Genomic DNA, 53,541 nt, shown 5'->3' on the forward strand with positions numbered 1-53,541 from the left:
TCGCCCCAGGGGGTGATCGCCTTCATCTCGACCCAGCGCAGGGCGCAGGCGGCGTCCAGCTCCTCTATGGCCATTTCCGACAGTTCGTCGGCGTGGGGTTCGGGCGTTTCAGGGCTTACAGCCATCGACGGACCTTCTGGCGATAGGCCTCGTACTCGGGGCCGAAACGGGCGGACAGATAGCGCTCCTCGCGGGCGATGACGAAGCGGTCGACCACGATCAGGCAGGGGATCAGCAGGCCCAGGGCGATCGGACTGTCCATGGCGACCGCCAGCCCCAGATAGGTGATGGCGAACCCCAGATAGATCGGGTTGCGGCTAAAACGGTAGAGGCCGCCGGTGGCCAGCACCGTCGTCGGCTTCCACGGCTCGGGCGGGGTGCCGAGGCGGCGGAAATAGCCCGCCGCCGCCCCGTCCAGCAGCAGGCCGCCCAAGATCAATACGAGGGCGAGGCCGCGCCGAACCTCTGTCGCCAGACCGAGCGACGGCTCGCCCAGCCACTGGCCCACCCCCCAGCCGCCGAGCAGGAAGGCGAAATAGATGGCGGGCGGCGGCACGACGACGCCCGAATGATCGCCCCTGCCCGGCTTCGTGGGCGTCAACGCGCGGCTTCTTCGTCGCCGTAGATGGCGACGCGCGCGGGCGAGGTCGAGGACACCGCGCCGCGATACATGCCCGAGGTGTTCATCGAGAAGGCGTGGACGCCGTCCTTGCCCATGACGATGACGCCGCCGTCGCCGCCGATCGAGCCGACCTCGGCGATCTCGGCGTCGGCCGCCTGTTGCACGGAGGCGCCCGTGGCGGTGCGCGCACAGATGTCGCGGGCCACGGTGGCGCGGATGAAGTATTCGCCCGAGCCCGTCGCCGAGACGGCGCAGCCGTCGGCGTTGGAGGCGTAGGTCCCGGCGCCGATGACCGGCACGTCGCCGACCCGGCCCCAGCGCTTGGCCGTCATGCCGCCGGTCGAGGTGGCGGCGGCCAGGCGGCCCTGGCTGTCCCTCGCCACGGCGCCGACCGTGCCGAACTTGCGCTCGTCCAGCGGGGCTTCATGCAGGTTGAAGGCCAGGGGCGCGGCCGGGCCTAGGCGGGCCGGTTCGGCCGGCGCGCCTTCCGGGCGCGGCGGCAGGGGCTGGCCGGCGTCGCGCAGGGCCTTCAGCAGGGCCTGCCAGCGGCTTTCGGTGAAGAAGAAGCCGGGGCCGACCTCTTCCAGACCCGCCGAGCGGGCGAAGGTCTCGGCGCCCTCGCCGATCAGCATGACGTGGGGCGACTTCTCCATCACCGCGCGGGCGGCGGCGATGGGGTGGCGCGTGCGGGTCAGGCCCGCGACGGACCCGGCGTTCAGGTCCGTGCCGTCCATGACGGCGGCGTCCAGTTCGTTCTTGCCCGCCGAGGTGAAGACGGCGCCGCGCCCGGCGTTGAACAGGGGATTGTCCTCCATCACCTCGACGGCGGCCTGAACCGCGTCCAGCGAGGAGCCGCCGCGCGCCAGCACGGCCGAGCCCGCGTCCAGCGCCGCCTGCAGTCCGGCGCGATAGGCCGCGTCGCGCTCAGGGCTCAGCTGGGCGCGCTCGATCACGCCCGCGCCGCCGTGGATGGCCAGCGACCAGGTCGGCGCCTCCTGAGCGAGGGCCGGCGCGGCCAGAACGGCGGCGGCCGCAGCAGCGGCGAAGGCGATGGACTTCATTTCAGGCTCCCCAGTGTGTTTCTCCTCCCCATTGCATGTGGAGGTGGATCGGACGCGTAGCGGACGACATGGAGGGGCTGCTTGGTTCCGCTGAAGAGACCCCTCCACCGCTTCGCGGTCCCCCTCCCCATTCCATGGGGAGGAGAGCAAGGCTAGCGTTTCTGATGCAGGCGTCGCCAGACGCGATAGGCCAGGATCGGAGCGAAGCCGCAGACGAGGGCGGCGATCAGGACCATCCAGAACCCGCCGCCCAGCCAGTATTCGCCCGCGAGCGCCCCGGCGCCGGCCGCCAGAAGCGGGCCGAGCCAGGGCAGCCAGTGCGGCGGCCGGAACCGCATTCAGGCGTCGACCTTGATGACGCCGCGACGGATCTGGTCCAGCTCGATCGAATCGAACAGGGCCTGGAAGTTGCCGTTGCCGAAGCCTTCATTGCCCTTGCGCTGGATGATCTCGAAGAAGATCGGGCCGAAGGTGTCCTGGGTAAAGATCTGCAACAGCAGGCCTTCCTCGTCCGAACCGTCGATCAGGATGCGGTTCTTGCGCATCCGCTCCACGTCCTCGCCGTGGCCCGGCAGGCGTTTGTCGATCAGCTCGAAATAGGTCTCGATGGTGTCTTGGAACTCGACGCCGCGCGCGCGCATGGCCTCGACCGTCTCGAAGATGTTCTCGGTCGTCAGGGCGATGTGCTGGATGCCTTCGCCGTTGTAGCGACGGATGAATTCCTCGATCTGGGAGTTCTCGTCCTGGCTCTCGTTCAGCGGGATGCGGATGGCGCGGTCGGGCGCGATCATGGCCTGGGAGAACAGGCCGGTCGCCTTGCCCTTGATGTCGAAATACTTCTGCTCCTCGAAGTTGAACACCGAGTTGTAGAAGCCCGACCAGGTGCGCATCTCGCCACGACGGACGTTGTGGGTCAGGTGGTCCAGGATCTCCAGACCGACGCTGTTCTTGCGCTCGGCCTCTTCCCAGCCCTCGATCTCGTCCCAGGCGTCATAGAGGGAGCCGGCCTCGCCATACTGGTCGATGACGTAGAGCAGGCTGCCGCCGATGCCCTGCAGCACATAGGGGTAGTCGTGCGCCAGCGCCCCGCCGTGCACGCCCTCGGCGGCGCGGGCGCCGCGCGCCAGCGCGCCCTCGTAGGCCGCCTTGGCGTCGGCGACGCGGAAGGCCATGCCGTTGGCCGAGGGGCCGTGATCCTTGGCGAAGTCCGCCGCCTGTCCGGCGGGGGTGCGATGGACCAGCATGGTGATGTCGCCCTGCTTCAGGCGCACCACGTCGTTGGCCGGGTTCACATGGGTCGGGGTGAAGCCCATCAGCTCCAGACGCGAAATCATCGCCTCGGGCTCGGGGCCGGTGAATTCGACGAACTCGAAGCCGTCGACGCCGAGGGGGTTTTCCTGGTCGAGTTTGGCGGCGTCCTGCATGACGCGTCTCCTCTCTCTTATGGTTTGGCGCGGCCGGGACCGTGATGGCGCGGCCGCTGATTGGGGCGGAACCTACTGGCGGGGCGGCATGGGGCGCAAGGCGGGTTTCAGCGGAAAGGGCGCACGTTCCGGTGTCGCAGCCGCGCCCTGACCTCTCGCCCGCATCGGCGCAGCCTGCTATCGGGCGGGATGACAAGAGGCGGGGGCCTCGATCAGGACGCCTGAATGCTGCGCAAGCTCTACGACTGGGTCTTCTCTCTGGCCCGCCATCGTCACGCCACCCGGTCGCTGGCCGTCGTCTCCTTCGCCGAGAGCTCCTTCTTCCCGATTCCGCCGGACGTGATGCTGGCGCCGATGGTGCTGGCCAAGCCCGAGCGCGGCTATTTCTATGCGGCGGTCTGCACCATCGCCTCGGTGCTGGGCGGCCTTTTGGGTTACGCCATCGGCTATTTTCTGGAGCCGGTCGGCCTGCAGATGCTGGCCTGGCTGGGCAAGGCCGACACCTTCGAGACCTCCAAGGCCCTGTTCCAGCAGCACGGCGCCTGGGTCATCCTGATCAAGGGGCTGACGCCCATCCCCTTCAAGCTGATCACCATCGCCTCGGGCATTTTCCAGTTCAATCTGGCGCTGTTCATCGCCCTGTGCGTCGTGACGCGCGGCGCCCGCTTCTTCCTGGTGGCCTTCGTGCTCAAGCGCTGGGGGCCGCCGATGCTGGCGATCGTGGAAAAGCGGCTGGCCCTGTTCACCGTGCTGTTCCTGGTGCTGCTGATCGGCGCCTTCTTTATGGTCAAGCTTATCGGACACTGATCGACGCCGCCCCCGGCACGGTTTATGAGAGGCGCCCGGTTCCTGTGAGGCGCAGATGAGCGCGATCTACAAATTGCTGACCCGCTGGTGGACGGCCTTCGCCCTGGCCGCCGCCCTGGCCATGCTGGGCGCCGCCCATGCGTTCGAGCGGTTCGGCGGACTGCCGCCGTGCAGCCTGTGCCTGAAGCAGCGCGAGGTCTATTGGGCCGCCGTCGCCATCGCCGGGGCCGCCACCTTCTGGGCCCTGTTCAGCCGGGCCAGCCGGGGCACGCCGCGCATCGCCTCCTTCCTGCTGGCCGTCGTCTTCCTGACGGGAGCGATCACGGCGGGTTATCACGCCGGGGGCGAGCTGAAGTGGTGGAGCCTGCCCGCGACCTGCATGGCCGCGCCTTCGACCTCGATCGACCTGTCGGCGCTGACAGCGCTGATCGACGGGACGGGCGGCGGGACGGCCTTCGTTTCCTGCGGCGACGCGCCGTGGAGTTTTGCGGGCCTGTCGATGGCGGGCTGGAACTTTGTCATCTCCCTGGCGCTGGCTATCATCAGCCTGCTGGCGGCGAAACGTCCCAAGGACGCGCGCGCGCCCAAGAGCTAAGAAGGGGCGTCATGACCCAATCCGCTGAAGACATCGCCGCCGCCCGCCGCATTCCCCTGCCGCGCCCCGGCGTCGGTCAGGACAAGGCGCGCCTGGCCGAAATCCTGCGCGTCGATCATGCGGGCGAGTTCGCCGCGGTCCACATCTACCGCGCCCAGCGCGCCGTGCTGGAAGGCCGCAAGGGCAAGGACGCCATCGCCGCCGACCTGACCGAGATGGAAGGGCACGAGGCCGTCCACCTGGCCCGCTTCGAGGCGCTGCTGACCGAAAACCGGGTGCGCCCGACGGCCATGATCCCGCTGTGGAAGCTGGCGGCCACGGCGCTGGGCGCCGGCACCGCCCTGATTTCGGAGAAGGCCGCCCACGCCTGCACCGAGGCGGTCGAGAGCGTCATCGAGAAACACTACGCCGACCAGATCGAGGAGGTCCGCGAGCGCGACCCCGAACTGGCCGCCGAACTGACCAAGTTCCGCGAAGAGGAACTGGCCCACCACGACCACGCCATCGAGCACGGCAGCCGCGAAGCGCCCGCCTATCGCCTGCTCAGCAGCGTCATCAAGGTCGGCTGCAAGGCCGCCATCAAGATCAGCGAACGCATCTAGAGCCCTTCTCCCCTTGAGGGAGAAGGTGGCTCGCGCAGCGAGACGGATGAGGGGTGTCGACGCGACATTCAGCAAGGATGCGGCGACGGCGTGATCAAACCTTTAGGCCGCCGCGATGACACCCCTCATCCGAGCGCCTTGCGGCGCCCACCTTCTCCCCCAAGGGGAGAAGGAAGACGCTTTACCCCATCGCCTGGCCGACGCCTCGGCCGCCGCCGGGCACGGGGGCCACGTCCAGCAGCTTGAGGCGGAACACCAGCACGGCGTTGCCGGGGATCATCGGCGGGCCGCCCATCTCGCCGTAGCCCAGCTCGGGCGGCAGGAAGAGGATCCACTCGTCGCCCGGTTTCATCATCTGCAGGGCCTCGGTCCAGCCGGGCACCACGCCTTCGGGCGAGAAGACCGCCGGGGCGCCGCGCTTGAACGAGCTGTCGAACACCGTGCCGTCCGTCAGCGTGCCCTCATAGTCGACCTTGACCAGGTCGTTGCGGTCGGGACTGACGCCGCCCGCCGGACCGGAGGCCACGACCTTGTACTGCAGGCCGGACGGCAGGGTCTTCACCCCCTCTTCGGAGGCGTTCTGCTTCATGAAGGCGGCGGATTCGGCGGCGTTCTTGGCCAGGTCCTCGGGCGCGGCGGCCGGGCGGCCGCAGGCGGCCAGAGCCAAAAGGGCGGTCGCGGCGAGGGCGGCGACGGCGGGGCGTTTAGCCCATGCGAAGTTCATAACCCTGGTCCTTCAAGGCGGCGCCGATTTCCTCGGCATGACGGGCGTCGCGGGTCTCGACCATGATGTCGAACTCGGCGCCCTTGGCGGGCACGTCCAGCGCCAGCCGGTTGTGCACGACGTCGATGATGTTGCCGCCCAGACCGCCGATCACGGCGGCCATGGCCGACAGCATGCCGGGGCGGTCGTCGCCCAGGATGCGATAGACGATCAGGCGTTTCTCGCGGACCATTTCGCGGTTCAGCACCACGGCCAGCATGCGCGCGTCGATATTGCCGCCGGTCAGTTCGACGCCGATCTTCATGCCCTTGAAGCGCTCGGGATTGGCCAGGATGGCGGCCAGGCCGCCCGCCCCGGCGCCCTCGGCCACCGTCTTCTCCAGCGTCGCCAGCAGGGCCACGCCCTTTTCGAAATCCGCCTCCTCGCAGACGAAGACCTCGTCGATCAGGCTGTCGGCCAGGGCGAAGGGGATTTCGCCCACGGCCTTGATGGCGATGCCCTCGGCGATGGTCTGGCCGCTGCATTTGGCGGGCTCGCCGCGACGCCGCGCGGTGAAGGACGGATACCGGGCCGCCTCGACGCCGAAGATCTTGATGTCCGGCCTGATGGCCTTGGCCGCGATGGCGCTGCCGGCGATCAGACCGCCGCCGCCGATGGGGATGATCAGGGCGTCCAGATCGGGCGCGTCCTCGACGAACTCTAGGCCGCAGACCCCCTGCCCCGCCACGATGCCTTCATCGTCGAAGGCCGAGACGAAGACGTAGCCGTGCTCGGCCTGGAGCCGCTTGGCCTCCTCGGTCGAGGCCGAGAAGTCGAGGCCGTGGATGACCACATTGGCGCCATGGGCGCGGGTGCCGTCCACCTTCACGAAGGGAGTGCCCTCGGGCATGACGATGGTCACCGGCACGCCGAGGCGGCCGCCGTGGTAGGCCAGAGCCTGGGCGTGGTTGCCCGCCGAGGCGGCGACGACGCCGCGCTTCTTCTCGTCCGGCGTCAGCTGCATCAGCCGGTTCAGGGCGCCGCGCTCCTTGAAGCTGCCGGTGAAGTGCAGATTGTCGAACTTGATCCAGATTTCGGCGCCGGTCAGTTGCGATAAGCGGCGGGAATAACGAACGGGCGTGCGGTCGACCTGGCCGGCGATGCGTTTTTGCGCCTCGCGGATGTCGTCGATGGTGACGGTCATGAAGTCCCTAGAACACTGTGGCCGGCCTCTGTCGTCCGGTCTGCTGCGCCTCTTGTGGAACAGGCTGCGGCGGCGGGCAACCTTGACTCACCCGTGCGACGGGGCTCATGCCGGAACACGCCTGATCGAGCAAAGCCGGAGCCGACCCACGATGACCGACCGCCCCTCGAACGCGCGCCGCCCGCGCCGCATCGCCCTCGCCGCCGTCGCCCTCGCCGGCCTGACGCTGGCCGCCTGCGCCACCACGCCGATGGGCGGCGGGACCAGCGGCCCGGCCGTGTTCACGGCCGACGATTTCGCCTGGTCCGCCCGCGCCGGCCAAGGCTCGATCAACGGCCGCGTCGAATTCATTCAGGACGGCCGCGCCTTCCAGTGCGTCGGCAATGTCGGCCTCATCCCCGACACCCCCTACACCCGCGCCCGCATGCAGCGCCTGTACGGATCGACCGATCGCGCCGCCGTGCCGGCCGCCGTGGTGCGCGCCCGTTCCGCCGGCGAACAGGGCGCGGACTATCGGTCGTTCGAGCGCGCGGAAGCCTGCACCGACAACGGGTTCCGCTTCACCGGCCTGCCCGACGGCGGCTGGTTCCTGATCTCCCCGGTCAAGGCGGGAGACGAGATCGTGGTGGTGATGCGACGGGTCCAGACCCGCGGCGGGCGCGCGATCAACGTCAACCTTGGCCATTGACAACGCAGGCGAATTACAAAATCAGACCGGCGTTCGCCATCCTTTGGCCTTATCGGGCCGCTCTCTGACTCGTCCGCTACAGGACAGTCGGGAGCGTATTTTTGTCCCAGCATAACATCGTGGGCTCCGAGGCCTTCAGCAATCGACAGTATGTGCTGATCACGCACGTCAGATCGAGCGGTTCACGCCGCCGTCGCGCGCGCGCCATGACCGCCTATGTGGTGGTCGCGGTCCTGGCCCTGTCGGCGGGCGCCGCCGCGGCCGCCTTCGCCCTGGGGCCCTTCCTGGTGGGGACGCCGGCGAGCTCGGCTACGCCCGCGGCCGAGGCGCCTTCGCCCAGCCTGCCGACGCCGCCCGCCCCCTGATCCGAGCCCTCGCGCGGCGGACCCCGTGCGTCAGCATGTCCGATCAATGCGCTTGCAAGTGCGAGTGATTATTACTATCCCATCCATCTTGACGATGCATGGGAATGAGACGCTTGACGACCGGAGCTGCGACCCCATTGAAACCGGGCCGTCGCGCCCTTCTGCTGGGCGCGGCCGCCCTGTTAGCCGCCGGACCCGGCGCTTGCGCGCGGCGTGATGAGGCCGCGCCGTCGTCGCTGCTGACGGACCTGCGCGACCGGCCCGTGGCGATCACCCCCCCGGTGACGAAGCTGTCGATCGACGACAGCCGTTTCCTGATCGCCCTGTCGCTGATCCACCCCGATCCGGTCAGCCTGCTGGCCGCCTGGGCCGGCGACGTGAACCGGCTCAGCCCGGAAATCTACGCCGCCTATCTGGAGAAATCCCCGGCGCTGGCCAGCCTGCCCAAGACGCCCAGTTCGGCCGCCGCCTTCAACGTCGAGGCGGTGCTGGGCGCCCAGCCGCAGGTCGCCCTGGTGTCGCTGGATTCCGGCCCGACCGACGCCCAGACGGGGCAACTGGAACAGGCGGGCGTGCGCGTCGCCTATATCGACTTCTTCCAGCACCCGTTCCAGAACCAGCCGCGCAGCCTGAGCCTGCTGGGCGCCATGATCGGCCGCGAGGAAAAGGCCGAAGCCTACAACGCCTTCCGCGCCGCCAAGCTGAAAACCATCGCCGAGCGCGTCGCCGGGCTGACGGACGCGCAGAAGCCGACCGTCTTCCTGGAGGCCCACGCGGGCAACGGGCCGGACTGTTGCAACTCGGTCGGGGCCGGGAACATCGGCGACTATCTGACCTTCGTCGGCGCCCGCAACATCGGCGCCGAGGTGCTGAAACAGCCGTCGGGCAAGCTCAACCTGGAGTTCGTGGTCGAGCGCGATCCCGACATCTACATCGCCACCGGCGGCCCGCACCTGGAGAAGACCGGCGGCTTCGTCGTCGGTCCGAAATACGACGCCGAGACCTCGCGCGCCTCGCTGCGCCGCGTGGCCGGACGGCGCGGCCTGTCGACCCTTAAGGCGGTGCGCGAGGGCAAGGTGCACGGCCTGTCGCACCAGCTGATCAACTCGCCCATCGACATCGTCGCCACAGAGGTGCTGGCCAAGTGGATCCAGCCCGAGCTGTTCGCCGATCTGGACCCGCGCGCCACGCTGGACGCGATCAACAAGGACTTCCTGGCCGTCCCCTATCGCGGGGACTACTGGACCGATCTGGTCCCCACTGCCTGATATTGCGCCGCCTGATTTCACCACGGAGAACCGCCATGACCACCCTGCGCCACGGCCTGATGACCGTCGCCGCCTTCGCCGCCCTGGCGATCGCGTCGACCGCCTCGGCCCAGACGATCGAGAAGACCGTCAAGGTCGCCCCCGGCGGCCTTTATGAGATCGTCTTCAACCCGGCCGACAACGACCTCTATGTCGCCGCCGTCGGCCCGCGCGGCGCCAATCAGGCCCAGATCGTTCGCCTGCAGGGCCAGAGCCTGGCGCCGGAGTCCTCGGTCGACGTCTCGGCCAATCCGCTCTACGGCCTGAACCTGAACACCCGAACCCAGGTCCTGTACGGCACCGACACCCGCGCGGGCGCGGTCACGGCCATCAACGCCCGCACGGGCGAAGTCATCGCCACCATCCGCAACGGCGACGAAGAAGGCGCTCACGTCCGCCAGGTCGTCGTCGATGAGGCGAACAACAAGGTCTACGTCAGCGTCGTCGGCGGCGAGGCGGGCGACGCCGCCAAGCCGAACCTGATCTGGGTCATCGACGGCGCGACCAACACGGTCGATCGCACCATCACCGCCACCGTCGGCGGCCTGACGGGCGCGGCGTTCGATCCCGCGACCAACCGCCTCTACGTCACGGGCATGAGCAGCAATGAAGTCGCCGCCATCGACCTGGCCACCGGCGAGACGGTCGGCAAATGGCCGTCGCACGGCGATTCCGCCATCAACGTCGCCGTCGATTCCGAAGGTCGCCGCCTGTTCGTCGCCAACCAGAAGTCGGGCGAGCTGACAGTGCTGAACGCCGACACCGGCGCCCTGATCCACAAAGCCGCCACCGGCGCGGGCGCGTTGAGCGTCGCCTATAACGGCGCGGTCAAGCAGATCTACGTCGCCAACCGTCAGGCGGGCACGGTGACGGTGCTGGATTCGGACACCTATGCCGTGAAGGCGAACCTTGAGACCGGGACCTTCCCCCAGACCATCGCCATCGATCGCGCGACCAACGCCGTCTACGTCTCGAACAAGGCGCGCGGCCTGCCGCGCGGCGCCCCGGCCGGCACGCCGGTCCCGGTCGACCCGACCGGCGACGTAGTGACGCTGATCCGTCCCTGATCCTGAAGTGAGCCCATAAGGAAAGGCCCGGCCGCAGAAGCAGCCGGGCCTTTTTGTCGGATGACGCTGACTGGTCAGCTCGTCAGCACGTCGTCGATCATCACCTGCAGCACGCCGCGATCGCAGCGCTGGACGCGGGCCGAGACGCGATAGACCTCAGCCAGGATGGCGGGCGTGACGGCTTCGTCCGGCGTCCCGAAGGCGACCAGCCGCCCCTTGGCCATGACGGCGATCCGGTCCGAGACGCGCGCCGCCGCCTGAAGATCGTGCAGCACGATCATCACCGTCATGCCCCGCTCGGCCGCCGCCTCTCGCGCCAGGTCCAGCACGCGCAGTTGATAGTGCAGGTCCAGGGCGCTGGTCGGCTCGTCCAGCAGCAGCAGGCGCGGCTCGCGCGCCAGGGCCTGGGCCAGGCCCGCCAGCTGTTTCTGGCCGCCTGACAGCCGGTCCAGACGCTGCCCGGCCAGAGCCTCAGCGCCGATGCGTTGCAGCACCTCATAGGCGCGCTCGACCGCCTGTTGGTCGGTGAAGCTGGCGCCGCCCAGCGGCGTGGCGCGGATCGAGGCGACCACCGTCTCCAGCACGCTCAGGGCCACGCCCTGCGGCAGGGTCTGGGGCATGTAGGTTACGCGTTTGGCTCGGTCGGCCAGCGACAGGCCGGTCAGCTCCGTCTCGTCCAGCCGGATCGTCCCGTGGGCTGGGATCAGACCAGCGAGGGCCCGCAGGAAGGTGCTTTTGCCCGCGCCGTTCGGGCCGACCACCGACACCACCTCGCCGGGGCTGAGCAGCGGCAGGGTGAGGCCCTCGACGATGGGGCGGCCGCCATAGCCGGCGCTGAGGTTCTGGATATCCAGCCCGCTCATGCCCGTCCTCCGTTGCGGAAGATCAGCACGAGGAAGACCGGCACCCCGATCACGGCGGTGACAATGCCGACCGGCATCAGCACGCCCGGCACGATGATCTTGGACGCCGCCGAGGCCAGCGACATGATGACGGCGCCGGACAGGATGCTGGCGGGCAGGAAGAAGCGGTGATCCTCGCCCACCAGCAGGCGGGCGATGTGCGGCCCGACCAGACCGATGAAGCCGATGGCGCCGACAAAGGCCACGGCCGTCGCCGACAACAGGCTGACCCGCAGCAGCGACAGGAAGCGCAGGCGCTTCACGTCGACGCCAAAGCTCATGGCCCGGTCCTCGCCGAGGCGAAGCGCCGTCAGGCCGCGAGAGGACAACAGGGAAAAGGGCGCCACAGCCGCCAGCACTAGGCCCAGCGCCCCGACATTGCCCCAGGTGGCGCGCGACAGCGAGCCCATGGTCCAGAACACCAGCTGCTGCAGCGCCTCGGCCGAGGACAGGAACTGCACCAGCGCCGTCAGGGCGTTGAAGGCGAAGACCAGGGCGATGCCGAACAGGACGATGTTCTCGACGCCCGAGCCCTTCATCCGCGCCAGGGCCTGAAGCGCCAGCACCGAGCCGAAAGCGAAGACGAAGGCGTTCAGCGGCACCAGCCAGTCGGCGCCGATGAAGCTGGCTCCCACCCCAAGCACGATGGCCAGGGAGGCGCCGAAGGAGGCGGCCGAGGACACGCCTAGCGTAAAGGGGCTGGCCAGCGGATTGTTCAGCACCGTCTGCATCTCGGCCCCGGCCAGGGCCAGGGCGGCGCCGACCATCATCGCCATCAGGGCGTAGGGCAGGCGCACCTGCCAGACGATGGCCTGCTGGGCCGTGGTCAGACTGGACGGGTCGAACACGCCCTGAAGCACCGTCAGAGGCGACATCGACGACGGCCCGGTCACCACGTCCAGGAGCAGGCTGCACAGGGCCAGAGCCGCCAGCCCGCCGATGGCCAGGAACCGTAAGCGCACGTCGCGCCCATAGGCGGCGATCGCGTCGGGCGTGGCGCCGGGCGTCGCGCCGGAGGCCGCCTTGGACGCGACAGGTTCGAGACTCGCCAACAGCACACTCCATTCAGCGACTGCGTCGCAATACATCTCGGGGCCGAGATGGGCTAGGGTGAAGCCATGGATTCCGCCCCTTGCGTCTTTTCGCCCTGCGCGCCGCCCCTGTCCGGCGGTTGCCGCGCCCTGAGCCTGGCCGCCGAGCGCGAGGCCCCTGGCCTGACCCTGTGGCTGAGCGCGCCCGACGGCGAGCCGCCGGCTGAGGGCTGGCCCCTGCTGGTCGTGCTGGAGGGCGAGGCCTATTTCACCGCCGCCGCCGAGTGCGCGCGCCGCCTGGCCCGCCGCCCCCAAAAGACGCGCGTGGGGCCGATGATGGTGATGGGCGTGGCCCTGGCCCCCGGCGCCGAGCGTGTGGGGGCCTTCGCCTTCACGCCTGGCCCCGACACGGGCGGCGGCGCGCCTGCCCCGCGCGGCGCCGGCCTGCTGCGCCGACTGGTCGATGATGTCCTGCCGCTGGCGGTCCAGCATGGAGCCGACCCGACGCGCGCCGCCCTGATGGGCCACTCCATGTCCGGCCAGTTCGTGCTGGAGGCGCGCGCCCGCTCGGCGCCCTTCGCCCGCTTCGCCGCCGTCAGCCCGTCGATCTGGTGGAACCCCGCCGTCATCGACGCCCAGCCGTCGCAGGCCCAAAGCGAACTGTTCCTGGCCGTCGGCGCGCAGGAGGAGGCGCCCGGCCTGCCCGGCCCGCATCTGGCGCGGCGCATGGTCTCCAACCTGCGCGATCTGGCGGGGGCCGCCGGCGCGGCCCTGTCCATCCTGGCCGACGAGGACCACGGCTCGACGCCGTTCGCCAGCCTGCCCGCCATCTTGAGATTCGCCGCGCGTTCGTGAGCCTGGCCGCACGGAACTTGCGCCTTGAAGCCCAAGGGCGCATGAAATCCGCCCTCCCCTTCGCCTGATCGAGAAATCGCCGTGTCCGACGAAAAGCCCATCGCCACCCTGCCTGAAGGCCAGCCCGTCGGCCGCGTCATCGCCATGCCGGCCGACACCAATCCCGAGGGCGACATCTTCGGCGGCTGGCTGCTGGCGCAGATGGACCTGGCCGGGGCCACCCCGGCGTTCGAGCGCGCGGGCGGCCGCTGCGCCACCGTGGCGCTGGACGGCATGGTGTTCCACCAGCCGGTGTCGGTCGGCGACGAGGTGTCCACCTACGCGAAGATCATCCGCGTCGGCCGCACCTCGATCCGCGTGCATGTCGAGGCCTGGAAGCGCGCGCGCGGCCAGGCCGAGGCCCTTTCGGTCCGCGTGACCGAGGGCGTCTTCACCTATGTGGCCATCGACCAGGACCGCAAGCCGCGCGAAGTGCCGCCCGCCTGAGGACGGCCGGAAGTCCCAGCGCGACAGTCGGAAATTCTTGACGTTCGGGGGCGGCGGCCCTACCTCCCCCGCATGGCCATTCGTCGCATCCTGACTATCGATAACGCCGCCGATCTGGCGATCCTGAAGACCGTCGCTGCGCCCGTCGAGGGCGGGGTGACCGACGCCGTGCGCGCCCTGATGGATGACATGCTGGAGACGATGTACGACGCGCCCGGCATCGGCCTGGCCGCGCCGCAGATCGGCGAGCTGACCCGCGTGGTCGTCATGGACCTGGGCGACAAGCCGGTCGAGGGCTCCTCTGACGAGCCGCAGACCGAGGAAGAGGCGCTGGAGCGCCGCAACCCGCGCTTCTTCGTCAACCCGGAAATCCTGTGGTCCTCCGAGGAGATGTTCTCCTACGAGGAAGGCTGTCTGTCGGTGCCGACCTATTTCGACTCGGTCGAGCGTCCGGCCCGCGTGCGGGTTCGCTATCTGAACTATCAGGGCGAGACGATCGAGGAAGAGATCGAGGGCCTCTACGCCGTCTGCTTCCAGCATGAACTGGATCACCTGAACGGCGTCCTGTTCATCGACCACCTGTCGCGCCTGCGCCGCGACCGCGCGGTCGCCAAGGTCAAGAAACAAGCGAGGTTGGCCGCCTGATGTCCCGCAAGACCCGCATCATCGATCAGAGAGAGCGTCGCCGTCTGACCCGCAACGAAAAGGTCGGCGTCGCCAGCCTGGCGACCCTGGTGGCGGTCGCCGCCGTCGGCGTGGTGGCGGGCCTGATCGTCGACCGGCTGCTCGATTTCGACGACGCCCTGGATGCGGGCGGCGAGTGGGACGAAGGCGGCGGCGTCTATACCCGCTGGATGTAATCGGCCCCACGGTCTAAAGGCCTGCCCATGCGCCTAGCCTTCATGGGAACCCCCGACTTCGCCGTGCCGTCGCTGGCCGAGCTGATCGCCTCGGGGCACGAGATCGTCGCCGTCTATTCGCAACCGCCGCGCCCCAAGGGCCGGGGCCAGAAGCTGACGCCGTCGCCGGTTCACGCCTTCGCCGAGGCCATGGGCCTGCCGGTCTTCACGCCCGAGAGCATGAAGGCCCCCGAGGCCATCGAGACCTTCAAGAGCCTGGATCTCGACGCCGCCTGCGTCGTCGCCTACGGCCAGATCCTGAAGGCGGAGGTGCTGGATGCGCCGCGCCTGGGCTGCTTCAACCTGCACGGCTCGCTGCTGCCGCGCTGGCGCGGGGCCGCCCCGATCCAGCGCGCCATCATGGCCGGGGATCGCCAGACCGGCGCCCAGATCATGCGGATGAGCGAGGGCCTGGACGAAGGCGCCATCATCCTGTCGGAACTGATGGACATCTACGCCGACGACACGGCCGCCAGCCTCGGCGACCGCATGGCTCACGTCGGCGCCGCCCTGTGGCCGCGCGCCCTGGCCGCCATCGAACGCGGCGGCTTCACCGAGACGCAGCAGGCAGGCGAGCCGACCTACGCCAAGAAGATCACTTCGGCCGAAGCCCGCATCGACTGGACTCGCCCGGCGGCCGAGGTGGACGCCCACATCCGCGGCCTGTCGCCCTTCCCCGGCGCCTGGTTCGAGGTCGAGGCCGACGGCGAGCCGGTGCGGATCAAGGCCCTGATGTCGGCTCTGGCCGAAGGACAAGGGACGCCCGGTCAGGTACTCGACGACGCCCTGACGATCGCCTGCGGAACCGGCGCCGTGCGCCTGACCCGCGTGCAGCGTCCCGGCAAGGCGGCGCAACCGGCCGACGAGATGCTGCGGGGCTTTCCGGTTCCCGCCGGAACCGTGCTGGACGGATCGCGTCGGGTCGAGAAGGCGGAGCCTTCTGAGCGCGGCCCCCAAGGATAATGCCCCGGTATCGGTTAACGGTCGAATACGACGGCTCCGCTTACAACGGCTTTCAGGCTCAGACCGACCAGCCGACCGTCCAGGGCGCTATTGAGACGGCGATTACGGCCTTCAGCGGTCAGAGCGTGCGCATCGCCGCCGCCGGGCGCACCGACACGGGCGTCCACGCCACGGGCCAGACCTGCCATGTCGATCTAGACAAGGAGTGGCCGGCGCAGACGGTGATGAACGCCCTGAACGCCCATCTGGTGAAGGAGGCGGTGGCGGTGCTGGACTGCACGCCGGTCAGCGACGACTGGCACGCCCGCTTCACCGCGACCGGACGCAAATACCTGTACCGCATCCTGAACCGGCCCGGCCGCCCGGCGCTGGACCACGGTCGGGTCTGGCATGTCAAAAAGCCGCTGGACGCCGAGGCCATGCACGCTGCGGCGCAGGCGCTGATCGGCCAGCACGACTTCACCACCTTCCGCGACGCCGCCTGCCAGGCGGCCAGCCCGGTGAAGACGCTGGATGTCGCCCGGGTGGCCCGCGTCGGCGAAGAGGTGCACCTAGTGTTCGAGGCGCGCAGCTTCCTGCATCGGCAGGTGCGCTCGATGGCGGGCAGCCTCGTCGAAGTCGGCCTGGGCCGCTGGAGCCCCGCCGATCTGGCCGAAGCCCTGACGGCTAGGGACCGCGCGCGCTGCGGCCCGGTGGCGCCGTCAGATGGGCTATATCTGACGGGCGTCACCTATGAGACGGAAGCCTAGCCGCTGTTTTCACCGTCATCCTCGGGCTTGACCCGAGGATCGGGCCGTCGGCTCTGCAACGGCGTGAAGACGCCCCGCAACTGTCGCCCTCGCCAGCCACCGTCGAGCGGGCGGGAAGTCCGATCCTCGGGTCAGGCCCGAGGATGACGGAGGGATAAGGGAAACCGCCGCCGTTAAGGCCTTTACCGCTTGAACAGGCCGCCCAGGGCGCCGCCGAGGCCGCCCGGCAGGTTGTTCAGAAGACCGCCCAGCATGTCGTCCGCGCCGGCGACCGTGCCGTTCGGCGTAAGGCGGTCGATGACCTGCGGCAGCAGGGTCGCCAGGGTCGCGCTGGCCTGCTCCGGCGAGACGCCCAGCTTCTTTGCGAAGTCGGCGATGGGGCCGGAGCCGATCACGGCGGCGATCTGCTCGGCGCTGATCGGGGCGTTGCCGCCCTTGCCGACCCATGAGGCCGCCACATCGCCCAGACCGTTCTGACCGAACTTTTCGGTCAGGCCCGACACCCCGCCCTGGCTTTTCAGCAGATCGGCCACGCCCCCGGCCGCGCCGTCGCCCAGACCGCCCAGGATATTGTCCAGAAGTCCCATGCTCATTCCTCCGATTGAGGCGTCACGTTAGTCGGTTTTTCTGACCCGTTCGCCGCCGGAAGGTAAAACATGGCGCCGGGCGCCAGCGGGCGCCTCAGCTCTTGGCGCGTTCCGAGCCCGAGGTGACGGCCTGACCGGCGGCGGACAGGTCGCGGCCGATGCCCGACACCGTGTTGCAGGCGGCGGTGGTCAGGGCGGCGGCGACGACGCCCAGAACGATGAGCTTGCGCATGATGAAATCCCCGTAGATCGATAGAGCGCTTCAACGTGAAGCTTGGCCGTAAGGTTGCATGGCCAACATATCCTCCGATCTGCTAACGGCCAAAGCATGACGCAAGCTTCTGACACCGCCGCCCGCCGTCTGGTCGAAACCCTGGTGATGAACGGGGTCGACAAGGTCTTCTGCGTGCCGGGCGAGAGCTATCTGGCCGTGCTCGACGCCCTGGCCGACGTGCGCGACAAGATCGAGGTCATCGTCTGCCGCCACGAGGCGGGCGCCGCCAACATGGCCGAGGCCTACGGCAAGCTGACCGGCCGTCCCGGCGTCTGCATGGTCACCCGCGGGCCAGGCGCGACCCACGCCAGCATCGGCGTGCACACGGCGCATCAGGATTCGACGCCGATGATCCTGTTCGTCGGCCAGATCGCCCTGACCGACCGGGGCCGCGGCGCCTTCCAGGAGGTCGACTATCGCGAGGTCTTCGGCGGCCTGGCCAAGTGGGCGACCGAGATCGAAAGCCCGCAGCGCACGGTGGAGGTCGTGGAGCGCGCCTTCGCCGTCGCCCAGCAGGGCCGCATGGGCCCGGTCGTCGTCGCCCTGCCCGAGGACATCCTGCACGAAAACGGCGGCCCGGCGCCCGTCCGTCCGGTCGCTCCGGCGAAGGCGGCGCTGGACCCGGCCTTCGTCGAACAGGTGCGCGAGCGCCTGAGCCAAGCCGAGCGTCCCCTGCTGATCCTCGGCGGCTCGGGCTGGAGCGATGAAGCGACCGACGCGATTTCCGGCTGGGCCGAGCGTCTGGGGCTGCCGGTCGCCCTGTCCTTCCGCCGCAAGGACCTGATCCGCAACGATCACCCCGACTATGCGGGCGACCTGGGCCTGGGGCCCAACCCCAAGCTGGTGGCGCGGGTCAAGGAGGCCGACCTGCTGCTGGTGATCGGCGCGCGCATGGGCGAGAACCCGACGCAGGGCTACACCCTGCTGGACCGGACGAAGACGGCGCAGACCCTGATCCACATCCATCCGGGTCCGGAAGAGCTGGGACGCGTCTGGGCGCCCGCCCTGTCGGCGGCGGCGGACAATTCGCTGGCCGCCCTGGCCCTGTCGACCATCGAGCCGGGCCGGACCTGGCGCGATCAGGGCGCGGCGGCCCATGCCGACTTCCTGACCTTCTCCTCGCCCATCGAGGTGAACAGCGCCGTCAACATGAGCGAGGTCATCGCCCATCTGGCCGAGGCCCTGCCCGAGGACGCCATCGTCACCAACGGCGCGGGCAATTTCGCCGCCTGGCTGCACCGCTTCCATCGCCATCAGGCCCGCCGCACCCAGCTGGCCCCGACCTCGGGCGCGATGGGTTACGGCTATCCGGCGGCGCTGGGGGCCAAGGCGGTCGAACCGTCGCGCGAGGTCGTCTGCATCGCCGGCGACGGCGACTTCATGATGAGCGCCAATGAGATGGCCACCGCCGCCCAATACGGCCTCGGCGTCGTCGTGGTGGTCGTGGACAACGGCACCTTCGGCACCATCCGCATGCACCAGGAGCGGGAATACCCGGCCCGCGTCATCGCCACCGAGCTGAAGAACCCCGACTTCGTCAAATACGCCGAGGCCTTCGGCGCCTTCGCCGTGCGCTGCGAGACGACCGGCGAGTTCCCGGCGGCTCTGGCGGCGGCGCGCGAGGCGGCGGCAGGCGGGCGTCCCGCGCTGGTTCACCTGATCACCGACGCCGAACAGATCGCCCCGGGACGGACGATCACGCAACTTCGCGGCGCCTGAACCCTCTCTCGGCGGAAGAGGGCGACCCCTTAGCGGCTTGCGTCCCGCCACGCTTCGCGAAAGAGTGCGCCCCTTGTTGTACCGAGGGGGGTCTTTTTCATGCGTCGTCTTCTGATTTCATCCGCCGCCGTCCTGGCGCTCTGCGCCGCCGCGCCCGCCGTCATGGCGCAGGCGGCGCCCGCCGCTGCGCCCGCTGAGGCCCAAAGCGAGGACGCCCGGCTCAACGCCTTCTTCGAACAGGCCTTCGAGGCGCGCGTGGCCCTCAGCCCTCAGCGCATGACCTCGCTGGGCCGCAAGACCGACTACGACAAGCTGGACGACGTCTCCGACGCCGCCGCCGAACGCTCGCTGGCGCTTCAGGAAGCCCAGCTGGCGCAGATGAAGGCCCAGTTCGATCCGACCAAGCTGAGCGAGCAGAGCCGCCTGTCCTGGCGCCTGTTCGAGCACGGGGTGCAGCAGGCGCGCCTGTCGAACCAGTGGCGCGACTGGGGCTTCCAGTTCGCCGCCAACGGCAATCCGACCACGGGTCTGCCGGTCTTCCTGATCAACAACCACCGCATTTCAAGCGTTGCGGACGCCGAGGCCTATGTCGCCCGCCTGAACGCCGCCGAGCGCTACATGGGCCAGGTGGCCGACACCCTGACCGCGCGCGCGGCCAAGGGCGTGGTCTCCCCGCGCTTCGTGTTCGAGCCGTCGATCGACAACACCCGCGCGGTGATCGCCGGCGCCCCGTTCGACGGCGGCGCCGACAACCCGGTCTGGGCCGACTTCCAGAAGAAGATCGCCGCCCTGGACGCCGATCAGGCGACCAAGGACCGGCTGCTGGCCTCGGCGCGCACGGCCCTGACCGGCCCTTACAAGCGTGGCTTCGACACCGTGCTGACCGCCCTGGATCAGGTGCGGACCCAGGCCGACAGCGATGCGGGCGTCTGGCGCCTGCCGCAGGGCGAGGCCTATTACAACGCGCGCCTGCAGCTCTCGACCACCACCGACCTGACCGCCGACCAGATCCACAAGATCGGCCTGGACGAGGTCGCCCGCATCCAGCGCGACATGGAGACGATCAAGACCCAGGTCGGCTTCACCGGCTCGCTGCAGGACTTCTTCGCCTTCCTGAAGACCGATCCGCAGTTCCAGTATCCGAATACGCCGGAGGGCAAGGAAGCCTATCTGACCGACGCCCGCGCCTTCGTGGCCCAGGTCATGGCCGTGGCGCCTCAGTGGTTCTCCAACCTGCCCAAGGCCCCGCTGGAGGTCCGCGCGGTGGAGCCGTTCCGTGAGGCGACCGCCTCCATCGCCTTCTACAACTCGCCCGCGCCGGACGGCTCGCGCCCCGGCATCTACTACGTCAACCTGTCCGACATGACCCAGGTGCTGAAGCCCCAGATCGAGGGCATCAGCTATCACGAGGGCGCGCCGGGCCACCACTTCCAGATCGCCTATGCGCAGGAGATGGAGCACCTGCCCAGCTTCCGTCGCTTCGGCGGCTACGGCGCCTATTCCGAAGGCTGGGGCCTGTATTCCGAGCGCCTGGGCAAGGAGATGGGCTTCTATCAGGACCCCTACTCCGACTTCGGCCGCCTCTCGACCGAGCTGTGGCGCGCGGTGCGTCTGGTGACCGACACCGGCCTGCACGCCAAGCGCTGGAGCCGCGAGGAGGCGATGGACTACTTCCGCCACAACTCCCTGCTGTCCGAGCGCGACATCCAGAAGGAGGTCGAGCGCTACATCACCAATCCCGGCCAGGCGACCAGCTACAAGATCGGCGAGCTGAAGATCGAGGAGCTGCGCGCCAAGGCCGAGGCCGCGCTGGGCGACAAGTTCGACATCAAGGACTTCCACACGGTGGTCTTGGGCTCGGGCGCCGTGCCGCTGGACGTGCTGGGCGACCTGGTCGACGCCTGGATCGCCAAGGGCGGCGGCCAGCCGGCCTAATCTGCTTCCCTCTCCCGATGGGAGAGGGATTGAGCGCACGAGAGCGTTAGCGATCGTTTGCGCGAAAGGGTGAGGGTTCGCGGCGGAAGTCGGCCAAAGGCCGTCGCGTGACGGCTGACGCCGACTGGACAAACCCCTCACCCTTTCGCCTTAGCCAATCGCTTCGCTCTTGGAGGCTCAAGCCCTCTCCCATCGGGAGAGGGAGGCAGTCTTTTCCGCGTTTCTGGTGTATGAGCCGCCGCCATGCCCTTTACCGCCACCGTCCTGACCATGTTCCCCGAGGCCTTTCCTGGACCGCTCGGCGTGTCGCTGATCGGCACCGCCTGGCGCGAGAAGGGGCTGTGGGACCTGCAGACGCTGGACATTCGCGCGTTTTCCGAAGATAAGCGCGGCTTCCTGGACGACACCCCTGCGGGTGGCGGTCCCGGTCAGGTGCTGAAAGCGGACGTGGTGGCCAGGGCTCTCGACAGCCTGGAAGGCCCGCCTAGGCCGCTTTTGTACATGAGCGCACGCGGTCGACCCCTGACGCAGGCGCGGGTTACGGAATGGGCCAAGGCCGACGGCATCGTCGTGCTGTGCGGCCGTTTCGAGGGGGTGGACCAGCGGGTGCTCGACGCCCGGGGGTTCGAGGAGGTCTCCGTCGGGGACGCGGTGCTCGCCGGCGGCGAGGCGGCGGCCATGGTGGCGATCGAGGCGTGCGTCCGGTTGGTTCCGGGGGTTCTGGGTGCGGCGGAAAGCCTGTCCACCGAGAGCTTCGAGGACGACCTGCTTGAGCATCCGCAGTACACCAGGCCGCGGACGTTCGAGGGCCACGACATCCCGGAGATCCTGTTGTCAGGCGATCACAAGAAGATCGCCAAATGGCGCCAGGAGCAAAGGGAAGCGACGACGCGGGAGCGGCGCCCGGATCTCTGGGAGCGGCATCTCGCCAACTTACAGGTAAAGAGCAAACAAGCTCCGGAGAAATGACATGAACATCGTCCAGCAGCTCGCTGCCGAAGAAAAAGCCCGCCTGCTCGAAGGCAAGACCATCCCCGACTTCCAGCCGGGCGACACCCTGCGCGTCAACGTGCGCATCAAGGAAGGCGAGCGCGAACGCATCCAGGCGTTCGAAGGCGTCTGCATCGCCCGTGACGGCGGCGGCGTGAACGAGACCTTCACGGTCCGCAAGATTTCGTTTGGTGAAGGCGTGGAGCGTCGCTTCCCGATCCTGTCGCCGAACGTCGACTCCATCGAAGTGAAGCGCCGCGGCGTCGTCCGTCGCGCCAAGCTGTATTACCTGCGCGACCGTCGCGGCAAGTCGGCCCGGATCGCCGAGCGCCAGACGGCCCGCAAGGTCGCCGTCCCCGCCACCGGCACGGTCGAAAAGGCGGGCGACGAGGCCTGATTTCAGGCTTCGGCTTCGCGCTGAAGATCAAAAGCCCCGGCGGAAACGCCGGGGCTTTTTTAGTGCTCTTCTTTGAGGGCGCTACCGCTCGCCGCGCGGCGGCTTGCTGCTTGAGCGGGTGGAGTGGGCTAGCGCTCGCCGCCCGGCGGCTCGCTGCTTGAGCGCGGGCCGACGCCCGCGAGGCTGTGCTTCAACGCGCTGAGTTGATCAGAGCCCGCGCAGACCTCGCCATAGGCGCGGCGGATGCTTTCCTTGGTCGTGGCCGACAGGGCCTCGTCCGCCAGGGCCCGCTCGAACCGGCTTTTCAACTGATCCTCGCCGCGTTCGACCGTGTCGATCATCGAGACCTCGTTGCGCAGCAGGGCGTGGCTGATGTCGCTAAAGGCGCGCTGGGCCTTGGACAGGATGGACCGATCCTCCTCCGGCGATCCGCCGCGCTCGCGCACAGCCGCCTTGAGCTCCTCGGCCACGCGGCGGCGCTCGGACGCCCGCCCTTCGAACCAGTCGCGATAGGCCTCGCCGGGCGCGTTGACCGCGCCCTCATGATAGCCCTGGGCGCTGTCGATCAGCCCCTCGACCAGACCGTTGAGGACCTTGATGTCGTGACTGTTGCCGCTCATCGGAAACCTCCCTTGGCCGTTTCACAGGTTCAATCCCTGCCAGCAGCGAAGGTTGCCGACCTGCCCGCGCTCTACAGCTTGGTGCGTAGAGACCAGAGTTCCGGGAAGCAGCGGCGCTTCAGCGTCTCGACCAGGTAACCCACGCCGTCGGTGCCGCCCGTGCCCTGGCGGCGGCCGATGATGCGCTCGACCGTGACCACGTGCTTATGCCGCCACGTCAGCAGGGCGTCGTCCAGATCGACCAGCTTCTCGGCCAGTTGGTACAGGGGCCACCAGCGCTCGGTGTCGCGATAGACCTCCAGCCAGGCGGCCTCGACGCCCTCGTTCGCCTCATAGGACTGGCTGACGTCGCGGTTCAGCACCGCGTCGGGCACCGGCAGGCCCGCCTTGGCCAGCTGGAGCAAGGCGTCGTCATAAAGGCTGGGCGATTCCAGCGCCGCCTTCAGCGCCGCATGGGCGGCCGGGCGTTCGGCGTGAAAGCGCAGGAAGCGGGGGTCCTTCAGACCCAGCATGGTCTCCAGCCGGCGGAACTGATCGCTCTGGAAGCCCGAGCTGGCGCCCAGGTCGCCGCGGAACTTCAGGTAGTCGGCGGGCGTCATGGTGGCCAGGATGTCCCAGCTCTGGGTCATCACCGACTGGATTCGGCTGACGCGGGCCAGGCTCTTGTAGGCGGGCACCAGATCGCCGGCGCGCACCAGCGACTGCGCCAGGGCCACCTCGTGCAGGATCTGCTTGAGCCACAGTTCCTTGGTCTGGTGGATGATGACGAACAGCATCTCGTCGTGCTGGTCGGAGCGCGGCTTCTGGGCGGACAGGATGTCGTCAAGCGCCAGATAGCCGGCGTAGGTCACGCCCTGCGGCTCGTGCTTAGCCGTCTCGATAGCGTGTCCGCGAATGTCGTTTGCGTCGGTCATGAGCCAGCTATCGCCCGATCAGCCGGGCGGGGCCAGACCCTTTTTCAACGCGGCCGCGCCCTGGCCTTAGTTGGCGGCGCGGTCGTCGGCGACGGCGTTGGCGGCCATCTGGCGGCCGTTGGCGAAGGCGTCGCGGGCGCCGTTATAGATGAAGCCGTAGGTCGGATAGACCGTGGTGCCCAGATCGTTGATCGGGTTGTACCAGACCTTCACCCGGCTCCAGTCGCCCGAGGAGGAGACGTCGACGACGGTGACGTTCTCTTCGACCTTGCCGCGGCTGCCGCCCCAGTTGGCGTGGGTGACGCGGATCACGCGGTCGGTCAGGACGTCGGAGACGACGGCGACGTGGCCGGCGCTCATGCGGCCGTGGGGCTGGAACACCAGCACCGAGCCGGTCTCAGGCGCATCGCCGGTGCGGAACTTGCTGACGGCCTGACGCCACCAGGTCCAGGCGTCGCCGAAAATCTGAATCCCCGAGAACATGCGCGCGAAGGTCACGCACTGCCAATAGGGGTCGCCGGCTTGGGCGGGGGTGGTGCTGAAGGCGAAGAACCCAAGGGTCGCCGCAAGGGCGGCGGCTGTGAGCCGTTTCATCATCTGGCGTGCTCCCGACTGAACGCGGACAAGCCTTAGACGATAGGATCAGAATGTTGAAGAACTGTTTCCGACTGTTTCCCCTGTCGATCCACAGATGATCGACGCCGTTTCGCCCATCCGCGCAGGAAACTGCGGGCCGGGCGCTCGATCAGCCGATGAACAATCGCAGCGGCGACAATCAGTCCCGCGATGATCGCCAGCCACAACGCCAGCGGAAGCTGCTTGTCTTCCGCTCCGATCAGACGCGCCACCACATTGACCGCCAGTATCTGCCACGGGGCGCACAGCATATAGACGGCGTAACTGATCTCGCCGAGATAGACAGCGGGCGCCGAGCCCAGAACGCCCGCCTTGCTCGCCGGAATGCTGGCCAGGGCCAGGATCAGAAGACCGCCCGACAGGACAGTGATCCCGTCCCAGCTCAACAGGGCGGCGCTGAACGCCATCACGACCGCCGCCGCCGCAGCCAGCAAGCCCGCGCGCGGCAGGGGCGCGCGGCGATAGACCAGATAAAGGGCGCAGCCGTAGGCGAAGCAGGGCACGATCCGCAGCGCCCCCCATTTGAACGTCGCCTCGGTCAGGCGATAGCCGGCGACGCGCTCGAACCCGACATAGAGGGCGGCCAGCAACAGGGCCGCCGCCCCCGTCGCCACCCACGGCCGATCACGCAGCTTCCATGCGGCGGCGGCGAAAATGGGGAAGGTCAGATAGGCGAACCACTCGGCCGAGATCGACCAGGACGGATGGTTCCAGCCCGCCTCGCCGGCGAAGCCCCAGGCGTGGACCATCAACAGATTGGGCAGCAGGGTCTTCCAGCTGAGGATGCCGGAATCGATCGCCATGCCCGCCGCCGTCGCCGCCAGGCCCAGGGCCATGACGCCGAACAGGGTGAATAGGTGCAGCGGATAGATGCGGGCTATGCGCGCCCACAGGAAGCTTCTGTAGCCGAACCGCTTCTCGCCGAAGGCCTGCAGATAGACGTGGCTGAGGATGAAGCCCGACAGGACGAAGAAGAGTTCGACGCCGAGATAACCCTTGGCCGCCAGGGCGGGCATGCCGCCGACCGCCAGGTTCGGCCACATCAGATAGACCACGACCCACAGGGCCGCGAGGAACCTGAGCGAAGTCAGGGGACGGATGTCGATCGGCGTCGCTGCGGGCGTCATGAGACCATCCTGGCCGGTGAACCGACCGGGGACAGCCCGGCCGCGCTGAGGGGATCAGTGCAAGCCCGGCGCCAGCTTGACCTTATTCTACGCGGCCGCTCTCGCCCGCGCGCTCGATGGCGGCGACGGCGGCGGCGCAGCCGGTCAGGGTCTGGCCGCCGATCTCGACCTTGGCGGTCAGGGGATAGGTGCGGTCGCTCATGCCGTCCGAACAGTCGGTCGCCGTCAGGGTGACGGCCAGATCGGCGCCCGCTTCCGTCTTCGTCGTCCAACTGACGAGATTGCCCTGAAGCGTCGGGCCGGGGTTCGCGGCCTTCTGCTCCGGCCGGTCGACGCCGGAATAGGTCAGACCCTGCGGCGTGATCTCCACGGCCCAGAAGGGCTCGGTTCCCAGCGCGCGCACCGGCTGGTCCAGATCGACTCCCGCCAGGACGCGCGACTCGGCCTTGGCGGCGTCAGGCGTCTTCTGGGCCGGTTGGGAGCAGGCGGCGAGGACCAGCGACAGGGCGGCGGTTGACAGGAATACGGCGCGCATGGGCGATCCTTTCTGAGGTTCGTCGGCCAAGGTCAGGGTTTGCCGCCGCCTCGTCAAGACAGGCGCCAAAGCGGCGCGGCTGGGTTAATGTGGCCCCATGCCGATTCGTCCCGCACCCGCCACAGACTCAGGCGCCGCCTTCACGGCCTGCGAGTTCTTTGCGGGCGGCGGGCTGGCGGGGCTGGGGCTGCATCTGGGCGGCGCCGGTTTCCGCACCGTCCTGGCCAACGACATCGACGCGGCCAAGGCCCGCGCCTTTCGCGCCAACCACCCGGACACGCCGCTGATCCACGACGACGTCTGGGCGGTGACGCCCGATCAAGTGCCCGGCGCGCCTGACCTGTGCTGGGCCTCCTCGCCATGTCAGGACGTCAGTCTGGCGGGCGCGCGCGGGGGTCTGAAGGCGCAGCGGTCGGGCGCCTTCTGGGGCTTCTGGAAGCTGATGCAGGGGCTGGACGCCGAGGGCCGCGCGCCGCGCGTCATCGTGCTGGAAAACGTGGTCGGCCTGCTGACCTCGGGCGAGGGGCAGGACTTCGCCGCCGTGTGCGGGGCCATGGTCGAGGCCGGTTACACGGTCGGGGCGCTGGAGCTGGACGCCGGACTGTGGCTGCCCCACTCGCGCCCGCGACTGTTCATCATCGCCATGCGGGGGATCGAGGGGCCGCGTCTGAAAGGCCCCGCCCTGCCCTTCCACTCGCCGCGTCTGACCGCCGCCTGGGCGCGGCTGCCGGCGAGCCTGAAGGCGAACTGGGCCTGGTGGGGGCTGGACACGCCGCCGCGCCGCAACCTTGATCTGGCGGCGGTGCTGGAGCCGGACGTTCCCTGTTTCGACGAGGCGGAGGCGCAGACCCTGCTGGCCATGCTGTCGCCGCTGCACCGGGCGCGGCTGGAGGCGATCCAGGCCTCGGGCGAACGGCGCGTGGGCGCCGCCTTCCGCCGGGTGCGGACCAAGGACGGCCGGAAGCTGCAACGCCTGGAGCTGCGCTTCGACGGGCTGGCGGGCTGTCTGCGCACCCCCTCGGGCGGGTCGTCGCGGCAATATGTGGTCATCGTGGAGGACGGCCAGGTCGCCCTGCGCCGCCTGACCGGCCGCGAGGCGGCCCGGCTGATGGGCGTGGACGAGGCCTATCGCCTGCCCGCCAGCGAAAGCGCGGCGCTGAAGCTGATGGGGGACGCCGTGGCCGTGCCCGTCGTCGCGGCCCTGACGCGCGGCCTGTTCCTGCCCGCCCTGACCGACGGCGCCGAAGCCGCAGCCTGAACCGTCAGTAATAGAGGTCGTCGTCCTTGCGGTCCTCGGAGCCCTCGATGCCGGGGTCCAGGTGGTTGTCGACCCGGTCGTCCCAACCGTCGCGGTCCGACCGGAAGGCCAGAGCCATCAACCCCCAGGCGAGGCCGACCGTGCCAAGCACGCCCAGCCCCATGGCGATCCAGCCGTGCAGGCTCATCTCGCCGCCGCCGATCAGACGCCAATAGGCCGCCATCCCAAGCGTGCTGACGGCCGATATGGCCACGGCGAGAACCAGCGACCGCAGAAGCCGGACCAGCCGCCCGCCTCTGGAGGTCTTCGTCATGGTTCAGCTCAGCGCTGGACCCACTGGCCCTGGGCGTTCTTGTACCACTGGCCCGTGCTGATGCGCGGCAGCAGCTGGGTTTCGAACATCCGGGCCCCAGCCACTTCGGCGGTGGTGCCGGCGTCGGCGGCGCTGCGGGCGTAGGCCTGGCGGCGGCCGGCGTTGGTCGCGCTGATGGCGGCCTGGGTGTCGCCGTCGACCGAGGTGCGCACGCCGACATAGCCGTCGGCCTGTTCGCCCGCCGCGCCGGCGGCCTTAGCCCGGTCGACCAAAGCCTTTTGCGAAGCGGTCTGGGCCACGGCGGCGCCGGCGGCGACGCCCAGGGCGGCAACTGCGGCCATAGCCACGAAGAGTTTGCGGTTCGTCATGTCAAAGCCCCCTTTCGTATCAGAACAGGTTGGGGTTTTCGCGGAGCAGGTTCTGCAGTTCCTGATCCAGCTTGATGCGGATATCGGCGTCCAGCTTGGCGTAGATTTGCAGCGGCTCGCTGAACTTGATGTTCACCGTAGGCGCGCATGCGGCCAGGCTGACGGCGCTAAGGCCAAGCATGGCGACGATCTGACGCTTGCTGATCATGGGGCCGATCTCCGAAGGCGGCGTTGGAAGTCACCGCCATCTAACGCTGCGGCGAGTGAACGGGTTCTGAACAAAGCGAAGCCGCCGATCAAGGCTGCTCATCCGTCGTCAGCACGGGCGCTTCGCCGCGCCGAGCATATTCCAGCAGATCCGAGACGATCTGGTTGGCGTTCCACGTCGTGTCGAGCGTCAGGTCGATGGGCGTATCGGACGGCAGATTCAGCTTCTTGTTCATGAAGTCGCGGCGGATCAGCTCCATGAAGGTCAGCCGCAGTTGCTCGCGCTGAGGCGGATCATGGCGGCCGTTGATGCGGAAGCGCACGCCCAGACGGCCTTCGTCCAGACTGTTCACTTCGGCCGTCAGGTCGCTGATCGCCAGGTCCTGCATGGCCTGATAGGCGAGGTCCTGCATGGTGTTGGGGGGCAGGTCGGCCGAGTTGGCCCCGCCGGCGCCCAGATCGTCGAACACCTCCGGCTGGATCGACAGACGGCCGGGCCGCACCCCGTTCAGCACGCCGCCCACGATGCGCCAGCCCGCCTTGGGGTCATAGGTGAAGGGCAGACGGCCGGACACCACGGCGTCCAGCTCCGCCTTGTCCTGAAGATTGGCGCTCTTCAGCAGCTCGTTCAGCTGCACGCCCTCGACGACGATCACCCCGCCCCACCCTTCGCCCGGCGTCAGCGGCAGGGACAGGGGCTCGACGCTGATGCGCCCGCCCGCCGCCTGGATCCGCCCGCCGCCGATGGTCAGGGCCTTTTCGTCCAAGCCGAACGTCAGCTGGAAATCGGTCAGCGGCGTCACCGTCTGCACCCGATCGGCGGTCAGCGTCTGATCGGGCGCGGTGATCAGGGGCGTCAGACTGGTGAACTCCACCCCCCCCTTCAGGCCCTGAACCTTGCCCGCCGGGCTGGTGAAATCCAGATCCGGCACGGTCAGGACGCCGGAACTGGTCGCCCCCTCGGCAGTCCAGTCGAACCGCCCCTCGAACCCGGCCGAGCCCTCGACCGGCGACTTTACATAGTCCGCCACCAACGGGCTGAGATCGGCCGGCTGTAGGCCGTGCTCGGTGAAGGTCAGGTTGGGCGCGGCAATCGCCGCCCCGCCCGCCTGAAGGCGCCCGTCGTGGCGCAGGTCGATGCGACCGACCTCATGGCCCAGTCGGGTGAGATCGAAACCGGCGGTCCAGACCTCATCGGCCAACTGAGCCTCGCCCTTGGCCTGAAGCGGCAGGAAGCGAGCCGGGTCGGCGACGTCGGAAACCTGGGCCTTAGAGATCGCGGCCCGCATCGACAGCCCCTTGGCGGCGCCGTCGACGGCCAGGCGGCCTTCCGCCTGCGAAAACCGCATCTCCAGAAACGGCGCCGTGGCCTGCACGTCCGCGAGGCGGCCGCGCGCCCGCCAGGCGCCGCCCTGTGCCGTGATCAGCGGCTCGTCGCCAGGACAGATCCGGCCCGAGATCGCCTCGACCGAGTTCTCGCCCAAATCCAGCTTGCCGATCGTCAGAGGGATGCAGTCGTCCGCCGTATAGGTCAGCCGCCCGCCCGACGAAGCCAGTTCGCCCTGGGTGCTGAAGGCGATGTCGCGCGCCGGGCCGAAGTCCAGTCCGGCCCGTCCCTTGAGGCGCGCCGCAAAGCCGCCGCGCGTCAGGCGCCACTCGACCCCTTCAAAGCGGGCGTCCGGCAGGCCGCCGCCGCGCGTGGAGGTCAAGCTCAGCGCCCCGCCCCCGCTTGCGCCCTCGCCCGAGGCGAACAGCGGCTTGCGGTGCGCTTCCAGCCGCAGCTCGCCGCCGTTGGCCGGGCGCGCCGTGATCGGCTGCGGCAGCGTAAGCTCCAGCCCGGCGTTATCCCCCGAGAGGCGGAAGCGCGGGGCGTTCAGGGCGAAGTCGCCCAGAGCGCGCTTCAACGCAGCCATTTCGGGCAGGTCGTCCGCCGTCGGCCCGCCCAGCGAGGTCACGGCGGCATGATCAGCCTTCACGGCGCCCTGCAGATCGATCCGGGTCACCGCGTCGCGCACGACGTCCAGATTCAGCGCGCCGCTGGCGCCGCGCAGACTGAAATCCTTGGCGCGCACGGATCGCGCCTGCAGCGCCACCGGCGCCTGCGCCTCCAGCGCATCGCCATGGCCGCCCGCGCGCAGGCTGGCCGAGCTCAGGCTCAGGCCCTCCAGCCGCGTCTCGCCCGCGCGGCCCGCCTCGACATTGAGGCGCGCGCGCGTCGTCACCGACCAGCGCGCCTTGTCGGCCTCCACGCCCCCGGCGACCGCCACTTCGGCGTCCGTCAGACCAAGATCCAGCGCGCGCGCCTGAAGCCCCTCGGCCGCAACCGAGCCCGCCGTGGTCGCCAGGCGGCCCTTGCCCTTGAGATCATAGCGATTGATCCAGCCCGCGACCTGACCAACGAAGGCCAGGTCGGCGTTGACGGCGCGGCTGCTCACGCCGGCCCCGCCGGCTGCATCCGCAGTGAACCGGCCGGTCAGGGCGACGCGCCCGTCGCCGCGCCGCGTCTTCATGTCCGGATAAGGCAGGTCGCCCTTCAGATGCAGGACCGCGCCCTCGCTGCTCGCCTGATCCTTGGCCGCAAACCGTTCGGCCTGAAGATCAAGCGCGACCGCAAGCCGGTCACCGGTCGTCGTCGCCTCGATCACGCCGCCCAGACCGCGCGCCTCGATCCCGCCGCTCTTGAGCGAGGCCGCAGGCATCCGGCCCGACAACCGCATCAGCTTTCCGTTGTCGATGCGCGCGTCGGCCAGCAGATTGACCGGGCCGTATTCCGTGTCGATGCGCGCCTGGCCGCGCTCGACGATGACCAGAGGCGCGCGCGAATCCGGCTTGGGCGGCTTGCCGGTGAACTCTTCGACCAGAGGGTCCAGACTGCCCAGCGACAGCTTGCCGTCCTTCCACGCCGCGCGGACGATCGGCCGAACCAGCCGCACCCGACTGGGGGTCACGCCCAGCCCGGCTTTCGACCAGGGCAAGCCCAGGGCGTAATCGACCTCGACCCGCTCGACCTTGAAGTCCGGATTCTTGGGATCGCCGATGGAGATCTTGCCGACGAAGCCGTTGACCTCCAGCCGCTCGACCTCGACGTCGGCGTCGACGCCCTTGCGCTCCAGCCAGCCGACCAGCAGTTCGCGCGCCGCCGCCCGGCGGTTCAGATAGAGCGCCGCCGCCAGCACGAGCAGCACCATCAGGGCGACCCCGACGCCCTTCATCAGGGTCCGCACAGCGGAAGGCTTGCGAGGTCGCTCGCGCGGCGAGGAAGGATCGGCGTCTTCGGTCAAGGTCGCGGAACGATCATCATCTAACGGTTGAAGGCGACAACGCCACAAAATGCGCCACGATGACAGTCGTTGCCTTACGACAACTCTACCGTGTCATCGTCGCCACTACACGACGATCAGACCCTAAAAATGGCGAAGATTCACGACTGGACCGCAGCGAACGTCGAAATACTTCATCAATCCCCCGCCAAGTTAACCGAATGTAACCTGACCGCTTCCCATCATGGATCAGCCGGGCTATACGGCTCGCTTCACTGTCGGTCGGGGACGTCCGGCGTGACCTAATTTCGACTGGTCTGGCGCAGCACGCGTCGTTGATTCGCCGGGGACCCATGGCTCAGTTCGATCCACGCCGCCAGCCTGTTCGGCTTGCGCCGCACCTGCTGACCACCTGCGCCGCCGTCGGCATCGCCCTGCTGGCGGGTCGAGGGTTTGAACAGGTGAAGGCCGAGGAGGTTCCACCTCTGACGGCGGAGCAGATCGAATTTCTTGAGGCCCAGGCCTACGCCGCCGCCGCCGCTCCGGCCGGCATGACCACCCCCGAAGCCATTCCCGTGCAGATTCGTCGCGGCGAGACGTTCGAACAGGCCGTGCGCCGCACCGGCGTCGGCGCCGAAGAAGCCCGCGCCGTGGCCGACACCGTCGCCAGCGCCTTTGACCTCAAGGACCTGCGCGCCGGCCTGAAGTTTGAAACCGCCGTGTCCAAGCCGCGCGGCGGCATGGGCGACGCCCGCCTGATCGGCCTGACCATGCGCACCGGCCCGGCCAGCCAGCTGACCGTGTCGCGCAGCTTCGACGGCGCGCTGCGCCTGCGCTCGCTGGACGAGAAGGTGACCGAGGAAACCGTCGTCGCCAACGACAAGGTTCAGCGCTCCCTGTCCGCCAGCGCCCGCGAACTGGGCGCCACCTCGGCCGTGGTGCGCCGCGCCAGCCAGCTGTTCGCCCACAAGTTCGACATGCAGCGCGACGTGCGCGCCGCCGACGAATTCACCCTCGTCTTCGACCGCAAGGTCACCGAATCGGGCCGCACCGTCGAAACCGGCGAGCTTCTTTACGCCGAGCTGAAGGGCCACGCCTTCTATCGCTTCCAGCCCGCCGGCTCGAAGACGGCCCAGTATTTCGACGCTACCGGCAAGAACACGCGCACCGCCATGATGCGCACGCCGCTGCAGAACTTCCGCCGCGTCAGCTCCAACTTCGGCGTCCGCACCCACCCGATCTCGGGCTATCGCAAGATGCACCAGGGGATGGACTTCGCCGCATCGACCGGCACCCCGGTCGTGGCCCCCGCCGACGGCGTGGTGGTCGAGGCTCGGCGCTGGGGCGGCTACGGCAACTGGCTGCGCATCCGCCACGCCAACGGCCTGGAAAGCGGCTACGGCCACCTGTCGCGCTACGCCTCGGGCATGCGCGCGGGCCAGCGCGTGACCCAGGGCCAGGTCGTCGCCTATGTCGGCTCGACCGGCGCCTCGACCGGACCGCACCTGCACTACGAAATCTGGCGCAACGGCCAGCGGATCAATCCCTCGGGCATCAAGACCCAGGAAGGCACCGTCCTGGCGGGCGCCGACCTGAACGCCTTCCGCGCCGAGAAGGCCCGCATCGACCGCATCATCGCCGCCGGCGGCCAGCGCCGCCCCGCCGCCGTGCAACAGGCCGCCAACGGCCTGCGTCCCGCCGAAGGCTGATACCGGGCAACAGTCGCGCCTCAACCGACCAGTTGCGGCGCGCCTTCCTGATTCGGACACCGCACGCCGTGGACCCGCAGGTCCGCCTCGCCCAGACGCACGCCCAGAAGCTCCAGCAGGGGCTGAACCACCCCGTCCAGAACCGGGCCTAGCGGCGTCAGCAGCCCGCGGACGCTCGCCAACAGTTCGCTGACCGGCAGACTGATCAGGCCTCCCAGCAACTCGACCTTCAGGTCCAGTTTGGTCAGCAGGCTCGCGATCACCCCCTGGCCGAACTGTTTGGAGCCCACCGTCTTGGGTTCGCCCGCGGCGATATCGACGGCGGTGAAACGGACCTGGCGCCAATGAGGGTCGGCCGCCTCTATGTCCGCCCGGCCGGTCACATTGGCCGCCTTGATGCCGAGAAGCCCCAGGACCGACACCAGAGGCGCAGGGGTGACGGTCAGTTTCGACTTGAAGTCCCGCAGTTTGGTCTTGTCGATGGCGCCGATCGCCGCCCGCGCCACGCCCGTCTTGACCTCCAGCGTTGCACCGGGTCCCGGGCTGCAGTCGATCTGCTTCAGCCGCGCCTGCGCGCTCGCCGCTTCGATCAGGACAGGAAGTTTGATCGCGGTGAGATCCGACAGGCCCTTGGCGGTCGTCGCCTCAAGATAAAGCCGCGTCTGCACCGTGCGGATGATCGGCTCGCCCCTGCTGGTCACCGTCAGCCAAGGCGACCGGTTCGGTCGCTCGCCGATGGCCAGCATGACATCCAGGTCGGCGAGGCCGAGCCGCGCGCCCACATCCAGCGCCAGCTGGCGTTCCTTGTTCGCCGTCTGCAGGCTCGCCATCAGCAGGTCAAAGACGGACACCTGGGCGTTCAACCGCTCACGCAGTCCCTGACGGGCGTCGGCCTCCACGCCGATCAGATCGCCGAGCTTCAAACCGGCGTCCGCGGGCGCGACCGTCAGCTTGCTCAGCGCGCTGCTGGGCCCCGCGCCTGCGATCCGCTCCAGCACGCGCAGGACACGCCCGGTCTCGACCTCATGCTTCAGCAAAGCGTCATAGTCCCCCGCCGTCACCCCCAGATCCGCCGCCAGCGCGTCCGAGAACTGCAGCAGGCTGACCTGGGCGTCGAGCAGGCTTCTGTAATCCATCAGGGTCAGCGACACCCGGCCTCCCAGAAGGCCCGACAACAGGCTGTTGGCCAGCCCCCCGTCCACCGACCCCAGCCGCGACCCGATCGAGAACAGGGCTGTCGGCGCGCCGCCGGGCCGCGCAGCCGTCGCCTGTTTGGTGATCGACACCGCATCGCGCCCCAGAACGACGCGGCCAAAGAACAAGGGGGCGGGCGCCGTCGCCGTCACCTGCGCGGCGTTGACCTGCCCTTCGGCCGCGAGGAACCTCTGCGACGGCTTCAGCCTGGGGTCCGGCGTATAGACGCCCGTCTGCACGCTTAAGGTCGCGATATCCGCCAGATTGGCCCGCGCCGTCGCCTGCGCCGCCGCTTCGGCGTGCTGAAGCGAGCCCGCGGCGGCCAGCGCCGACAGATCGACTGCGCCTTGCAGCTCCCGCCCCTTCAGGACCACCATTCCCACATCGACCGCCAGGGCGGCGCTGACGCAGATCAGCGCGCCGAAGGCCGCCGACATGATCGTCACTCCGCCGCGCCGGTTTCGTCCCAGACGCCTGATCACCCGGCGCAGACCGTTCGACCCGTTCACATCAGACCTCATTGATCTGAATGACGGCGGCGCGACGGATGACCTTGGGCGGCGACACGGTCAGGGGCGCCAGGGCCATCAGAGGGTGATGAGCGGCGTCATAGGCCACCACGACGCGGAAAAACCGACCGTCCACGCTGGTCTCGACAGAAGCGTCTGCGGCCCTCAACCCCAGATTGCGCAGATGCCCCTCGACGCCGTCACGGGCCAGTTGCTCCCGCTCTGCGGGATCGAGCCCGGCGACCGCCGCGCGCGCGCCTTCCGACACCGCCGCCTGAACCGAATGGGCCATCCACAGCCAGCCGCCGTAAACGATCATGCCCACGACCAGCAGCAGAAAGAAGGGACCGACGATGGCGAACTCGATCGCCGCCGCGCCTGTGCGCCTGCCCGCTACACCAGAACCACACGCCTTCTGCATCGTCGCGCTCCTGACTGAGCAGCGATCATGTGCAACACAACTTAAGGGAGAATGTAGGCGCTGAACAAACCGCGCCTGTTGCGGCGTCGAAGCTCTGCATGCTGGAGAAAGCGTTGGGAGGTGTTGGAGCGGGTAGCGAGAATCGAACTCGCGACATTCAGCTTGGGAAGCTGACGTTCTACCTCTGAACTATACCCGCATCGCCGAAGCGAGCGCGGAAGATATAGGGCGCGGAGCAAAAGAAAAGGCCCGGCGAACCGGGCCCCTGATTTTTCTCAGATCTGGCGACGGCCCTAGTCGCGCACTTCCTCGACCTTGACGCCCCGCTTGGCCAGCATGGTCTGGACGCTGTCGGCGCCTGCCAGGTGGCCCGCGCCTACCGAGATGAAGGCCGTGCCCGAGCCCTCCAGCAAGGTCAGGATCTGCCGGGTCCAGTCGGCGTTGCGGCGCGTCAGCATGACGTCGTACATTTCAGGCGACTGGGCCTTCATCTCCTGGCCGATCAGGGCGTCCAGGCTGTCGACGTCGCCGGTCGACCAGGCGCCGACCATGCGGCCAAGGAACTCGGGCGCCTGCTCGAACTCCTTCAAGCCGGAGCGCAGCATGGCCAGTTGCGCCTTTTCGGACATGTCGGCGATGAAGCCGATCTGTTGCGCCATCGTCTCAAAGCCCTTGATCGGCTTGCCGGCGGCGGCGGCGCGGGCGTGCAGCACCTGGTCCCCGCCGTTTTGCGGCAGATAGCCGGCCTTGGTGATGCTGGCGATCGCCAGTTGCAGGGCCGCGAACCAGGGCCGCAAGGGATCCAGCGAAGCCCCCGTGGAGCCGACCTGGCGTGCGGCGGCGTCGAGGTCGGCCAGTTCTTCAGCCGTCAGCAGGCTGGACAGGGGGCGGTCCGGCGACACGCCCTTGGCCTGAATGATCGGCACGGCGCCGGCCGCATCGTTCAGATCGGCGATCTCGAACCAGTATTCATCGGCGCTGGCGAAGGCCCGGTCCAGCTTGGCGCTGCCCCAAGGCGTCTCGGGCTTCAGCACATGGACGGTGCCGAACAGATAGAGGGTCGAATCCTCGTCCTTCACCACCCACAGGCGCGGGCCGGATCCGGCCGGAGCGGCCACCACCGCGGCGGGATCGACGGCGGCGGGCGCAGCCTGGGCGAAGGCGGGCGTGCTCGGCGCCAGCACGGCGGCCCCGAGGGCGACGACGGAGACAGAGGCGCAGGCGCGGCTCCAGAGGCGGCGGATCATGGTCGGGCTCCTAAGTCGCAGAAAAAAGAGAGACGCGTCAGCCCTCTTCGTCGATGAAGATGGACTCGATGGGCATCTCAAACAGCCGCGCGATCTTGAAGGCCAGCGGCAGGGAGGGGTCGTAGCGGCCGGTCTCCAGCGCATTCACCGTCTGGCGCGAGACGCCCAGTTCCTGCGCCAGGTGCGCCTGGCTCCAGTCGCGCTCGGCGCGCAATACCTTGAGGCGGTTCTTCACGGCGTCCTCCTCATCGGCGTCCCAGCCACCACCAGGCCCAGGCCAGGCCGTAGCCGGCGAGCTGGAACAGAAGAATGGCCATCATGCCGGTCAACAGCAGTTCCGGCGGCGTCTCGCCCGCCCATTGCGGCAGCACGACCTCTTCGCGCCGCAGCGACAGGACCATCAACAGCACGGCGCCGACCGCCATGCCGCTGGTCCCGCCCCAGAACCAGGAGCATTTGTGGGCCTCGCGCGCGGCCTCGTCGAGATGACGCCACCACCAGACGCAGATCAGCAGCGCCCCCGCCATCACCAGACTCAGCATCACAGCGGTCATGGCGAAGCCGCCCACGCCGGGCTGGTCGGACAGGATCACGCCCAGAACGCCGCCGATCAGCCCCAAACCCAGGGAGACGGCGAACACCAGCAGGGCGCCGCGAATCCCAAGCGGCTTGAACGATTTGAACGACATCGGCGCTCTCAGGCAAAAACAGACAAGTTTGTTTGTCAGTCCCAGCGCACCACGTCAAGCGTGTTTGTCACACCCGGTGTCATTCCGGCGCGTTCAGCAGCTCCGGCCGGCTGAGGGCGCGGGGCGATTGTTCGACGGCGGTCAGTTCGGGCAGTTCCTTGCCTTCGTGGTCGACCTTCAGGTCCTCGAAACGGCGGGCCGAGACCATAACCTGGCTCTCCAGCGAGCCGACGAACTGGTTGTAGCGGCCGACCGCCGCGTCCAGCGCCTTGCCGACCGAGGCGGCGTGGCCGCCCATCACCGACAGGCGCTTGTAGAGCTCCTTGCCCAGGCGGGCGACGTCCTCGGCGTTCCGAGCCTGCTCCTCGGCGCGCCAGCCGTAGGCGACGGCTTTGCACAAGGCGAACAGGGTGGTGGGGGTGACGATGACCACGCGCGAGGCCATGGCCGTGGTCATCAGGTCCGGCTCATGGTCCAGGGCGGCGGCCAGGAAGGCGTCGCCGGGCACGAACATGGCGACGAAATCGGGGCTGGGTTTGAACTGGTCCTGATAGGCCTTGGACGACAGCTGGCGCACGTGGGTCTTCATGCTGGCGGCGGTGCGCAGGGACATGGCGCGGGCCTGGGCCTCCTCGTCCCCGTCCGCCTCGTCAGGGAAGGCCAGGGAGACCTTGGCGTCGATGACGAACATCCCGCCGCCGGGCAGTTTGACGATGAAGTCCGGGCGCTGCTGGCGGCCCTCGTCATTGGCCGAGGAATTCTGCTCTTCGAAGTCGAAGCGGCCGGCCATGCCTGCGGCTTCCAGCACGTTGCGGCAGGTCTGCTCGCCCCAGCGGCCGCGTCGGCCGGTGTTGCCCTTCAGCGCCTCGGTCAGGCGCCGCGCCTCGTCGCGGGTGGCGGTGGAGGCGGCCATCAACAGGTTGAGCTGCTCCTTCAGCCCGCCGGTCTCGTCGGCGCGGCTCTTCTCCAGAGCGGTGACGTGCTCCTGAAACTTGGCGAGGGTCTCCGAGACGGGCTTGAGCTGAGCCTCCATGCGCTCGCGCGCGACGCGGTCCTGGGCCTGGAAGGTCTCGGTGGCGCGGGCGACCAGCTTGGCCGCCACGGCCTCGGCCGACTGCGAAGCCTGAGCCTTGAGGAACTCGGCCATGGAGTCCCGGCTCTCCTCCATCAGCTCCAGCCGGGCGTCGGCGGCGTCCAGCGCGCCCTTCGTCTTCTGCCAGCCCATGTAGGCCCACAGGAAACCGCCGCCCGCCATGAGCGCGACGACCAGCAGGATGAGTTCGAGCGTGTTCATGCTCCGTTCCTAGCGGGAGTCGGGAACGGAAGAAAGTCGCCCGTCGGGAGCGCGTTCAGGCGCGCCGCCGGGCCCGCAGCGCCTGGATGATGGTGCCGTCGTCCAGCCAGTCCAGCTCGCCGCCGACCGGCACGCCGCGCGCCAGTGACGTGACCTGCACCCCCGCCGCCGACAGGCGCTCGGCCAGGTAATGGGCCGTGGTTTGGCCGTCGACCGTGGCGGGCAGGGCCAGGACGACCTCCCTCGCCTCGCCGCCGCCCATTTCGCCGCCTTTGACCCGGCCGATCAGTTCGGCGATGCGCAGCTGTTCGGGGCCGACGCCGTCCAGCGCGGAGAGCAGGCCGCCCAGCACGTGATACTTGCCGCGAAAGGCGCCCGAGCGCTCCATGGCCCACAGGGCGCCGGCCTCCTCGACGACGCAGATCAGGGCGTTGTCGCGGGTCTGGTCCGAGCAGACCGAGCAGGGGTCGCGCGTATCGGGCGCGCCGCAGACCGAACAGTTGACGACCTTGGCCGCCGTCTCGGCCAGAGACGCCGCCAGCGGGACCAGCAACTGCTCGCGCCGCTTCAACAGGGCCAGGGCCGCGCGCCGAGCCGAGCGCGGGCCCATGCCCGGCAGCTTGGCCAGCAGACTGATGAGCCGTTCGATTTCCGGCCCGGCGGAAGCGGCCATCAGAAGAGTTTCGGCATTCCGGGGATGTTCATCCCGGCCATGGGCCCGGCGGCGTCGCGCATCAGGGCGTTGTTGATCTCGTCCAGCTTGCGCTTGGCGTCGGCGTGGGCGGCGACGATCAGGTCGGCCAGTATCTCGCCCTCGCCGGGGGCCATCAGGCTGTCGTCGATCTTCACCGAGGTGATTTCGCCGGGACCTTTCAGGGCGACGGTGACAAGGCCGCCGCCCGAGGTTCCCTCGGCGGTGGATTCGGCCATTTTCGCCTGGGCGTCCTGCAGCTTCTGCTGCATCGCCTGGGCCTGTTGCATCAGGGCGTTGAGATCTTTCATGCCCCCTAGATAGGATCAAGCGCCGCCCGGCTCCAGACCCCCGCGAAGAAAGCGTGTCGCGGCGCCTAGCGGTTATTCGCTGAGAAATCGCCGGCCGATCCCTTGACGCGTCCGCGGCCCCTCCCTAATTAGCCACACATGAAGTTGCTAATTAGTTTCTGGAGAAGCCCTAATGGCCTTTGACGCCCTTTCCAACCGTGACGTTCCGGTCTCCGACGCCGTTCTGGCCCGACTGTTCACCGAAGCCCGCACGCACAACGGCTGGAGCGACCGGCCGGTATCCGAAGACCTGATTCGCAAGCTCTACGACCTGACCAAGTTCGGCCCCACGGCGGTCAACATGACCCCGGCCCGCTTCGTCTTCGTCACCTCGCCGGAAGCCAAGGCGCGCCTGGCCCCGCACATGGCCGAAGGCAACCGCGCCAAGACCCTGGCCGCGCCGGTCAACCTGATCATCGCCCAGGACATCGACTTCCACGACACCCTGCCCAAGCTGTTCCCGCACGCCCCAGGCGTGCGCGACTGGTTCCTAGACGAGGCCGGCCGACGCGAGGCCGCCTTCCGCAACGCCTCGCTGCAGGGCGGCTATCTGACCATCGCCGCGCGGGCGCTGGGTCTGGACGTGGGGCCGATGTCGGGCTTCGACCCGGCGGGCGTGAAGGCCGAGTTCTTCCCCGACAGCAATGTCGAGCCGAATTTCATCATGAACCTGGGCTACGGCACGGACGAGAACCTGTTCCCCCGCTCGCCCCGCCTCGACTTCGAGGACGCCGCGCAGATTCTGTAAGCGGCATCCCTCTCCTCCCCACTTTGTGGGGAGGGGGACCGCGAAGCGGTGGAGGGGCTTAACGACGGCGAAACCCAGACGCCCCTCCGTCTCGGCCGCTCCGCGTCCGATCCACCTCCCCACGCAGTGGGGAGGAGAAACTCAGTCGTCGTCGCCCGCCTCGCCGTCCTCGGGGATGGCGGGCATCTCGACGGCCGGGGCCAGGGTGACGATCTCCTTGATCTCGGCGCCGGGGAAGGCCTGCATGATCGACACCACGAAGGGGTCCGCCTCGACCGCCGCCCGGCGGGCGGCGCGGGCCTTTTTCTCAACCTCGATCAGGGTTTCGCCGCCGCCCTGGCCGTTGGCGGCGATCAGCCAGGTGCGCCCGGTCCACTCTTTCAGACGCCCGGCCAGACGCCGCGCCAGATCGTGGGGCGAGCCCTCGGCCGGTTCATAGGTGATGGCGCCAGGGCGGAAGCTGACGACGCGGACGTAGCGCTCCACGTCCATCTGCAGGGTGATCTCGCGCTTCTCGCCGATCAGGGCGACCACGGCCTCGAAGCTCTGCGGATCGGGCAGGGCGGGCGCCGCCATCGGCCGCGCCGCCAGCATGGCCGAGGCGCCGCCGCCTCCGCCCCCTGAGCCGCCGCCGCGAGGCCCGGCCCCGCCGCCGGGGACGCCGCCCGACTGGATCGCCTTCAGCGCCTCTTCGGGACCGGGCAGGTCGGCGGCGTAGGCCAGCCGCACGATGGCCATCTCCACCGCATCGGCCGGATTGGGCGCGCGCCGCACCTCGTCCAGCGCCTTCAGCAGCATCTGCCAGGTCCGCGACAGGGTGCCCGCCGAGATGGCCGCGCCCAGCGCCGCCAGCTTCTGCGCCTGATCGCCGGGCAGGCGCGTGGCGTTCGGCCCCAGCATCTTGGCGACCGACGCCGCGTGGCAGTGCTCCAGCAGGTCGTTGGCCACCTGCACCGGATCGGCGCCGTAGCCATACAGGGTGCGGAAGGTCGTCAGGGCTTCGGCCGTCTTGCCCGCCATCGTCTGTTCGAACAGGGCGATGGTTTGGGTGCGGTCGGCCAGGCCCAGCATGTCGCGCACCGTGGCCGTCTCGACCACCGCGCCGCGTTCAGCCTGAACCAGCGCCTGATCCAGCAGCGACAGGCCGTCGCGCACCGACCCTTCGGCCGCGCGCGAGATCAGCGCCAGGGCCTCCTGCTCGATCTTCATGCCCTCGCGTTCGGCGACGCGGCCCAGATGGCCGACCAGAACCTCCGGCTCGACCCGGCGCAGGTCGAAACGCTGGCAGCGGCTCAGGATCGTCACCGGCACCTTGCGGATCTCGGTCGTGGCGAAGATGAATTTGGCGTGCGGAGGCGGCTCCTCCAGCGTCTTCAGCAGGGCGTTGAAGGCCTGCGTCGACAGCATGTGGACCTCGTCCAGCACATAGACCTTGTAGCGCGCCTCGACCGGCGCGTAGCGGACGCTTTCGAGGATGTCGCGGATGTCGTTGACGCCGGTGTGCGAGGCGGCGTCCATCTCCATCACGTCCATATGCTGGCCCGCCATGATGGCGGCGTCGTGCCGGCCGGTGAGGCTCAGCGCCAGGGACGGCTTGTCGATGGTGTCGGTTTCGTTGTTGAGCGCGCGGGCCAGCAGGCGCGCGGTCGTGGTCTTGCCGACGCCCCGCACCCCGGTCAGCATGAAGGCGTGGGCGATCCGGCCGGTGGCGAAGGCGTTGGTCAGGGTGCGGACCATCGCCTCCTGGCCGATCAGGTCCTCGAACGCGCGCGGCCGGTATTTGCGGGCCAGGACGGTGTAGGCCTCGCCTTCGACGGAGGTCGGCTCGACGCGCGCCGGGGCGTGAGCCGGCTGGGGCGCGGGCTCCTGCGCCGGTTCAGGCGCGGCGGCCGGCGGCGGCGCGCCGAACATGTCGCTGGTGTTGGGGTCGCGCTCTTCGACTTCGGGCGCGTCTTCCTCCCACGGAGGACCATCGAGACTGTGATCGGCGTCGCTCATGGCCCTGTCTTAGCGCGAAGGGATGCGGTCGCGCACCCCCTCGCGCCTTAGAGAGGCTCAGAGATCGGTGGGCAGTTGGCCGCCGTTGTCGCGGATCTTCTGAATCACCTGCTTGTGCAGCCAGATGTTCATGCTGGCGCTGTCCGACTTGTCGCCGGTGTAGCCCAGTTCGTCGGCCAGCTCCTTGCGCTCGGCCAGCGACGATTCCAGGCCGACCAGCTTCATCAGGTCGACGATGGAGGTGCGCCAGTTCAGCTTCTGGTCGCGCTGCTCGTTCATGAAGTCCAGGATGCCGGCGACATCGACCTCGGGCGCGGGCTGGGGCGCGACGGCGGCTGCGGTGGGCGCGGGCGCCAGGGTCGGGGCCGTCGCTTCGGGCGCGGGCGCGGCCGGCGTCGCCTCCTTCTTCTTGAAGACGCCGCCGAGGATCTTGCCGAGAATGCTCATTCGCCTGCTCCGGAATAGAGATGAAGCTGTTTCAGCGAATGAGGCGCGGCCCGGTTCCGTGAAGCTTGCACGACGTGGGCGCATGCGCGGCGGAGACCCGCGCACCAACGCGCTCAAGCAGCGAGCCGCCGCGCGGCGAGCGATAGCGCACTAAAAAGGAAAAGGTGGAGACCGCGACCCGAAGGGGAATTCGTTGTGGCTGCTGCCTTCCGGCCCTGACCAGGTTGGCGAAGCCTTCGCCCGCGATCTCCGAGAGGGGATATGACGGCGGACGGCGCGGGAATCAAGCCCTCCCCTGCGCGGGCGGTCGGGAGTATGAAGCGCCATGCCCTACCGTCACGCCTTTTCCGGCAATCCGCTCGACCGCTCCGGCGACCTTCGCAACGACGCCGCCTGGCTGGCCGAACAGGAGGCCAATCCCGAAGCCCTGGCCATGATCCTGTGGGAGGGGCGGCCGCTGATCGAACCGCATGACGGCGCCGAGCGGCTGGTCTGGCTGTCGCTGGGTCATGCGCGCGACCTGGCGCGCGACCGCGACATCTTCCTGGGCCTGTGGAAGGGCGCGCCAGTGTTCGCCGCCGAGTTCGAGGGCTCCATCGACCCGACCAGCGGGCCGGCCGGGGGCCTGGGCCGCTTCGTCGAGATGCGCGAGGCGGCGCTCGTCCTGCCCGAGGCCGACGCCGGCATCGCCGCCACGGCCAAGAGCCTGTTCGACTGGCGGCGTCGGCACGGCTTCTGCGCCGCCTGCGGCAAGGCGACGGATCAGGCGTCCGGCGGCTGGAAGCGCGTCTGCCCGGCCTGCGGGACCGCGCATTTTCCCCGCGTCGACCCCGTCGTCATCATGCTGCCGATCTACAAGGGCGGCGCCGAGCCCCTGTGCCTGCTGGGCCGTCAGGCCGCCTGGCCAGAAGGCCGGATGTCGGCTCTGGCGGGCTTCATGGAGCCGGGCGAAGCGATCGAGGAAGCCTGCGCCCGCGAGGTGATGGAGGAGGCCGGGCTGACGGTGTCGGACGTGCGCTACCACTCCAGCCAGCCCTGGCCCTTCCCGGCTCAGCTGATGATCGGCCTGATCGCCGAGGTCACGACCGACGAGGCCGCCCCCGACCAGACCGAACTGGAAGCTGTCGCCTGGCTGACCAAGGCCGAGGCTCGCGCCGTTCTGGACGAGACCCACCCGACCATCCACGCCCCGCCGCCCTACGCCATCGCCCGGCGGCTGCTGGAAAGCTGGGCGGCGGAATAGGACCCTTCTCCCCTTGTGGGAGAAGGTGGCTCGCGCAGCGAGACGGATGAGGGGTGACTGCGTGTCGGCGTGAAGATTCGCCTGCAACGTCGCCCCATCATTGTCCAAGCGCGACGCCGACACCCCTCATCCGAGCGCCTTCGGCGCCGACCTTCTCCCACAAGGGGAGAAGGACGAGTCACGCCAACGCTCGCGCCGCCTCCAGATCCGCCGGATTGTCCACCGACAGCGGCGCCTCGTCGATTACTGAGGCCCAGATCTGCAGCCCCATCTCAAGGGCGCGCAGCTGCTCCAGCTTCTCGCGCGTCTCCAGCGGCGAGGGCGGGGCGGCGCAGAAGCGGGCCAGGGCCTGACGGCGATAGCCGTAGATGCCGACGTGGCGCCAGACGGCTCCGTCGCCGTAGAGGGTCGAGCGGGTGAAATACAGGGCTCGGCCCGTCGTCGCGCCTTGCGGCAGGGCCAGGACCGCCTTGACCACGTCGGGATTGGTCCGATCCGAAACATCCGCCTCGGCCGCGACCAGGGTGGCGATGTCGCAGGCTGATTCGCGCGTCAGCAACTCGGCGCAGGCCTGCGCCAGCCCCGGCGAGGCGAAGGGCATGTCGCCCTGGATATTGATGACCACCTCATGGGCGCCGTCAGGATCGACCGCCTGGGCCGCCGCCAGGATGCGGTCCGAGCCGCTGGGCAGGTCCGGATCGGTCAGCACCGCCTCCCCGCCCGCCCCCTGCACCGCCGCGACGATCTCGGGATCGCCGGCCGCCACGGCCACGCGGAAGCCCGACAGCGACGCCTGCTCCCAGGCGCGCACGATCATGGGCTTGCCGCCGATGTCAGCCAGAGGCTTGCCGGGCAAACGGGTGGCGGCCATGCGAGCGGGTATCATTATCAGGGGTTTCATGGTCGCCAAGCGCCTTGAAAACGCCCGGAAACGTCCGGGCCGGTTGCGAAGGTCGCGCTAGCGTGTAAGAGACGCCCACGCAAGAATACGCCTAAGCGCCGCTTTGCGGTCGCGGGGCTCATCTAGAGACGGGATGCGACGACGCGGAATGAGCGGCGATCTGAAGTGGAACAAGATTATGGGCGCGTGCTTGGGCACCGCCTTTGCGATCCTGGTGGTCCAGCAGGTTTCGGGCATGGTCTACCACACCAAGCAGCCCGAAAAGATGGGCTACTTCGTCGACGCGCCGGATGAATCGGCCGCGGGCGCGGCTGAAGCCGCCCTGCCGATCGACTGGGGCACGGTCCTGCCGACCGCCGACCTGGCCGCAGGCGAAGCCGCCTTTGCGCGCTGCCAGGCCTGTCACACCGTGAACTCGGGCGGCGCCGACGGCATCGGCCCGAACCTGTTCGGCCTGGTCGGCGGCCCGGTCATGCACCGCGCCGGCTTCGCCTATTCGGACGCCATGGCCAAGCACAAGGCCGAGGCTCCGACCTGGAACTACGACGAGCTGGATCACTTCATCAACGCGCCGGGCCGCTACGTGCCGGGCACCAAGATGTCCTTCGCCGGCATTCGCGACGAGCAGACCCGCATCAACCTGATCGCCTGGCTGCGCACGCAAGGCTCGGGCGGTTACGCCATCCCGGCGCCGGACCCCGCGCGCCAACCGGGCGCCGCCGCCCCGGCCGAAGGCGAAGCCCCGGCCGCTGAAGGCGCCGCGGCCACCGAAGCCGGTTCGGCTCCGGCAGAGGCCCCGGCCGACGCCCCCGCGACTCAAGCGACGAACCCGGCGCCGCAAGCCTGAGGCTGACGGACGGTAGACGACGGAAAGGCGGCCCTCGGGTCGCCTTTCTTCGTTTCAGGGATCAGGTGGAGGGTTCAGACCCGACGGAAGATCGCAGACGCGAAGCCGTCGGCGGTCAGGCGCGCCTCGACCTCGGCCAAGGTCTCGATCACCACGCCGCCGCGCGCGCCGGTCGCATGAATGATGCGCTCAGCGTCAACCATCAGCGCGGAATGGCCGGTCCAGTCGCCCTCGGCCGAGGACAGCCAGATCGCCAGGTCGCCGCGCCGGACGTCGTTTCGCGGCACGGCGCGGCCGAGTTCGGCCTGCTCTGAAGCACGGCGCGGGCCGGGCAGGCCGCAGGCGAACAGAGCCTGCTGCACCAGCCCCGAACAGTCGGTCTCGACCGAAGACCGCGCGCCCAGAGCGTGAGGTCGGCCCAGCAGACGCTCGGCCACAGCGACCAGATCGCGCTCGAAGGCGCCGACAGATTCGAGATCAGTCTCGGCCAGGCCGTGCGCGTCTGCGCCGACCAGGGCGTTCAGCGGCAAGGCGGCGGAAACGGACGCCACGCGCCGGGTCGCCGGGGGCGCGCCGGAGGCCAGAGCCGCCAGCGACACCCACCCCACCACGCCGTCCCGCCGCGCCCGGCCCCAGGCGCGATCCTCGCGTCGATCCAATACATCGAAGGCCTCGCCGAACAGCAGCTGGTCGATGCGTTGTCCGTCGTCAGCGACGATATCGGCGACCGGCAGGCGGCAGTGAGAGGGATCGGTCGGCCGATAGGCCTCGGCCCGCATCAGACCTTCCAGCGCCTGTTCAGCCAGCACGACACGATCCCCGTCCCGCAGGATCAGGGGCGCGCCAGGCGGCAGCAGGGCCAGGACATCGGTCAAGCGGCGGTCTCTCGACGGCTCGTACAAATCGAACCGCCGACCCTAGGCGTCGATCCCAAAGGGGGCGTTAACAGCCTTGGCTATTTGACGAATTTGTCGCTGAGGTAGCGGAAGCAGGCGCGGATCGCCTGCGCCTCCCCGCCCTCGGGCCAGCCCGGCCGGGCGCGCGGGTTCCAGGCGAAGACGTCCATATGCGCCCAGCTTCCCGTCGTCGGCGCGAACTTCTGCAGGAACAGGGCGGCCGTCACCGACCCGGCCTGGGCCCAGGCGGCGGAATCGTTGCGCACGTCGGCGATCTCGCTGTCCAGCGAGGCGCGATAGCCCGCCCACAAAGGCATCCGCCACAGGGGGTCGCCCACGGCCCGGCCGGCGCTCAGCACGCCCTCGGCCAGGGCGTCGTCGTCGGTGTAGAGCGGGGGCAGTTCGGGACCGAGCGCGATGCGCGCCGCGCCGGTCAGGGTGGCGAAGTCCAGCGTCAGGTCCGGCTGGTGCTCGCCCGCCCGCGTCAGCACGTCGGCCAGGATCAGGCGGCCTTCAGCGTCGGTGTTGCCGATCTCTATGGTCAGGCCCTTGCGGCTGTTCAGGATGTCGCCCGGTCGGAAGGCGTCGGCCGACACGGCGTTCTCAACCGCCGCGACCAGCACTACCAGACGCACCGGCAGACAGGCCTGCATGATCAGGCGGCCCAGCGCCAGGGCGTGGGCGGCGCCGCCCATGTCCTTCTTCATATTGCGCATCCCGGCGGCGGGCTTCAGGTCCAGGCCGCCGGTGTCGAACACCACCCCCTTGCCGACCAAAGCCACCAGCGGCCGGTCCGCCTTGTCCAGATTCCAGCCGATCTCCAGCACCCGCGGCGCGCGGTGCGGGGCGGCGGCGCGGCCGACGGCGTGGACGGCCGGATAGTTCTCCTCCAGCAGGGCGTCGCCGGTCGTGACGGTCAGCTCCGCGCCCGCCGCCTCGGCGATCTCGCGGGCGATGGTTTCCAGTTGCAGCGGCCCCATGTCGGCGGCGGGGGTGTCGACCATCTCGCGGGTCAGGGCGCAGGCGGCGGCGATGTTCAGCGTCGCCGTCAGATCGAGGCCCTGCGGCGCGACCAGGCGGGCGCGGCCGCGCTCGGGCCGGGCCTTGTAGCGGTCGAACAGATAGCCCCCGAGCGCAAAGGCCAGGGCCGCCTGGTGCGCCGCCTCGCCGTCCGCGCCCTCCAGCCGCCAGTCGCCCGCAGGCAGGCGCGTCGGCAGGCCGCGCGCGCTCATGGGATCGAAGGCCCCGCCCGCGCCGAACAGGGCCAGTTCCGGCGCGCCGTCGGCGCCCGGCACGACCAGCAGCTGCCCCGCCTTGCCCGTGAAGCCGTTGGCCTCGGCCCAGGCGGCGATCCGTCCCTCCAGCGCCGCGCCAGACTTCACGATGCGGAGCGGGCGCGCGGCCTCGGCGGCGGCGATCAGCAGTTCGGACTGAGGGGACATAGGGGGACCTTTCCGACGCTTAACGTCGATTAACCAAACCTTGACCCGTCGGCGCGACCCTAGGGGCTGAACCGCCACGGACCCTTCCATGTCGCGCAACGCCGCCCTCGTCGCAACCGTCAGCCTGACGCTTCTGGCCCTCGCCGCCCCGGCTCTGAGCCAGACCGCGCCCACAGCCCGCGCGCCCGCCGACGCCGCCACGCGCGCGGGCTATGACCGCGCCGACGCCCTCAGCCGCTCGGTGTTCTGGACCCAGGAGCAACAGCTCAACCCGATGGACCCGGTCGCCGGGGTCAAGCTGGCCCAAGCCCTGCGCGAGCTGGGCCAGTTCGATCAGGCGGCCGAGACGGCGCAGGGCGTGCTGGTCGTCCAGCCTGCCAATATCGAGGCCATGCTGGAGGTCGGCCGCGCCCACATCGCGCGCGGCCAGGCCTTCTACGGCATCGCCGCGCTGGAACAGGCCAAGGCCGCCGCGCCGCGCGACTGGCGGCCCCTGTCGCTGCTGGGCGTGGCCTATCAGCAGGTGCGCCGCCCCGACGACGCCAAGGCCGCCTGGGCCGAGGCCCTGCGCCTGTCGCCCGACAACGCCGACGTCCTGACCAACGCCGCCATCGCCCGCATCGGCGAGGGCGACGCGCCCTCGGCCGAGATTCTGCTGCGTCGCGCGGCGGCCCAGCCGGGCGCGGGCCTGCAGGTGCGCCAGAACCTGGCCCTGGCGCTGGGCCTGCAAGGCAAGACCGCCGAGGCCGAAGCCATCCTGCGCCGCGACCTGCCGCCGGAAGCCGCCGACCAGAACCTGCGCTGGCTGGCGGCGCGGATGCAGCCGGGGCAGGCGCCCTCCCCCGCCCTCACTGAGGCGTCGCCAACGGCGCGCACATGGTCGTCGCTGCAAGGCGGATAGAACGCGCTCGACGCCTCTCCCTCCCCGTCCCGGGGAGGGTGGTCGGAGCGAAGCGGAGACCGGGTGGGGAGGGCCAGGCGATCCTGGCCTCGACGCGATCCTAGCCTCAGCGCCTGAATAGCCCTGCCGCCCCCACCCGGCTTCGCCTTTCAGGCTCAGCCACCCTCCCCGGGACGGGGAGGGAGAGGCGTCGCGTTCGCAGCCGCTCTTCACCTTCCGCCCGCAAACGCCTATCTTCATCCCGTGATCGACGACCTTTACAGCGCGCGCATCCTGTCGCTGGCGGCCAACCTGCCGCACAGCGGGCGCCTGCCTGCGCCCGAAGGCTCGGCCGAGCGGGTGGCCAAGCTGTGCGGGTCGAAGGCCATCGTCGACGTGGCGCTGGACGCCGATGGCCGCGTCAGCCACTTCGCCCAGACGGTCAAGGCCTGCGCCCTGGGCCAGGCGGCGGCGGGCGTAGTCGGCGAAAACGTGCTCGGCGCCTCAGCGGATGAGATCGAAGCCGCGCGCGACGCCATGTCCGCCATGCTCAAGTCCGGCGGCGACGGTCCCGAGGGCCGCTTCGAAGGCCTGCGCGTCCTGAAGCAGGTCGCCGACTATCCCGCCCGCCACGCCTCGACGATGGTGGCGCTGGAGGCGACCCTGGACGCCGTCAAGCAGGCCCAAGAGAATCGGGCATTGGAAAAGCACCACAGCGATACGCGAACTCGCCTCGCCGGCGCGGCCTGAACGGCGCGTCGGTTGATCCCCCTGCTGTGAAGAGGGATAAGCGCGACGAACCCGCAACAGAGCCCCCGGCGAAGGGACCGATGTCTCTCTACGAACGCAGCGTCCGCGCGGCCCATCGGGGCTATAAGCTGACGCTGTCCCCCCTGATCGGCCAGCAGTGCCGGTTCATGCCGACCTGTTCGGATTACGGGCGCGACGCCCTGATCCGGCACGGTCCGGTGCGGGGGGGATGGCTCACCGTGCGGCGCCTCTGTAAATGCCATCCCTTCGGCGGTTCGGGCTATGATCCCGTTCCGCCCGCCAAGACCGAAAAAGAACGACCGTCATGATCGAACTGAAATTCCCCGACGGCGCCGTGCGTCAGTATCCGGCCGGCTCGACGGGCCGCGACGTGGCCGCCGCCATCTCGCCCTCGCTGGCCAAGAAGGCGGCCCTGGTCGTCTGGAACGGCGAGCAGCGCGACCTGGACCGGGTCATCGACGGGAACGGCGACTTCCGCCTGCTGATGCGTGACGATCCCGAGGCGCTGGAGACCATCCGCCACGACGCCGCCCACGTTCTGGCCCAGGCGGTGCAGGAACTGTTCCCCGGCACTCAGGTGACGATCGGCCCTGCGATCGAGGACGGCTTCTATTACGACTTCGCCCGCGACGAACCCTTCTCGACCGACGACTTCCCGAAGATCGAGAAGAAGATGGCCGAGATCATCGACCGGGGCGCCCCGCTGGAGCGTCAGGTCTGGGACCGCGACACCGCCATCGCCCACTTCGAAAGCGTCGGCGAAACCTACAAGGCCGAGCTGATCCGCGACCTGCCCGAGAGCGAGACGATCACCGTCTACAAGCAGGGCGAATGGGCCGACCTGTGCCGGGGTCCGCACTTCCCGACGACCAAGTTCGTGGGCAAGGCCTTCAAACTGACCAAGCTGGCGGGCGCCTACTGGCGCGGCGATTCCAGCCGCGCCCAGCTTCAGCGCATCTACGGCACGGCCTGGGCAAGCAAGGAGGACCTGGACGCCTATCTGCTGCGCATCGAAGAGGCCGAGAAGCGCGACCACCGCAAGCTGGGCCGCGCCATGGAGCTCTTCCACATGCAGGAAGAGGGCCGGGGCATGGTCTTCTGGCACCCCAAGGGCTGGGTGCTGTGGCGCGTGCTGGAGGCCTATATGCGCCGCCGCCTGGACGCCGCCGGATACGTCGAGGTCAAGACGCCGCAGGTTCTGGACCGGAAGTTCTGGGAAGCGTCGGGCCACTGGGACAAGTACCGCCCCAATATGTTCGTCTGCGAAACGGTCGAGGGCGAGACCCTCAGCCTCAAGCCGATGAACTGCCCCGGCCACGTGCAGATCTTCGATCAGGGCCAGCGGTCCTATCGCGAACTGCCGCTGCGCATGGCCGAGTTCGGCGCCTGCCACCGCTATGAGCCGTCGGGCTCGCTCCACGGCCTGATGCGGGTGCGCGGCTTCACTCAGGACGACGCCCACATCTTCTGCCGCGAGGACCAGATCGTCGAGGAGACGGCCGAGTTCATCAAGCTGTGCCGCAGCGTCCACGCAGACCTGGGCATGGAGACCAAATACATCAGCCTGGGCACCCGCCCCGAGCAGCGCGCCGGCGACGACGCGTTCTGGGACAAGGCCGAGGCCCAGATGCTGGAGGCCGCCCGCGCCGCCGGGTCCGAGCCGGTCATCACCGAGGGCGACGGCGCCTTCTATGCGCCCAAGCTGGACTTCATCGTCAAGGACGCCATCGGCCGCGAATGGACCTGCGGCACGATCCAGCTGGACTATGTGCTGCCGGAACGTCTGGACGCGACCTACATCGCCGAGGACGGCCAGAAGCACCGCCCGGTCATGCTGCACCGGGCGATCCTGGGGTCGTTCGAGCGCTTCATCGGCATCATGATCGAGAACTACGCCGGAGCCTTCCCGCTGTGGCTGGCGCCGACCCAGGCCGTGGTGGCGACCATCACCTCGGACGCCGACGGCTACGCCGAAGAGGTTCTGGCCAAGTTCCGGGCGGCGGGTCTGCGCACCGAGATCGATCTGCGCAATGAGAAGATCAACTACAAGATCCGCGAACACTCAGTCGCCAAGGTGCCCGCCATCGCCGTGGTCGGCCGCAAGGAGGCCGAGGAAGGCAAGGTCGCCATCCGCCGCTTCGGCTCCCAGGCCCAGACCATCGTTACGGTCGAGGAAGCCATCGCCATGCTGACGGACGAGGCCCTGGCGCCGGATCTGAAGCGCCTGCGCGACGGCCAAGGCTGACCATGCTTTCTCCTCCCCACTGAGTGGGGAGGGGGACCGCGTAGCGGTGGAGGGGCCTTGCGACAGCAGAGCCAAGCAGCCCCTCCGTCTCGGCGGCTACGCCGCCGATCCACCTCCCCATTGCATGGGGAGGAGAAAGTCGCGTCGGGTCGAGAAGGCGGAGCCTTCTGACCGCGACCCAGCATCAGGCGGTCTTCTCCCTCGCGCCGAGCCGGGCCATAAGCCCCCCATGGCCACCACCCTCTACATCGACGCCGACGCCTGCCCCGTAAAGGAGGAGGTGTACCGCGTGGCTCGCCGCTGCGGCCTGAAGGTCTTCGTGGTGTCCAACGCCTGGATCAACACGCCGCGCGAGCCTCTGATCGAACAGGTGGTCGTCGATGCCGGGCCGGACGTGGCCGACGACTGGATCGCCGAGCGCGCGGGGCGCGGCGACATCGTCATCACCGCCGACATCCCCCTGGCCGACCGCTGCCTGAAGTCGGGCGCCCAGGCGCTGAAGGCCAACGGCCAGCCGTTCACGACGGACTCCATCGGCTCGGCCCTGGCCGGGCGGATGATCGGCGAGCACCTGCGTTCCATGGGCGTGCCGACCAGCGGCCCCCCGCCCTTCTCGGCCGCCGACCGCTCGCGCTTCCTGCAGGCGCTGGACGCGGCCGTCGTGCGGGCGCGCAGAGAGGCGTCAAGAGAGGCGTCATGAGCCGCATTCCCGAGGAGGAGCTGGAGTTCCGCTTCTTCCGCGCCGGCGGTCCGGGCGGCCAGAACGTCAACAAGGTCTCCACCGCCGTGCAGATGCGGTTCGACGTCAAGAACTCGCCCAGCCTGACCGAGCCGGTGAAGGCGCGGCTGATGAAGCTGGCGGGCAGCCGCCTGACGCTGGACGGGGTGATCCTCATCAGCGCCGTGCGCTTCCGCACCCAGGAGCGCAACAAGGCCGACGCCATCGAGCGGCTGGAGGCCCTGGTCGCCGAAGCCTCGATCAAGCCGGTCTATCGCGTGCCGACCCGGCCGACGCGGGCGTCCAAAGAGCGACGGCTGAAGGCCAAGTCCAGCCGGTCCTCGATCAAGAGCGGACGCGGCAAGCCGTCGCTGGATTAGGCCCCCTCACACTCCGTCATCCTCGGGCTTGACCCGAGGATCCAGCCATCCGCGCGCCCCACCCCGGACAACAGGAGCGCGTCCTTGCCCTCGATCCTCGGGTCAAGCCCGAGGATGACGGAGGAGAAGACGACGGACGAAAGACCGGGGAACGCCTTTAGTCCTGCGCCGGGCGAAACAGCAGGGCGGCGATCAGGTCTTCCTCGTCGAAGCCGATGACCCAGTCGGTGGCTTGCTTTTCGAATATGACGCGGAACACGTCGGCGCCGTTCTGCTGATCCAGGTGCGAAATGGACTTCAGCGGGCCGAACTGTTGAAGCAGCGGCGCGACCTGTCCCGACTGGGCGCGAATCTGTTCGGCCATGTCAGGGGTGAACACCGTGTAGTCGATCTGACCGGCCTGCATGGCGGCGATCACGGCGCGCAAGGCCTCTTCTGAGCGGGCGATGTC

General features: G+C 69.1%; 62 protein-coding genes, 1 tRNA gene and 1 other RNA gene (2 of these 64 cut by a window edge). 28 read left to right on the forward strand and 36 right to left on the reverse strand.

Features of this window, described 5'->3' with window-relative positions:
• The 5 genes from DA69_RS10560 to hppD form a co-directional block, all read right to left on the reverse strand.
• Positions 1-125, reverse strand: the beginning of a protein-coding gene (locus DA69_RS10560) for a hypothetical protein (RefSeq protein ID WP_025976170.1). The gene continues 175 nt to the left of window position 1, outside the view; 125 of the gene's 300 nt are visible here — the first part of the coding sequence; the start codon lies at positions 123-125; its stop codon lies beyond the left edge, outside the window.
• Entirely contained in the window at positions 116-601 is a 486-nt protein-coding gene (locus DA69_RS10565; protein WP_025976169.1) for a methyltransferase family protein, read from the reverse strand. Before DA69_RS10565 ends, DA69_RS10560 begins: the two co-directional genes overlap by 10 nt.
• On the reverse strand, positions 598-1,683 hold the full coding sequence (locus DA69_RS10570; protein ID WP_025976168.1) for an isoaspartyl peptidase/L-asparaginase family protein: 1,086 nt from the start codon (positions 1,681-1,683) through the stop codon (positions 598-600). Before DA69_RS10570 ends, DA69_RS10565 begins: the two co-directional genes overlap by 4 nt.
• Before the next feature lie 152 nt (positions 1,684-1,835).
• The gene (locus DA69_RS10575; RefSeq protein WP_025976167.1) at positions 1,836-2,021 is read right to left on the reverse strand and encodes a hypothetical protein; all 186 of its coding nucleotides are present in this window, start codon (positions 2,019-2,021) and stop codon (positions 1,836-1,838) included.
• Positions 2,022-3,107 (reverse strand): 4-hydroxyphenylpyruvate dioxygenase, encoded by a 1,086-nt coding sequence (hppD, locus tag DA69_RS10580; protein WP_025976166.1) that lies wholly within the window; start codon positions 3,105-3,107, stop codon positions 2,022-2,024.
• A gap of 225 nt (positions 3,108-3,332) precedes the next feature.
• Between hppD and DA69_RS10585 the strand changes: the two genes are divergently transcribed.
• Genes DA69_RS10585 through DA69_RS10595 form a run of 3 tightly spaced genes read left to right on the forward strand, consistent with a single transcriptional unit; the run spans position 3,333 to position 5,111 of the window.
• A complete protein-coding gene (locus tag DA69_RS10585; RefSeq protein ID WP_025976165.1) occupies positions 3,333-3,914 on the forward strand; it encodes a YqaA family protein in 582 nt (193 codons plus the stop codon).
• 55 nt (positions 3,915-3,969) lie between these two features.
• Complete coding sequence (locus DA69_RS10590) at positions 3,970-4,509, forward strand: disulfide bond formation protein B (RefSeq protein WP_025976164.1); 540 nt, start codon at positions 3,970-3,972, stop codon at positions 4,507-4,509.
• An 11-nt stretch (positions 4,510-4,520) separates the two neighbouring features.
• Positions 4,521-5,111 (forward strand): demethoxyubiquinone hydroxylase family protein, encoded by a 591-nt coding sequence (locus DA69_RS10595; RefSeq protein ID WP_025976163.1) that lies wholly within the window; start codon positions 4,521-4,523, stop codon positions 5,109-5,111.
• A 181-nt stretch (positions 5,112-5,292) separates the two neighbouring features.
• Here DA69_RS10595 and DA69_RS10600 read toward each other — a convergent pair whose 3' ends face one another.
• Together DA69_RS10600 and DA69_RS10605 are read right to left on the reverse strand one after the other, a co-directional pair.
• Entirely contained in the window at positions 5,293-5,835 is a 543-nt protein-coding gene (locus DA69_RS10600; protein WP_025976162.1) for an FKBP-type peptidyl-prolyl cis-trans isomerase, read from the reverse strand.
• Positions 5,816-7,018, reverse strand: a complete 1,203-nt coding sequence (locus tag DA69_RS10605; RefSeq protein WP_025976161.1) for a threonine ammonia-lyase — start codon at positions 7,016-7,018, stop codon at positions 5,816-5,818. Before DA69_RS10605 ends, DA69_RS10600 begins: the two co-directional genes overlap by 20 nt.
• 151 nt (positions 7,019-7,169) lie before the next feature.
• Here DA69_RS10605 and DA69_RS10610 point away from each other — a divergent pair, with 151 nt between their 5' ends.
• From DA69_RS10610 to DA69_RS10625, 4 genes are all read left to right on the forward strand, one after another.
• Positions 7,170-7,706 carry a hypothetical protein gene (locus DA69_RS10610; protein WP_025976160.1) on the forward strand — a complete coding sequence of 179 codons (537 nt, stop codon included), beginning with the start codon at positions 7,170-7,172 and terminating at the stop codon, positions 7,704-7,706.
• Positions 7,707-7,807: 101 nt separating this feature from the next.
• Positions 7,808-8,071 (forward strand): hypothetical protein, encoded by a 264-nt coding sequence (locus tag DA69_RS10615; RefSeq protein ID WP_025976159.1) that lies wholly within the window; start codon positions 7,808-7,810, stop codon positions 8,069-8,071.
• Between the two features lie 113 nt (positions 8,072-8,184).
• A complete protein-coding gene (locus DA69_RS10620; RefSeq protein WP_235599146.1) occupies positions 8,185-9,339 on the forward strand; it encodes an ABC transporter substrate-binding protein in 1,155 nt (384 codons plus the stop codon).
• A gap of 35 nt (positions 9,340-9,374) precedes the next feature.
• Positions 9,375-10,445, forward strand: coding sequence for a YncE family protein (locus DA69_RS10625; protein WP_025976157.1), 1,071 nt, complete (start codon positions 9,375-9,377; stop codon positions 10,443-10,445).
• 74 nt (positions 10,446-10,519) lie between these two features.
• On the opposite strand, the gene DA69_RS10630 is transcribed toward DA69_RS10625, so the two are convergent.
• Entirely contained in the window at positions 10,520-11,308 is a 789-nt protein-coding gene (locus DA69_RS10630; RefSeq protein ID WP_025976156.1) for an ABC transporter ATP-binding protein, read from the reverse strand.
• Complete coding sequence (locus DA69_RS10635; protein WP_235599147.1) at positions 11,305-12,405, reverse strand: FecCD family ABC transporter permease; 1,101 nt, start codon at positions 12,403-12,405, stop codon at positions 11,305-11,307. Before DA69_RS10635 ends, DA69_RS10630 begins: the two co-directional genes overlap by 4 nt.
• Before the next feature lie 60 nt (positions 12,406-12,465).
• Between DA69_RS10635 and DA69_RS10640 the strand changes: the two genes are divergently transcribed.
• The 6 genes from DA69_RS10640 (at position 12,466) to truA (ending at position 16,330) form a co-directional block, all read left to right on the forward strand.
• Positions 12,466-13,233, forward strand: coding sequence for an alpha/beta hydrolase (locus tag DA69_RS10640; protein WP_025976154.1), 768 nt, complete (start codon positions 12,466-12,468; stop codon positions 13,231-13,233).
• 81 nt (positions 13,234-13,314) lie between these two features.
• The gene (locus tag DA69_RS10645; RefSeq protein ID WP_025976153.1) at positions 13,315-13,719 is read left to right on the forward strand and encodes an acyl-CoA thioesterase; all 405 of its coding nucleotides are present in this window, start codon (positions 13,315-13,317) and stop codon (positions 13,717-13,719) included.
• A gap of 72 nt (positions 13,720-13,791) precedes the next feature.
• Positions 13,792-14,364, forward strand: a complete 573-nt coding sequence (gene def / locus DA69_RS10650) for a peptide deformylase (protein WP_025976152.1) — start codon at positions 13,792-13,794, stop codon at positions 14,362-14,364.
• On the forward strand, positions 14,364-14,579 hold the full coding sequence (locus tag DA69_RS10655; protein ID WP_025976151.1) for a hypothetical protein: 216 nt from the start codon (positions 14,364-14,366) through the stop codon (positions 14,577-14,579). Before def ends, DA69_RS10655 begins: the two co-directional genes overlap by 1 nt.
• Before the next feature lie 27 nt (positions 14,580-14,606).
• Positions 14,607-15,581, forward strand: a complete 975-nt coding sequence (gene fmt, locus DA69_RS10660; RefSeq protein ID WP_025976150.1) for a methionyl-tRNA formyltransferase — start codon at positions 14,607-14,609, stop codon at positions 15,579-15,581.
• Positions 15,581-16,330 carry a tRNA pseudouridine(38-40) synthase TruA gene (truA, locus tag DA69_RS10665; RefSeq protein ID WP_025976149.1) on the forward strand — a complete coding sequence of 250 codons (750 nt, stop codon included), beginning with the start codon at positions 15,581-15,583 and terminating at the stop codon, positions 16,328-16,330. The genes fmt and truA overlap by 1 nt, the downstream gene beginning before the upstream one ends.
• 182 nt (positions 16,331-16,512) lie before the next feature.
• On the opposite strand, the gene DA69_RS10670 is transcribed toward truA, so the two are convergent.
• Both DA69_RS10670 and DA69_RS10675 read right to left on the reverse strand, forming a co-directional pair.
• Complete coding sequence (locus DA69_RS10670) at positions 16,513-16,923, reverse strand: YidB family protein (protein WP_029972278.1); 411 nt, start codon at positions 16,921-16,923, stop codon at positions 16,513-16,515.
• An 88-nt stretch (positions 16,924-17,011) separates the two neighbouring features.
• Positions 17,012-17,149, reverse strand: coding sequence for an entericidin A/B family lipoprotein (locus DA69_RS10675; protein ID WP_025976147.1), 138 nt, complete (start codon positions 17,147-17,149; stop codon positions 17,012-17,014).
• A gap of 96 nt (positions 17,150-17,245) precedes the next feature.
• On the opposite strand from DA69_RS10675, the gene DA69_RS10680 reads away from it, so the two are divergent.
• The 4 genes from DA69_RS10680 to rplS all read left to right on the forward strand — a co-directional run bounded on the left by DA69_RS10680 (position 17,246) and on the right by rplS (position 22,232).
• On the forward strand, positions 17,246-18,910 hold the full coding sequence (locus DA69_RS10680) for a thiamine pyrophosphate-binding protein (protein WP_025976146.1): 1,665 nt from the start codon (positions 17,246-17,248) through the stop codon (positions 18,908-18,910).
• 99 nt (positions 18,911-19,009) lie between these two features.
• Positions 19,010-20,845, forward strand: a complete 1,836-nt coding sequence (locus tag DA69_RS10685; protein WP_025976145.1) for a DUF885 domain-containing protein — start codon at positions 19,010-19,012, stop codon at positions 20,843-20,845.
• Positions 20,846-21,088: 243 nt separating this feature from the next.
• Positions 21,089-21,814: a tRNA (guanosine(37)-N1)-methyltransferase TrmD gene (gene trmD / locus DA69_RS10690; RefSeq protein WP_025976144.1), complete on the forward strand. Its 726-nt coding sequence runs from the start codon at positions 21,089-21,091 to the stop codon at positions 21,812-21,814.
• 1 nt (position 21,815) lies between these two features.
• The gene (gene rplS, locus DA69_RS10695; protein ID WP_025976143.1) at positions 21,816-22,232 is read left to right on the forward strand and encodes a 50S ribosomal protein L19; all 417 of its coding nucleotides are present in this window, start codon (positions 21,816-21,818) and stop codon (positions 22,230-22,232) included.
• A gap of 128 nt (positions 22,233-22,360) precedes the next feature.
• On the opposite strand, the gene DA69_RS10700 is transcribed toward rplS, so the two are convergent.
• From DA69_RS10700 to DA69_RS10720, 5 genes are all read right to left on the reverse strand, one after another.
• A complete protein-coding gene (locus tag DA69_RS10700; protein ID WP_025976142.1) occupies positions 22,361-22,852 on the reverse strand; it encodes a PA2169 family four-helix-bundle protein in 492 nt (163 codons plus the stop codon).
• Between the two features lie 71 nt (positions 22,853-22,923).
• Positions 22,924-23,766, reverse strand: a complete 843-nt coding sequence (locus DA69_RS10705; RefSeq protein ID WP_025976141.1) for a tryptophan 2,3-dioxygenase — start codon at positions 23,764-23,766, stop codon at positions 22,924-22,926.
• Positions 23,767-23,832: 66 nt separating this feature from the next.
• Positions 23,833-24,363, reverse strand: coding sequence for a CHAP domain-containing protein (locus tag DA69_RS10710; protein ID WP_025976140.1), 531 nt, complete (start codon positions 24,361-24,363; stop codon positions 23,833-23,835).
• A 32-nt stretch (positions 24,364-24,395) separates the two neighbouring features.
• Positions 24,396-25,529, reverse strand: a complete 1,134-nt coding sequence (locus tag DA69_RS10715) for an acyltransferase family protein (RefSeq protein ID WP_025976139.1) — start codon at positions 25,527-25,529, stop codon at positions 24,396-24,398.
• 82 nt (positions 25,530-25,611) lie between these two features.
• Positions 25,612-26,064 carry a COG3650 family protein gene (locus DA69_RS10720; protein WP_025976138.1) on the reverse strand — a complete coding sequence of 151 codons (453 nt, stop codon included), beginning with the start codon at positions 26,062-26,064 and terminating at the stop codon, positions 25,612-25,614.
• Between the two features lie 97 nt (positions 26,065-26,161).
• Between DA69_RS10720 and DA69_RS10725 the strand changes: the two genes are divergently transcribed.
• Positions 26,162-27,322: a DNA cytosine methyltransferase gene (locus DA69_RS10725; RefSeq protein WP_025976137.1), complete on the forward strand. Its 1,161-nt coding sequence runs from the start codon at positions 26,162-26,164 to the stop codon at positions 27,320-27,322.
• Between the two features lie 4 nt (positions 27,323-27,326).
• Here DA69_RS10725 and DA69_RS10730 read toward each other — a convergent pair whose 3' ends face one another.
• The 4 genes from DA69_RS10730 to DA69_RS10745 form a co-directional block, all read right to left on the reverse strand.
• Positions 27,327-27,635, reverse strand: a complete 309-nt coding sequence (locus DA69_RS10730) for a hypothetical protein (protein WP_025976136.1) — start codon at positions 27,633-27,635, stop codon at positions 27,327-27,329.
• Positions 27,636-27,643: 8 nt separating this feature from the next.
• Positions 27,644-28,003 (reverse strand): YdbL family protein, encoded by a 360-nt coding sequence (locus DA69_RS10735; protein ID WP_025976135.1) that lies wholly within the window; start codon positions 28,001-28,003, stop codon positions 27,644-27,646.
• Positions 28,004-28,022: 19 nt separating this feature from the next.
• Positions 28,023-28,211, reverse strand: a complete 189-nt coding sequence (locus DA69_RS10740) for a YnbE family lipoprotein (RefSeq protein ID WP_025976134.1) — start codon at positions 28,209-28,211, stop codon at positions 28,023-28,025.
• Between the two features lie 88 nt (positions 28,212-28,299).
• Positions 28,300-31,491: an intermembrane phospholipid transport protein YdbH family protein gene (locus tag DA69_RS10745; RefSeq protein ID WP_029972275.1), complete on the reverse strand. Its 3,192-nt coding sequence runs from the start codon at positions 31,489-31,491 to the stop codon at positions 28,300-28,302.
• Between the two features lie 332 nt (positions 31,492-31,823).
• Here DA69_RS10745 and DA69_RS10750 point away from each other — a divergent pair, with 332 nt between their 5' ends.
• Positions 31,824-33,179 (forward strand): M23 family metallopeptidase, encoded by a 1,356-nt coding sequence (locus tag DA69_RS10750; protein ID WP_025976132.1) that lies wholly within the window; start codon positions 31,824-31,826, stop codon positions 33,177-33,179.
• 20 nt (positions 33,180-33,199) lie between these two features.
• Here the strand turns inward: DA69_RS10750 and DA69_RS10755 are convergent, their stop codons facing one another.
• The 9 genes from DA69_RS10755 to DA69_RS10795 all read right to left on the reverse strand — a co-directional run bounded on the left by DA69_RS10755 (position 33,200) and on the right by DA69_RS10795 (position 39,535).
• Positions 33,200-34,882, reverse strand: a complete 1,683-nt coding sequence (locus DA69_RS10755; RefSeq protein WP_235599148.1) for a TadG family pilus assembly protein — start codon at positions 34,880-34,882, stop codon at positions 33,200-33,202.
• A 1-nt stretch (position 34,883) separates the two neighbouring features.
• Positions 34,884-35,303 (reverse strand): TadE/TadG family type IV pilus assembly protein, encoded by a 420-nt coding sequence (locus DA69_RS10760; protein WP_025976130.1) that lies wholly within the window; start codon positions 35,301-35,303, stop codon positions 34,884-34,886.
• A gap of 124 nt (positions 35,304-35,427) precedes the next feature.
• Positions 35,428-35,502: transfer RNA gene (locus DA69_RS10765), tRNA-Gly, on the reverse strand.
• Positions 35,503-35,596: 94 nt separating this feature from the next.
• Positions 35,597-36,550 (reverse strand): TraB/GumN family protein, encoded by a 954-nt coding sequence (locus tag DA69_RS10770; RefSeq protein WP_029972272.1) that lies wholly within the window; start codon positions 36,548-36,550, stop codon positions 35,597-35,599.
• A gap of 37 nt (positions 36,551-36,587) precedes the next feature.
• Positions 36,588-36,785 carry a helix-turn-helix transcriptional regulator gene (locus tag DA69_RS10775; protein ID WP_025976128.1) on the reverse strand — a complete coding sequence of 66 codons (198 nt, stop codon included), beginning with the start codon at positions 36,783-36,785 and terminating at the stop codon, positions 36,588-36,590.
• A gap of 10 nt (positions 36,786-36,795) precedes the next feature.
• The gene (locus DA69_RS10780) at positions 36,796-37,239 is read right to left on the reverse strand and encodes a hypothetical protein (RefSeq protein ID WP_025976127.1); all 444 of its coding nucleotides are present in this window, start codon (positions 37,237-37,239) and stop codon (positions 36,796-36,798) included.
• Between the two features lie 79 nt (positions 37,240-37,318).
• Positions 37,319-38,533, reverse strand: a complete 1,215-nt coding sequence (locus DA69_RS10785; protein ID WP_025976126.1) for a DNA recombination protein RmuC — start codon at positions 38,531-38,533, stop codon at positions 37,319-37,321.
• Positions 38,534-38,588: 55 nt separating this feature from the next.
• Positions 38,589-39,206, reverse strand: a complete 618-nt coding sequence (gene recR, locus DA69_RS10790; RefSeq protein WP_025976125.1) for a recombination mediator RecR — start codon at positions 39,204-39,206, stop codon at positions 38,589-38,591.
• On the reverse strand, positions 39,206-39,535 hold the full coding sequence (locus DA69_RS10795; protein ID WP_025976124.1) for a YbaB/EbfC family nucleoid-associated protein: 330 nt from the start codon (positions 39,533-39,535) through the stop codon (positions 39,206-39,208). The genes recR and DA69_RS10795 overlap by 1 nt, the downstream gene beginning before the upstream one ends.
• Positions 39,536-39,707: 172 nt before the next feature.
• On the opposite strand from DA69_RS10795, the gene DA69_RS10800 reads away from it, so the two are divergent.
• Positions 39,708-40,322 (forward strand): malonic semialdehyde reductase, encoded by a 615-nt coding sequence (locus tag DA69_RS10800; protein WP_025976123.1) that lies wholly within the window; start codon positions 39,708-39,710, stop codon positions 40,320-40,322.
• Positions 40,323-40,463: 141 nt separating this feature from the next.
• Here the strand turns inward: DA69_RS10800 and DA69_RS10805 are convergent, their stop codons facing one another.
• The 3 genes from DA69_RS10805 to ffs form a co-directional block, all read right to left on the reverse strand.
• A complete protein-coding gene (locus DA69_RS10805) occupies positions 40,464-42,320 on the reverse strand; it encodes a DNA polymerase III subunit gamma/tau (protein ID WP_025976122.1) in 1,857 nt (618 codons plus the stop codon).
• A gap of 57 nt (positions 42,321-42,377) precedes the next feature.
• Complete coding sequence (locus DA69_RS10810) at positions 42,378-42,767, reverse strand: DUF3597 domain-containing protein (RefSeq protein WP_025976121.1); 390 nt, start codon at positions 42,765-42,767, stop codon at positions 42,378-42,380.
• A 160-nt stretch (positions 42,768-42,927) separates the two neighbouring features.
• An RNA gene (ffs, locus tag DA69_RS10815) (signal recognition particle sRNA small type) lies at positions 42,928-43,021 on the reverse strand.
• Between the two features lie 71 nt (positions 43,022-43,092).
• On the opposite strand from ffs, the gene nudC reads away from it, so the two are divergent.
• Positions 43,093-44,010 (forward strand): NAD(+) diphosphatase, encoded by a 918-nt coding sequence (gene nudC, locus DA69_RS10820; protein WP_025976120.1) that lies wholly within the window; start codon positions 43,093-43,095, stop codon positions 44,008-44,010.
• Positions 44,011-44,188: 178 nt separating this feature from the next.
• Here nudC and DA69_RS10825 read toward each other — a convergent pair whose 3' ends face one another.
• Positions 44,189-44,911, reverse strand: coding sequence for a 3-deoxy-manno-octulosonate cytidylyltransferase (locus DA69_RS10825; RefSeq protein WP_025976119.1), 723 nt, complete (start codon positions 44,909-44,911; stop codon positions 44,189-44,191).
• Between the two features lie 148 nt (positions 44,912-45,059).
• Between DA69_RS10825 and DA69_RS10830 the strand changes: the two genes are divergently transcribed.
• On the forward strand, positions 45,060-45,758 hold the full coding sequence (locus DA69_RS10830; RefSeq protein WP_025976118.1) for a c-type cytochrome: 699 nt from the start codon (positions 45,060-45,062) through the stop codon (positions 45,756-45,758).
• Between the two features lie 74 nt (positions 45,759-45,832).
• On the opposite strand, the gene DA69_RS10835 is transcribed toward DA69_RS10830, so the two are convergent.
• Together DA69_RS10835 and DA69_RS10840 are read right to left on the reverse strand one after the other, a co-directional pair.
• Positions 45,833-46,633, reverse strand: coding sequence for a C40 family peptidase (locus tag DA69_RS10835; protein ID WP_025976117.1), 801 nt, complete (start codon positions 46,631-46,633; stop codon positions 45,833-45,835).
• 80 nt (positions 46,634-46,713) lie between these two features.
• Positions 46,714-48,096 carry a leucyl aminopeptidase family protein gene (locus tag DA69_RS10840; RefSeq protein ID WP_025976116.1) on the reverse strand — a complete coding sequence of 461 codons (1,383 nt, stop codon included), beginning with the start codon at positions 48,094-48,096 and terminating at the stop codon, positions 46,714-46,716.
• A gap of 88 nt (positions 48,097-48,184) precedes the next feature.
• Here DA69_RS10840 and DA69_RS10845 point away from each other — a divergent pair, with 88 nt between their 5' ends.
• The 6 genes from DA69_RS10845 to arfB all read left to right on the forward strand — a co-directional run bounded on the left by DA69_RS10845 (position 48,185) and on the right by arfB (position 53,090).
• Entirely contained in the window at positions 48,185-48,997 is an 813-nt protein-coding gene (locus tag DA69_RS10845) for a tetratricopeptide repeat protein (RefSeq protein WP_025976115.1), read from the forward strand.
• A gap of 243 nt (positions 48,998-49,240) precedes the next feature.
• Positions 49,241-49,726, forward strand: a complete 486-nt coding sequence (locus DA69_RS10850) for an iron-sulfur cluster assembly scaffold protein (RefSeq protein ID WP_025976114.1) — start codon at positions 49,241-49,243, stop codon at positions 49,724-49,726.
• 80 nt (positions 49,727-49,806) lie between these two features.
• Positions 49,807-50,055, forward strand: coding sequence for a membrane protein insertion efficiency factor YidD (gene yidD, locus DA69_RS10855; protein WP_024355105.1), 249 nt, complete (start codon positions 49,807-49,809; stop codon positions 50,053-50,055).
• The gene (thrS, locus tag DA69_RS10860; RefSeq protein WP_025976113.1) at positions 50,052-51,992 is read left to right on the forward strand and encodes a threonine--tRNA ligase; all 1,941 of its coding nucleotides are present in this window, start codon (positions 50,052-50,054) and stop codon (positions 51,990-51,992) included. The genes yidD and thrS overlap by 4 nt, the downstream gene beginning before the upstream one ends.
• 229 nt (positions 51,993-52,221) lie before the next feature.
• Positions 52,222-52,692, forward strand: a complete 471-nt coding sequence (locus tag DA69_RS10865) for a YaiI/YqxD family protein (protein WP_025976112.1) — start codon at positions 52,222-52,224, stop codon at positions 52,690-52,692.
• A complete protein-coding gene (gene arfB / locus DA69_RS10870) occupies positions 52,689-53,090 on the forward strand; it encodes an alternative ribosome rescue aminoacyl-tRNA hydrolase ArfB (RefSeq protein ID WP_025976111.1) in 402 nt (133 codons plus the stop codon). Before DA69_RS10865 ends, arfB begins: the two co-directional genes overlap by 4 nt.
• 157 nt (positions 53,091-53,247) lie before the next feature.
• Here the strand turns inward: arfB and DA69_RS10875 are convergent, their stop codons facing one another.
• A protein-coding gene (locus DA69_RS10875) for a hypothetical protein (protein WP_025976110.1) crosses the window boundary here: on the reverse strand, positions 53,248-53,541 show its 3' portion. 210 nt of this gene lie beyond the right edge of the window; only the last 294 of its 504 coding nucleotides appear in the window; its start codon lies beyond the right edge, outside the window; it ends in the stop codon at positions 53,248-53,250.

This window comes from Brevundimonas naejangsanensis, assembly GCF_000635915.2.
Taxonomy (GTDB): domain Bacteria; phylum Pseudomonadota; class Alphaproteobacteria; order Caulobacterales; family Caulobacteraceae; genus Brevundimonas; species Brevundimonas sanguinis.

Coding starts and splice junctions, on each gene's coding strand:
- DA69_RS10675 (WP_025976147.1), bottom strand. CDS start 17,149: ATGCGCAAGCTCATCGTTCTGGGCGTCGTCGCCGCCGCCCTGACCACC.
- DA69_RS10725 (WP_025976137.1), top strand. CDS start 26,162: ATGCCGATTCGTCCCGCACCCGCCACAGACTCAGGCGCCGCCTTCACG.
- DA69_RS10630 (WP_025976156.1), bottom strand. CDS start 11,308: ATGAGCGGGCTGGATATCCAGAACCTCAGCGCCGGCTATGGCGGCCGC.
- recR (WP_025976125.1), bottom strand. CDS start 39,206: ATGGCCGCTTCCGCCGGGCCGGAAATCGAACGGCTCATCAGTCTGCTG.
- DA69_RS10610 (WP_025976160.1), top strand. CDS start 7,170: ATGACCGACCGCCCCTCGAACGCGCGCCGCCCGCGCCGCATCGCCCTC.
- DA69_RS10720 (WP_025976138.1), bottom strand. CDS start 26,064: ATGCGCGCCGTATTCCTGTCAACCGCCGCCCTGTCGCTGGTCCTCGCC.
- truA (WP_025976149.1), top strand. CDS start 15,581: ATGCCCCGGTATCGGTTAACGGTCGAATACGACGGCTCCGCTTACAAC.
- DA69_RS10810 (WP_025976121.1), bottom strand. CDS start 42,767: ATGAGCATTCTCGGCAAGATCCTCGGCGGCGTCTTCAAGAAGAAGGAG.
- DA69_RS10865 (WP_025976112.1), top strand. CDS start 52,222: ATGGCCACCACCCTCTACATCGACGCCGACGCCTGCCCCGTAAAGGAG.
- DA69_RS10805 (WP_025976122.1), bottom strand. CDS start 42,320: ATGAGCGACGCCGATCACAGTCTCGATGGTCCTCCGTGGGAGGAAGAC.
- DA69_RS10600 (WP_025976162.1), bottom strand. CDS start 5,835: ATGAACTTCGCATGGGCTAAACGCCCCGCCGTCGCCGCCCTCGCCGCG.
- DA69_RS10575 (WP_025976167.1), bottom strand. CDS start 2,021: ATGCGGTTCCGGCCGCCGCACTGGCTGCCCTGGCTCGGCCCGCTTCTG.
- DA69_RS10740 (WP_025976134.1), bottom strand. CDS start 28,211: ATGATCAGCAAGCGTCAGATCGTCGCCATGCTTGGCCTTAGCGCCGTC.
- DA69_RS10700 (WP_025976142.1), bottom strand. CDS start 22,852: ATGAGCGGCAACAGTCACGACATCAAGGTCCTCAACGGTCTGGTCGAG.
- rplS (WP_025976143.1), top strand. CDS start 21,816: ATGAACATCGTCCAGCAGCTCGCTGCCGAAGAAAAAGCCCGCCTGCTC.
- DA69_RS10795 (WP_025976124.1), bottom strand. CDS start 39,535: ATGAAAGATCTCAACGCCCTGATGCAACAGGCCCAGGCGATGCAGCAG.
- DA69_RS10590 (WP_025976164.1), top strand. CDS start 3,970: ATGAGCGCGATCTACAAATTGCTGACCCGCTGGTGGACGGCCTTCGCC.
- DA69_RS10710 (WP_025976140.1), bottom strand. CDS start 24,363: ATGATGAAACGGCTCACAGCCGCCGCCCTTGCGGCGACCCTTGGGTTC.
- DA69_RS10680 (WP_025976146.1), top strand. CDS start 17,246: ATGACGCAAGCTTCTGACACCGCCGCCCGCCGTCTGGTCGAAACCCTG.
- DA69_RS10760 (WP_025976130.1), bottom strand. CDS start 35,303: ATGCAGAAGGCGTGTGGTTCTGGTGTAGCGGGCAGGCGCACAGGCGCG.
- DA69_RS10625 (WP_025976157.1), top strand. CDS start 9,375: ATGACCACCCTGCGCCACGGCCTGATGACCGTCGCCGCCTTCGCCGCC.
- def (WP_025976152.1), top strand. CDS start 13,792: ATGGCCATTCGTCGCATCCTGACTATCGATAACGCCGCCGATCTGGCG.
- DA69_RS10845 (WP_025976115.1), top strand. CDS start 48,185: ATGTCGCGCAACGCCGCCCTCGTCGCAACCGTCAGCCTGACGCTTCTG.
- DA69_RS10715 (WP_025976139.1), bottom strand. CDS start 25,529: ATGACGCCCGCAGCGACGCCGATCGACATCCGTCCCCTGACTTCGCTC.
- DA69_RS10800 (WP_025976123.1), top strand. CDS start 39,708: ATGGCCTTTGACGCCCTTTCCAACCGTGACGTTCCGGTCTCCGACGCC.
- thrS (WP_025976113.1), top strand. CDS start 50,052: ATGATCGAACTGAAATTCCCCGACGGCGCCGTGCGTCAGTATCCGGCC.
- DA69_RS10750 (WP_025976132.1), top strand. CDS start 31,824: ATGGCTCAGTTCGATCCACGCCGCCAGCCTGTTCGGCTTGCGCCGCAC.
- yidD (WP_024355105.1), top strand. CDS start 49,807: ATGTCTCTCTACGAACGCAGCGTCCGCGCGGCCCATCGGGGCTATAAG.
- DA69_RS10640 (WP_025976154.1), top strand. CDS start 12,466: ATGGATTCCGCCCCTTGCGTCTTTTCGCCCTGCGCGCCGCCCCTGTCC.
- DA69_RS10825 (WP_025976119.1), bottom strand. CDS start 44,911: ATGAAACCCCTGATAATGATACCCGCTCGCATGGCCGCCACCCGTTTG.
- DA69_RS10685 (WP_025976145.1), top strand. CDS start 19,010: ATGCGTCGTCTTCTGATTTCATCCGCCGCCGTCCTGGCGCTCTGCGCC.
- DA69_RS10785 (WP_025976126.1), bottom strand. CDS start 38,533: ATGAACACGCTCGAACTCATCCTGCTGGTCGTCGCGCTCATGGCGGGC.
- trmD (WP_025976144.1), top strand. CDS start 21,089: ATGCCCTTTACCGCCACCGTCCTGACCATGTTCCCCGAGGCCTTTCCT.
- fmt (WP_025976150.1), top strand. CDS start 14,607: ATGCGCCTAGCCTTCATGGGAACCCCCGACTTCGCCGTGCCGTCGCTG.
- nudC (WP_025976120.1), top strand. CDS start 43,093: ATGCCCTACCGTCACGCCTTTTCCGGCAATCCGCTCGACCGCTCCGGC.
- DA69_RS10780 (WP_025976127.1), bottom strand. CDS start 37,239: ATGTCGTTCAAATCGTTCAAGCCGCTTGGGATTCGCGGCGCCCTGCTG.
- DA69_RS10585 (WP_025976165.1), top strand. CDS start 3,333: ATGCTGCGCAAGCTCTACGACTGGGTCTTCTCTCTGGCCCGCCATCGT.
- DA69_RS10735 (WP_025976135.1), bottom strand. CDS start 28,003: ATGACGAACCGCAAACTCTTCGTGGCTATGGCCGCAGTTGCCGCCCTG.
- DA69_RS10570 (WP_025976168.1), bottom strand. CDS start 1,683: ATGAAGTCCATCGCCTTCGCCGCTGCTGCGGCCGCCGCCGTTCTGGCC.
- DA69_RS10840 (WP_025976116.1), bottom strand. CDS start 48,096: ATGTCCCCTCAGTCCGAACTGCTGATCGCCGCCGCCGAGGCCGCGCGC.
- DA69_RS10730 (WP_025976136.1), bottom strand. CDS start 27,635: ATGACGAAGACCTCCAGAGGCGGGCGGCTGGTCCGGCTTCTGCGGTCG.
- DA69_RS10595 (WP_025976163.1), top strand. CDS start 4,521: ATGACCCAATCCGCTGAAGACATCGCCGCCGCCCGCCGCATTCCCCTG.
- DA69_RS10705 (WP_025976141.1), bottom strand. CDS start 23,766: ATGACCGACGCAAACGACATTCGCGGACACGCTATCGAGACGGCTAAG.
- DA69_RS10830 (WP_025976118.1), top strand. CDS start 45,060: ATGAGCGGCGATCTGAAGTGGAACAAGATTATGGGCGCGTGCTTGGGC.
- arfB (WP_025976111.1), top strand. CDS start 52,689: ATGAGCCGCATTCCCGAGGAGGAGCTGGAGTTCCGCTTCTTCCGCGCC.
- DA69_RS10770 (WP_029972272.1), bottom strand. CDS start 36,550: ATGATCCGCCGCCTCTGGAGCCGCGCCTGCGCCTCTGTCTCCGTCGTC.
- hppD (WP_025976166.1), bottom strand. CDS start 3,107: ATGCAGGACGCCGCCAAACTCGACCAGGAAAACCCCCTCGGCGTCGAC.
- DA69_RS10605 (WP_025976161.1), bottom strand. CDS start 7,018: ATGACCGTCACCATCGACGACATCCGCGAGGCGCAAAAACGCATCGCC.
- DA69_RS10670 (WP_029972278.1), bottom strand. CDS start 16,923: ATGAGCATGGGACTTCTGGACAATATCCTGGGCGGTCTGGGCGACGGC.
- DA69_RS10655 (WP_025976151.1), top strand. CDS start 14,364: ATGTCCCGCAAGACCCGCATCATCGATCAGAGAGAGCGTCGCCGTCTG.